The organism is Tardiphaga sp. (assembly GCF_041424195.1).
GTDB lineage: Bacteria > Pseudomonadota > Alphaproteobacteria > Rhizobiales > Xanthobacteraceae > Tardiphaga.
In genome coordinates this window covers 1-56,568 of record NZ_JBGMOE010000013.1, presented here as the reverse complement: position 1 = coordinate 56,568, position 56,568 = coordinate 1, and the positions used below count along the sequence as shown (strand labels likewise).

Here is a 56,568-nt window from a genome sequence, read left to right as displayed (position 1 = left end):
TGGGCTTGGCTTCTATATGTCATCGCGTGTCGCCGCGCAGATCACCGCCGGCATCAATGCACTGCCGAAAGGCCAGCGCATGGCGGGCACGGCGATCGGGCTCACCACCTGGCAGACCTATCGCTACATCCTGCTGCCGCTGGCCTATCGCATCATCTTCCCGCCGCTGACCTCTGAATTCCTCAACACCATCAAGAACACGGCGCCGGCGCTGACCATCGGCGTGCTCGAACTGACGGCACGGGCGCGGTCCATGCAGGAATTCTCGTTCCAGGTGTTTGAGGCCTTCTCGGCTGCCGCTGCGATCTATCTCGTCCTCAGTGCCGTCGTGACGATCGGAATGCGCATCATCGAAAAGCGCCTGGCGATCCCCGGCTTCAATGGGGGGAAATAAGCGATGTTCAGCAATTTCGATTACGACGTCATCTGGCGCAGCCTGCCCTACCTGTTTCAGCAGGGCATGGCGTTCACCCTCACGCTGACGGCGATAGCAACCTTCTTCGGTCTTATCCTAGGCACCTTGATCGCGATGATGCGGCTGTCGTCCAGTGCCGTGCTGTCGGGCTTCGCCGTGAGCTATGTCAATCTGATGCGCTCGCTGCCACTCGTGCTGGTGATCTTCCTGTTCTACTTCCTGATGCCCTATGTCGGGCAGTGGATCATCCGATCCGATCAGCCGGTGCAGGTCGGGGCCTATGCCTCGACCATCGTCACCTTCACGCTGTTCGAAGCGGCCTACTTCTCGGAGATCATGCGCGCCGGTATCCAGTCGGTTCCGCGGGGGCAGGTGATGGCGGGCTACGCCATCGGGCTCAACTATCGCGAGGTGATGCGCCGCGTCGTGCTGCCGCAAGCGTTCCGCAACATGCTGCCGGTGATCTTCACCCAGACCATCGTGCTGTTCCAGGACACATCGCTGGTCTATGTGCTGTCGATCACGGATTTTCTGGGCGCAGCGTCCAAGGTCGCGCAGCGCGACGGTCGTCTCACAGAAATGTATCTGTTCGCGGCGCTCGTCTACTTCCTGATCTGCTTCACTGCCTCGTTCTTTGTGAAGCGCTTGCAGAAGCGCATCAGCATCATCCGCTAGTCACTTCACTTTCAGTCTTTGTCTCCAACTGTCGGTCGCTCATCATGCCCATGATCACCATCGAGAAAGTCAGCAAGTGGTACAATCCGCAGTTCCAGGTGCTGAAGAGCTGCACGACGAGTGTCGAAAAGGGCGAGGTCGTGGTCGTCTGCGGTCCGTCGGGTTCGGGGAAGTCGACGCTGATCAAGACCGTGAATGCGCTCGAGCCCGTGCAGGAGGGCACCATCATGGTGGACGGGCTGAACGTCACGACGATGAAGAAGGATCTGCCGAAGCTGCGCTCGCGCGTCGGCATGGTGTTTCAGCACTTTGAACTGTTTCCGCATTTGAAGATCGTCGAGAACCTGTGTCTCGGCCAGACCATCGTGCTCGGTCGCTCTGAAGATGCAGCGAAAGCCAAGGCCATGAAGATGCTGGAACGCGTCGGCCTGACGGCGCATGCGCAGAAATATCCCGGCCAGCTCTCCGGCGGCCAGCAGCAGCGCGTCGCCATCGCGCGCGCGCTGGTGATGGACCCGATCTGCATGCTGTTCGACGAGCCGACCTCGGCGCTCGATCCCGAAATGATCAACGAGGTGCTCGACGTCATGGTCGAACTCGCCAAGGAAGGCATGACCATGATGGTCGTGACCCACGAAATGGGCTTCGCCAAGAAGGTCGCCAATCGCGTCATCTTCATGGATGCCGGCGAGATCGTCGAAGACGCGCAGAAGGAAGACTTCTTCGGCCATCCGCGCAGCGATCGGGCGCAGCACTTCCTGTCGAAGATCCTCTCGCACTGACGCATGCAGCGTCGCACAAGTGCCTCAAGTTTATGCAGGTTCTTGAATGCTGTGTGACGGGGCAATTAACGAATGTGTCAGAAATGAAGTGGTATCCTTCAACCGTGAGGGCGAGGGCCTGTTGGTCCGCTGATTGAACTCCACCGGAGCGATCGGGTCTTTGTCCTCACGGACAACTCGTGTTGCCAGGCTCTCGGTTTCTGCCCTCATACTTCTCTGATCGTCTTCCAACGACTCGAGTCAGACTGCGCGAGCCATGCTTGCGCGCGTCCTGCCTTGACCCTTCCCTGGAAAGTGCATCGCATGATCAAGTTCAACAGCGTCGGCAACAAATTGGGTCTTGCCGGTCTCGTTGGCATCTTGCTCTCGGTGGGCGTCGTGGTGAACCAGATGAGAACCGAGACCGCGATCTCCGAGGTCAATCGGCTGGCAGATGTGCAGCAGAAGATCGCCGACAGCGCGCTGGAGGCCGAGGGCCAGATGCGCGGCATGCGCCTCGCCAGTCAGGCCCTGCGCATGGCCATCACCACGCCGGAAATCGACAAGAACGCTGCCGCGATCAGGGCCGCCAAGGCCGCGCAGGACCGCATCATTGATGCCGCGTCCGCGCTGGCGACCAGGCCGGAATACAAGGACAATTTCGCGAAGATCAAGGCGCTGACATCGACCTATGTCGCCGCTGCCGACGAGATCGCCGGTCTGCAGAAGAAACTCCTCGAGCTTTATCGCAACCGGAATGTCGCAGTGATCGACTGGAACCGCCATCTCGACCAGATGCGCCTTACCACCGCTGTCACGGAGGCGACGAACTGGCCCGAAGTCGATGGACAGCTCAAGATCGCGGACAATGCCATCAATGCCGTGCAGGCCGCCGCATGGCGCTACGCCTCGATGAATGAAGTTACGCAGAAGGGCCAGATTATCACCCGGGCCAAGGTGCTGACCGACGCACTGGCCAAGGCCAGCGTGTTCGAGGACAGCGAACTCGTGCAGAACGGCTTGATCCAGCTCGGTACCGACATGAAGAAGTTCATGACGGCCACCGATGAAGCGATCAGCAACAACGACCAGAAGACCGATATCGTTCGCACCAGGATCACCCCCACTGCTGCGGCGGCGTCCCAGCTGGCCGCGGAATCGGTATCATCGGCCAAGGCTGCGGTTGGAGAGGCCCGGGCGCAGGCTGCCGATGAAATGGCACGCTCCGGCCAGGTCAATCTCGCGCTCGGACTGGCAGTCGTGCTGGTGCTGATCTGCACCATGGTGTTCTCCTTCGTCGGCGTCGCGCGGCCGATGACGCGTCTGAACGGTGCCATGGGCAAGATGGCGGCTGGCGATCTCGATGTCGTCATTCCCGGCGCCGGGCGCGGCGACGAAATCGGCGATATTGCCAAGACCGTTACGGTCATTCGCGCCAATGCCGAACAGAAGGCGCGCGACGAGGCGGCGGCGCGCGTCGATCAGGACAGTCTTGCTGCGGCGTCGCGCAAGCGTGAAATGGTTGATCTCGCCGATACATTCGAACGCGCTGTCGGCAACATCGTGAACAATGTCTCGTCAGCATCGACTCAACTCGAGGAATCCGCGGGCGCGCTGATGGCGACGGCCGAACAGGCAAAGGAACTGACGGCCACCGTGGCTGCCGCATCGGACGAGGCGTCGACCAATGTGCAGGCGGTGGCGTCTTCGACTGAGGAGATGTCGTCTTCGGTGAACGAGATCAGCCGGCAGGTGCAGGAGTCAGCGAATATCGCCAACTCCGCCGTTGCGCAGGCGCGCAAGACCAATGATCGTGTGGCAGAACTCGCCAAGGCAGCGGCCCGGATCGGCGACGTGGTCGAGCTGATCAACACCATTGCCGGTCAGACCAACCTGCTGGCGCTCAACGCCACCATCGAGGCAGCGCGTGCCGGCGATGCCGGCCGCGGCTTCGCAGTCGTCGCATCGGAAGTGAAAGCGCTGGCCGAACAGACGGCCAAGGCGACCGGCGACATCAGCCATCAGATCAACGGTATCCAGGCGGCGACCCAGGAATCCGTCGGCGCCATCAAGGAGATTGGTGACACCATCGGTCGCATGTCCGAGATAGCCTCGACCATCGCATCCGCCGTCGAGCAGCAGGGCGCGGCCACGCAGGAAATCTCCCGCAACGTGCAACAGGCGGCGCAAGGGACGATGCAAGTGACGTCGAACATTACCGATGTGCAGCGCGGCGCCAGCGAGACCGGGTCGGCCTCGACGCAGGTGCTGTCCGCCGCGCAATCGTTGTCCGGCGAAAGCGCGCGGCTCAAACTCGAAGTCGGCAAGTTCCTGGACTCCGTCCGGGCTGCATAAATTCATGCTTCTCCCAATGGGGGAAGCAGTAACGAAGACGGCGCCCGCCGCCGAGACCAGATTAAACCTACCTAGGAAGCCAATAATGTCGCTGCTCAATCTCCGTATCCGTGGTCGCCTCTATGGTGGGTTCGGTGCGCTGGTCCTGTTCGGTCTCGCCAGTTCGGGCTTTGCCGTCTGGCAGATGACGGAAGTTGGAACGCAGGTCGCTTCTCTGAGCATCCTGTCGTCCAACACGATTCGGGCCTCGGAGATCGCCTCCGAACTGCATGCGATCCGCAGTGCTGTCCTGCGCTATTCCTTCGATCAGGATGAAGCGGGGCTTGTGGATGCGGACAAGCGTCTGGCCGGCATCACCGCCAGCCTGGACACGGTGATCAAGAGCAGCCGTTCCGAAGAACGCCGCGCAGCCTATCGCACCATCGAGAAGGATGTGGCCGATGTGAAGGCGCAGCGCCAGGCGTTCGGCGATGCGATCAAACAGGTGGTCGCCGGCCGGGAAGTGCTGCAGGAGGCCGGTGACAAGCTGTCATCCAGCCTGCGCAAGCTGGTGATCAGCACGCGCAACACCATGTATGGCCAGGGTTCGACCAAGCTCGAATCCGACACGCTGATGGTTCAGATCGCGAATTGGCGCTTCTTCGTCAGCCGTGACGAAAAGCATATCGAATCCTTCAAGGATCAGGTCCGGATTGCCGAGCAGCAGATTGGCGAGATGGAGAAGATGCAGATGCCGCCGACGCTCACTGCGTTGTTCGGCACCATCCGCAGCAACCTGAAGAACTACGCCGCCCAATTCGAGAAAGCGGCCGTCAGCCTGCAGACCGCGGATAGTATCTTCAACAAGTCGATCGGCCCGAGCATCGTGGAGGCGATCGGTAAGGTCGAGACCATCAAGTCGGGCATCCAGCAGATGCAGTCGCAAACCGTTGCCGCGACCAGCGACCGCGTGTCGACGACGAGCATGCTGCAGCAGATCGTGGCCGGCGTTGCCACCCTGGTCGGTCTCGCAATCGCCTTCCTGATCGCGCGTGGCATCATCGGTCCGTTGTCGGGCCTGACGGCAGGCATGAAGCGCCTCGCGGACGGCGATTTTAGCGTGGTATTGCCTGGTCTAGCCCGCAAGGACGAAGTCGGCGACATGGCGCGGGCGGTCGAGACCTTCAAGGTGAAAGCGGAGGAGAAAGCTCAGGCGGAAGCCGAAGCCAAACTGACACAGGATCAGCAGGCCGCGATCCAGCGCCGCAGGGACATGATCCGTCTCGCGGACGATTTCGAGGGCGCTGTCGGCAGCATCGTCGAGAATGTGTCATCGGCCTCGAGCCAGCTCGAGGAGTCGGCCGGTGCTCTGACCGCGACTGCGGAACAATCCCGACAGCTCACCGCCATGGTAGCTGCGGCCTCCGACGAGGCGTCGACCAATGTGCAGGCGGTGGCGTCTTCGACTGAGGAGATGTCGTCTTCGGTGAACGAGATCAGCCGGCAGGTGCAGGAGTCAGCGAATATCGCCAACTCCGCCGTTGCGCAGGCGCGCAAGACCAATGATCGTGTGGCAGAACTCGCCAAGGCAGCGGCCCGGATCGGCGACGTGGTCGAGCTGATCAACACCATTGCCGGTCAGACCAACCTGCTGGCGCTCAACGCCACCATCGAGGCAGCGCGTGCCGGCGATGCCGGCCGCGGCTTCGCAGTCGTCGCATCGGAAGTGAAAGCGCTGGCCGAACAGACGGCCAAGGCGACCGGCGACATCAGCCATCAGATCAACGGTATCCAGGCGGCGACCCAGGAATCCGTCGGCGCCATCAAGGAGATTGGTGACACCATCGGTCGCATGTCCGAGATAGCCTCGACCATCGCATCCGCCGTCGAGCAGCAGGGCGCGGCCACGCAGGAAATCTCCCGCAACGTGCAACAGGCGGCGCAAGGGACGATGCAAGTGACGTCGAACATTACCGATGTGCAGCGCGGCGCGAGCGAGACCGGGTCGGCCTCGACGCAGGTCCTGTCCGCGGCTCAGTCGCTGTCCGGCGAAAGCGCGCGGTTGAAGCGCGAGGTCGGTAAATTTCTAGATTCGGTTCGCGCGGCATAGACCAGGATTATCACGCGACTGCGCGCGTTCGCCTGACGACCAAGACAGTACTATCAAACAGCCCGGATGCGTCATCGGCAATACCGTCAAGGAGATGGTCGATAGCCGCAAGGCGCTGCTTACCGAAGGTGAAAAGCTTCAGGCTGACCTGAAGAAGCTGGTGCTCTCGACCCGCAGTTCGCCATTTGCGCAGGGGGCGACGACGCTGCAATCAGAAGCCCTGCTGGTTCAGATGGCGAATTGGCGGTTCTTTGCCGGCCGCGATCAGGACAATGTCACGCTGTTCGCGAACAGGTAAAGAATGCGCAGCCACCGAAGAGATGGCGTCGTCGGTCGGCGAAATCGGCCGTCAGGTGCAGGAATCCGCTCGTATTGCCAATGAGGCGGTGGATCAGGCGCAGAAGACCAACGATCGCGTCGGCGAACTGTCGAAGGCCGCCGGTCGGATCGGCGCTGTGGTCGAACTGATCAACACCATTGCGGGGCAGACAAACCTGCTGGCGCTCAACGCCACCATCGAGGCGGCGCGTGCGGGAGATGCGGGCCGCGGCTTCGCCGTCGTCGCGTCGGAAGTGAAGGCGCTCGCCGAGCAGACCGCGAAGGCGACGGGCGAGATCAGCCAGCAGATCGCAAGCATCCAGACCGCGACCGACGATTCCGTCTCGGCCATCCGCGAGATCGGTACCACGATCGGCAAAATGTCGGAGATCGCGTCCACCACTGCCTCGGCTGTCGAAGAGCAGGGCGCCGCGACGCAGGAGATTTCTCGCAACGTTCAACAGGCGGCGCAGGGCACGATGCAGGTCTCGTCGAACATCGTTGATGTGCAGCGTGGTGCGACAGAGACCGGGTCTGCCTCGACGCAGGTTCTCGCTGCAGCGCAATCGCTGTCCTCGGACAGCACGCGGCTGAAGGATGAGGTCAGCAAGTTCCTGAACGCGGTGCGGGCGGCTTGATTATGGCCCGTGGGGTGGGCATGGGCGCTCTTGCGCCGTGCCCACCACAACGCATTCGATGATGGTGGTGGGCACGGCGCGCTTTGCCCACCCTGCGAATGTCGAAGGTTCTACCTCGTGGTCGCCGACACCAGCCCCGCGATATCCATATAGGTCCGCACCAGCGGGGCAATGAAACGATGCGCTGAAGTCTTCGACACCAGCGTGTCGTGCAGGATCAGGTGGTCGATGCCGGTATTGATGAAACATGCCATGGCGTCGCGCGGAGTCTCGACGATCGGTTCGCCCTTCACGTTGAACGACGTGTTGAGCAGCACCGGCACACCGGTGAGCGCATCGAATTCCTTCAGCAGCCGATAGAGCACCGGATTGGTGTCTTCCGTGACGGTCTGGATGCGCGCCGTTCCATCGATGTGCACGATGGCCGGAATCTTCTCGCGCCATTCGGGTCGCACCGGGGCGGCGATCAGCATAAACGGCGAATCCTGATCGCCTTCGAAAATCTCCCTGGCGCGCTCAGCGAGCACAATCGGCGCGAATGGTCGGAACGGCTGGCGATGCTTGACGCGTGAATTGAGGATGTCCTTCATCTCCGGCCGGCGCGGATCGGCGATAATGCTGCGATTGCCGAGTGCGCGGGGGCCGTATTCCGAGCGACCCTGAAACCAGCCGATCACTTTCTGGTCGGCGAGCAGCCTGGCGGTGTCGTGGCAGATATTGTCGCTGCGCACCGCACTGGTCTGCGCCTTGACGAGCGTGCGTTGCGTCGCAGCCTCGATGTCGCGATCTGCATAGGCGCGGCCGGTGTAAGAGTGGGTCATCACATAGGAGCGCGGCTGCTTCTGTACCTCGAGCAGGCCGTAATAGGCACAGCCAATGGCGATGCCGTTATCGCCGGCGGCGGGCTGGATCCAGACATTATCGAAACCGGCTTCGCGGGCGATGCGGCCATTGGCGACGCAGTTCAGTGCGACGCCGCCGGCAATGCAGAGGTTCTTCGCGCCGGTCGTCTCGCGCAGCCAGCGCGCGCGCGCAAGCAGCACCTTCTCGGTGTCGTCCTGCACGCGCCAGGCGAGATCTTCCCAATGCCGCATGGAGGGATGGGTGTCCCACTTGCCGTCGCTATCGGCGATATAGGGCTGGTTATATTCGGGGGTCCAGCGTGGTACGCTGAGCACGTTGTCGGTGATGTCCATCAGTGGCTTGACATGGTCGCGACGACCATAGGGCGCGAGCCCCATCAGCTCGCCGCACTTGTTCCAGTCGCCGAACACATAGGTCGAGGCCCGGCTGTAGAGCGCCCCGAGGCCCGGCATGTTGTAGAATTCGTCGCTGAGAAAGCCGCGATCCGGCTCCATCCAGAATTTCTTCAGGCAATCGAGCTGCGTGCCCTTGAAGGTGTAATAGCTCTCCGATTCCCGGGCGAGCTTCGAGCCTGGCTCGTCGCCGGGATAGGCCTCTATCACATCGGAGCGATAGCTGCCGACGCCGTCGACGATCATGATCGCCCCCTCTTCGAAGGGGCAGACGGCAAACGCGCTATAGGCGTGCGCCAGATGATGCGAGATCGTTTGGACCTTGCCGCTACGCGACCGGAACAGGGGATGGACGCTGGCGTCCTGCCGTTCATATTCGGGCAGAAAGCCCGGCATGTCCTGATAGATCAGGCGATCTTCCATCTCCGGAACCGGCAGGATGTAGCAATTGCTCACCACCAGCTCGACGTCGTCCAGCGTAATGCCTTCCGCCGCGAGAACATAGTCGATCACTTCCTTGTAGAACCCGGTCGCATGTTTCTCGCGGGTAATTCGCTCCTTCTCGATCGCATAGGCCAGTGCGCCGTCGCGCAGCAGGCAGGCGCTGACGTCGTGATCATAGGTGTTGAGACCGAGGATGTAGCTGGGTTTGGGCATGAATCAGCTTCTGACAATTCGCGGGAAGGGACGAACGATGGGATCGAGCTGCTGACGCAGACGCGGTGGGTGGCACGGACCGCCTATTCGCAGTTGCGAGGCGCAGCGATCAGCATAGTGCGAGGCAATATGAAGAGAAGATGAACGGCAGAAGGTCAAAAGCGAGGTGATGAGTGAAGGTGCGTATTCGTCCGTAATGACAGCGTTGCCGGCAACTTGACCGGCGTTCGAGCTTGACCCTATTCTGACGCCGTTGATCCGTGCACGCCTTGTGATGGCCATATTACTATTCTGGTTTCAGCACTCGTGTGAATCAAGAATTGCTCGCTGAACGATTCGAGGCCGGAAGCATTCTAAAGCCGTGCTTCTGCAGAATGGGAGATCCTAAGAATGGCTCAAACCAAAACGACGCGCCATAACATCGTGACCCGCTGTCTGGCAGCGATGGCGCTTGTGTCGGTCTACTGTGTCGGTCTGATCGGCGCGTCCACCGTGTTGCTCACCACGAGCAGCACCTCGGCCGAGGCCCGTGGTGGTGGTCGCGGCGGCGGCGGTCGTGGCTGGGGCGGCGGAGGTCGTGGCCGCGGTGGTGGCTGGGGTCGTGGCGGCGGCTGGGGCCGCGGTCGTGGCTATGGCTTCTATGGTGGGCCGCGCTTTGTGGCGCCGGGCTGCTATTTCAGCCGTCGCTGGGGCCGGGTCGTCTGCCCGTACTAAGTTATAGGCGCTGCGGCGCAGAATGAACGAGATCGAGAGGCGCTCCGGGCAACCGGGGTGCCTTTTGCTTTTCAAGAAAGTGTTTGTCGAAAGCCGTCGTCTTTGCACAATGCCGAGGTCGCTTTTGGCGGGCATCTTGTGTTTTGCGCCCCGAGTTCCAATCTCGGACAGGCAGGCCGGCGTTCCCGCGCATGGCAATTCGGTCCTCCCACCCTGGAATTTGCATGAGCACCCTGTTTTCCCCCTTCAAGCTGCGTGACCTCACCCTGCCCAATCGCATCGTCATTGCGCCGATGTGCCAGTATTCCGCTGAGGACGGGCGCGCCACCGATTGGCACATGATCCATCTCGGCAACATGGCGCTGTCCGGCGCCGCCATGCTGGTGATCGAAGCGACCGCCGTGGAAGCCATCGGCCGAATCACCCCTGGCGATCTCGGCCTCTATAACGACGCCACCGAGGCTGCGTTGAAGCCGGTGCTGGCGGCGATCCGCAAACATTCGAACATTGCCGTTGCCATGCAGGTCGCCCATGCAGGCCGCAAGGCGTCGAGCCACGCCCCATGGGATGGCGGCCAGCAGGTGCCGCTCGACAAGGGCGGCTGGGTTGCCCAGGCGCCGTCGGCGATTCCGCAGAAACCCGGCGAGCTGGCGCCGCAGGAGATAGATGCCGCCGGTCTCAAGCGTATTCGCGATGCCTTCGTGGCGACGGCGAAGCGTGCCGAGCGGCTCGGTATTGATGCGCTCGAAATTCACGGTGCACATGGCTATCTGCTGCACGAATTCCTGTCGCCGATTTCCAACCAGCGCACGGACAATTACGGCGGCTCCCTGGAGAACCGGATCCGCTTCCCGCTCGAAGTATTCGACGCCGTGCGTGCAGCATTTCCGGCAGGCAAACCGGTCGGCATGCGCGTCTCGGCCTCGGATTGGGTCGAGGGCGGCTGGGATATCGAGCAGACCATCGTCTTCGCCAATGAGTTGAAGAAGCGCGGCGTCGACTGGATGGATGTCTCGTCCGGCGGTGTCTCGCCGCAGCAGAAGATCACGCTCGGGCCGGGTTATCAGGTGCCGTTCGCCGAAGCCGTGAAAGCGGCCACGGGATTGCCGACGATTGCGGTGGGTTTGATCACCGAAGCGCAGCAGGCCGAGGACATCGTGGCCTCTGGCAAGGCCGATCTGGTCGCCATTGCACGTGGCATTCTCTACGATCCGCGTTGGCCATGGCACGCGGCGGCACAGCTCGGCGGCACCGTGCAGGCGCCGCCGCAATACTGGCGCTCGCAGCCTTCGACGCAGAAGGCGCTATTTGGCGAAACGACTTTCGGCGGCCGCTGAGCCACTTCAATACGCCTCAGACTTCAACACCCACACATCATCCCGCGAGCCGGGAGCGATGTGTGGGTGTTTTGCACTGCAGCACGCCCAAGGTCTTGTTCCCGCCTTGCGAATGGCAGTCCTGCGATTACATGACAGAATGTCGCACCTACGCGGCGCAAAATTCTGCGCTGTAAAATAACTGTGGCATCGAGCGCTGCCCACCTATCGAGAGGAGCCCGCTATGGGCCGCCATTACTTATGGCTTCTGCTGATCCCCTTCGTCGGCCTGCTCTGGGTCCCGTTTTACAACTTTCATGATCCGGTGCTGTTCGGCTTTCCGTTCTTCTACTGGTATCAGCTCGCCTGGGTGCCGGTGACCGCCTTTCTGACCTGGCTCGCTTACCGGACTTACGCCAATGAAGACTGAGCTCGATATTCCGGCGCTGGTCGTCTTCTTGTTCTTTTTCGCGCTCGTCACCGTGATGGGCTTCGTCGCCTCGCATTGGCGCCGCCCGAAGACGCTCGCCAGCCTTGACGAATGGGGCCTCGGTGGCCGCCAGTTCGGTACCTGGATCACCTGGTTTCTGGTCGGCGGCGATTTCTACACCGCCTATACGGTGATCGCCGTGCCGGCACTGGTCTATTCGGTCGGTGCCTACGGCTTCTTCGCGCTGCCCTATACGATCATCGTCTATCCCTTCGTGTTCATGGTGATGCCGAAGCTGTGGCAGGTCGCCAAGGACAACGGCTATGTCACTGCGGCAGACGTCGTGCATGGCCGCTATGGTTCGCGCACGTTGGAAGCCGTAGTCGCGATCACCGGCGTCGTCGCCACCATGCCCTATATCGCGCTGCAACTGATCGGTATGGCCACGGCCGTGAAGGCGCTTGGTTTCGAAGGCGAACTTCCGCTGATCGCGGCCTTTGTCGTGCTCGCGCTTTATACCTATTCGTCGGGCCTGCGCGCGCCCGCGCTGATAGCTTTCGTCAAGGACATCATGATCTACATCGCCGTCATCGCGGCGATCTCGGTCATTCCCGGCAAGCTCGGCGGCTACGCCAATGTCTTCAACGCCGCCGATGAAGCATTCAAGGCCAAGGGCTCCGGCAGCATCCTGCTGCAGCCGAGCCAGTATGTCGCTTACGCCACCTTGGCATTGGGGTCGGCGCTCGCCGCCTTCATGTATCCGCACACGCTGACGGGTATCTTCGCCAGCAAGAGTGCAACGACCATCCGCAAGAATGCGGTGCTGTTACCGGCCTATACGCTGATGCTCGGCCTGTTGGCGCTGCTCGGCTATATGGGCCACGCTGCCAAGCTGAAGCTCGCCAGCAATAACGACGTGGTGCCGGCACTGTTCCAGATGCTGTTTCCGAGCTGGTTTGCGGGCTTCGCCTTCGCGGCCATCGCCATCGGCGCGCTGGTGCCGGCGGCAGTGATGAGCATCGGCGCTGCCAATCTCTTCACTCGCAATTTCTGGAAGGCTTATGTCAATCCGCAGGTCGATTCGGCGGGTGAGGCGGCGGTGGCCAAGATTGCGTCGCTGGTGGTGAAGGTTGGTGCACTCCTTGTGATCATCTATCTGCCGACGCAATTTGCGCTCGATCTGCAGCTCCTTGGAGGTCTGTGGATCCTGCAGACGCTGCCGGCCTTGATTTTCGGCCTGTTCACACGCTGGTTCACCGCGGCGGCCTTGCTGGCCGGTTGGGCTGTCGGATTGTTCGGCGGCACATATCTGGCCTGGACGGACGGCCTCAAGCCGCTGCACATGCTGTCGGTGGGGAGCTTCCAGGCGATGGTCTATGTCGGCCTGATTGCTCTGGTCGTTAATATCGTGGTGGCGGTGCTGGTCAATCTCGTCGTGCCAAAGCCGGTTGTTACGGCCAAGGTGGTGCGCACATAAGGGCTTCCTGTAAAGCCCGTGCGCGCATTGTTTCCGGCGCGCGCTGGCTTTATTGTTCGCGCGAATGCCCGCCATCCCTGCGCGGGACCGCCGGATGGAGCTTGCCTGAGTGACTGAATCGATGCGCATCGGAACGCGCAAAAGCACCATGGCGCTGGCCCAGACAGAAGAGATCGCGCGCCGCCTTGCGGTGGTCGCGCCGGATCTGGCCGTCGAGATCGTGAAATTCGAGCCGGTCGGCGACCGCGACCAGACCAGCAATCTGCTGCGCCATGGCGGCAAGGGCGGTGCCTTTGTCGGCGAAATTCGCGCGGCCGTGCTCAAGGGCACGCTGCATGCGGCAATGCATTCGCTGAAAGACATGCCGGGCAATGAGGACACGCCGGGCCTCGTCATCGGCGCCACGTTGGTGCGCGATCCGCCGACGGACGCGCTGGTGCTGCGTGCTGGTGTAACGCTCGCTGAACTGAAGCGCACGCATGGTAAAGGTTTCAAGATTGGCACCAATGCCGTGCGCCGTGCCGCCTATATCCGGCGACTGTTTCCCGAGATCGAGGTGATTCACTTCCGCGGCGCTGCCGATACCCGCGTCCGTAAGCTCGACAATGGCGAGATGCAACGGTTCCCGGATGGCAGTGAGGTCGGTCCCGCGGACGCGTTGATTATGGCGCGCTCGGGTTTGGAGCGCGTCGGCCTAGCAAATCGTATCGCCCATGATTTCGCGCCGCAGGACATGCTGCCGGCTGCGGGGCAGGGCATCGTTGCAGTCGAATGCGCCGCGAGTGATTGGGCGACACGGCGCTATCTCTCGCTGATCGACGATCCCGCCGCGCATCTGTCCTGCGATGCAGAGCGTGAAGTGCTGTGGGTGTTGAACGGCCACTGCAACTCGCCGATAGCGGGCTATTCAGTGATCAGTGGCGGCGAGATGTCACTGACAGCTTCGGTGCTCGATGAAGCCGGCGGGCGGTTCATTGAGGTGACACGCGTGGGGCCGGCGGATCGACCGCGTGAGCTGGGGCGCGCGGTCGGGCTGGAGCTGCTGAACAAGGGCGCCGGTGCGCTGATCGAGGGCAATCGGCCCGCGGAGTAATCTTTCCTAACCCCGCCCGCTTGCGGGAGAGGTCGCTCGGCGAAGCCGGGCGGGTGAGGGGATTCTCCATAGGCTTCGATGGTTGTGGAGAGTCCCCTCATCCGCCTCAAACGCGCTTCGCGCATTCGGGGCAGCTTCTGCCCGCAAGCGGGGAGAAGGAAGAATGGGCCGACTCAGCTTTCCGCCATCCCCACCGACCACAGCGCAAACGCATAGACGATCGCGATTTCATCCAGCCGGTTGAAACGCCCTGACGCGCCGCCGTGGCCGGCGCCCATATTGGTGCGTAACAGCACCGGGCCTCCACCCGTCATCGTCGCGCGCAGCCGTGCGATCCATTTTGCGGGTTCCCAATAGGTCACGCGCGGATCGGTGAGGCCACCCATTGCCAGGATCTTCGGATAGTCTTTCGCAGCGACATTGTCGTAAGGCGAGTAGGACAGGATCGTCTTGAAGTCGGCTTCGCTCTCGATCGGATTGCCCCATTCGGGCCATTCCGGGGGCGTCAGTGGCAGCGTGTCGTCGAGCATGGTGTTGAGCACATCGACGAATGGCACTTCGGCGACAATCCCCGAGAACAGCTCGCCGGAGCGGTTGGCGACCGCGCCCATCAGCATGCCGCCGGCGCTGCCGCCATGGCCGACGATCTTCTTCTCTGATGTGTATTTCGCAGCGATCAGCGCGCGCGCGGCGGCGGCGAAATCGTCGAACGAGTTCGTCTTCTTGTCGCGCTTGCCGTCGAGATACCAGCCCCAGCCCTTGTCGGCGCCGCCGCGGATATGGGCGATGGCATAGACGAAGCCGCGATCGACCAGCGACAGCCGGTTGGCGGAGAACGACGCCGGCATCGCCATGCCGTAGGAGCCATAGCCATAGAGCAGCAGCGGCGCGCTACCGTCATGTGCGAAATCCTTGCGATGCAGGATCGATACCGGCACCTCTGCGCCATCGTGCGCCTTGGCCATGATGCGGGTCGTGACATAGTCGGCGGGATTATGGCCCGAAGGAATCTCCTGCCGCTTGCGCAGCGTCCGCTCGCGCGTCGCCATGTCGTAGTCATAGACTTCCGATGGCGTCGTCATCGAAGAATAGGCAAAGCGCAGATTGGTCGTGTCGAATTCGTAGCCGCCCATGGTGTCGAGCGAATAGGCGGCTTCGTCGAAGGCGATGGCGTGTTCGTCCCTGGTGGTGAGATCGCGGATCACGATCGACGGCAGCGCATTGGCGCGCTCCAGCCGCACCATGTGATGGGCCGTGAGCTCCATATCGAGGACGTAGATTCCTTCGCGATACGGGATCAGATCTTTCCAGTTGGCGCGCTCCGGCGACGTCAGCGGTGCGGTGATGATCTTGAAGTCGATGGCGCCATCGGCATTGGTCAGGATGAACAGCTCGTCACCGCGATCAGCCAGCGAATACTGCACACCTTCTTCGCGCTTGGCCACGAGGTGCGGTGGCGCGTCGGGTGCGGCGAGGTCGATCAGTTGCTGCTCGGAGGTTTCATGATCGCCGCCCGCGATGACGCAGAAGCGGCCGCTGGCGCTTTCATGAATATGGGTGAACCAGCCGGAATCCCGCTCTTCAAAGATCAGTCTGTCATCTGCCTGCTTTGTACCGAGCTTGTGCAGCCAGACCTGCATCGGGCGATGATTGTCGTCGAGCTTCACATAGAAGAAGGCCTTGCAGTCGAGGGTCCAGACCACGCCGCCGTCGGTCTCCTCGACCACGTCGTCGAGATCGTTGCCCGTGGCCCAGTCACGCACGCGGATGGTGAAATATTCCGAGCCCTTGACGTCGGCGCTCCAGGCTTCCAGCGCGTGATCCGGCGAGTGGCGGGCGCCACCGAATTTGAAATATTCATGGTTGGCCGCGAGCTTGTCGCCATCGAGGATGATGATGGCCTCGCCGCCATCCCGCGGCATGCGGCCGAACAATTCATGCTGGCCGCCCTCGCGGAATTTCCGCAAATAGGCATAGGGCCCGTCGGGCGATGGCACGCTGGAATCGTCTTCCTTGATGCGACCGCGCATTTCCGCCACGAGTTTTGTCTGAAGCCCTGCCGTGCTGCCGAGCAGGCTTTCGGTATAGGCGTTCTCGGCCTCCAGATAGGTGCGGATTTCCGGCTCCACCACGCCGGGGTCGCGCAGCACCTCCTGCCATTTGGCATCCTTCAACCAGGCGTAATCATCGCTGACGGTGATGCCATGGGTCGTGAAGGAATGCGGATGGACAGGCGCAACCGGTGCGGGCATGGAGGGTGTCTGCTTTGTCATGAACGCTCTTTTCGCGGAAGCCTGATCGGATATGATCGCGGAACACGCACGCATCGGCGCCTGCCCCGCACATTGGATATTCCATGGATATAGAGATTATCGACCGCCTTGCCATCCGCGATCTCATTGAAAACTGGGTGGTCTGGCGCGACGCCGGCGACTGGGAACGCTTCCGCACCGTCTGGTTCGACGATGGCCGCATGGTCGCCACCTGGACCCAGGGCACCGCCGATGAGTTCATCGCCATGAGCAAGGCCGGCTGGGCCAAGGGCGTGTCGATCATGCATTTCCTCGGCGCGCAGTCGATCGACCTTGCGGGCACTCGTGCGATATCGCAGACCAAGATGACCATCGCCCAGCGCGCGCTGGTGCATGACGTCAATGTCGACGTGATGCTGACCGGCCGGTTCTACGATTTCCTCGAAAAGCGCGATGGTAGATGGGGCATGGTGCTCCGCCAGCCGATCTACGAGAAGGACCGTATGGATCCCGTGGTGCCCGGCGCGCCGTTGAAGCTCGATGCAGATTTGCTTGCCAGCTTTCCCGAAGGCTATCGCCATCTTGCCTATCTGCAGAGCCAGATCGGCTACCAGATCAAGCCGGATATGCCGGGCCTGCGCGGCGCTACAGTGGAAGCGCTGTATGCCAGCGGCAAGAAGTGGCTGAACGGCGAGGCGTTGGACAGATAACGCAGACCTCATGGTGAGGAGCGCGCCGCCTGGCGCGCGTCTCGAACCATGAACATTTTCATCTCGTCCTTCGAGACGCGGCCAAGTGGCCGCTCCTCAGGATGAGGGCGAGATCTAAAACCAATAACAAAAAGGGAAGAACGACCATGCCCGACTTTATTGCCCTCGATGCACTCGTCCGTAACACTGCAGGATCGAAGCCTGCGAAGATCGCCGTCATCGACGGCGAACGCCAGATCGACTATGCTGCCTTCGATGCCCTGATCGATCGCGTGGCTGCATCGTTGCAGGCGAGTAGTCTCAAGCCGCAGGATGCGATTTCGATCTGTGCGCTGTCCTCGATTGAATACGCTGCGACATTCCTGGGGGCATTGCGCGCGGGCATTGCGGTGGCGCCATTGGCCCCATCATCGACGCCGACAGATTTCGCCGCGATGGTGAAGGATGCCGCGGCGAAAATCCTGTTCATGGATGACGCGACGGCGGCCTCCCTTGCGGACGCTGCGATCGATCCGTCGGTCCAGCGCATTGCGCTCGATGGCGGCAAGGCTGGCAAATCGTTTGCGCAGTGGCTGGCGCCGGAAGGCGCGAAGCCGGCCCCGGTAACGGTCAATCCGGAATGGGTGTTCAACATCATCTATTCCTCGGGCACGACGGGCACGCCGAAAGGCATCGTCCACACCTACCAGATGCGTTGGCGTCAATATGGGCAGCTTGATCCGCTGGGCTACGGGCCGGATGCTGTCACCGTGCTGTCGACGCCGCTTTATTCCAACACCACGCTGGTCTGTTTCAACCCGACGCTCGCCGGCGGCGGCACGTTGGTGCTGATGAAGAAGTTCGACGCGCGGGGATTCCTGGAGCTCAGTGCCAAACATCGCGCGACCCATGCGATGCTGGTGCCGGTGCAGTATCGCCGCATCATGGCGGTTCCGGATTTCGACAGTTTCGATCTCAAGTCCTTCGTGATGAAGTTTTCCACCTCCGCGCCATTCGGCGGCGCCCTGAAGGCCGACGTGCTGAAGCGCTGGCCGGGCGGGTTGACCGAATATTACGGGATGACCGAGGGCGGCGGCACCTGTGTGTTGCTGGCGCATGAACACCCGACCAAGCTGCACACCGTCGGCCAGCCGGCGCCCGATCACGACATTCGTCTGATCGACGAGGACGGTAATTTTGTCGCACAGGGTGAGATCGGCGAAGTGATCGGGCATTCCCCGACCATCATGCAGGGCTATCTCAATCAGCCCGGCAAGACCGCCGAGACATTCTGGCACGATGCCTCAGGCAAACGCTATGTCCGCACCGGCGATGTCGGGCGTTTCGATGAGGATGGTTTCCTTACATTGATGGACCGCAAGAAGGACATGATCATCTCCGGCGGCTTCAATATCTATCCGAGCGATCTCGAACTGGTGCTCGGTGGGCATGAGGATGTGGTCGAGGCTGCTGTGGTTGCGATGCCGTCGGAAGAATGGGGCGAGACGCCGGTGGCTTTCGTGGTGCTGAAAGCCGGTGCTGCGAGCGATGCAGCATCGCTAAAAGCCTGGACCAATGAACGCGTCGGAAAATTCCAGCGTCTCAACGATGTCGTGCTCGCCGACGTGCTGCCGCGCAGTGCCATCGGCAAGGTGCTGAAGCGGGAGCTGCGCGATCGCAAGCTGGCGCCGGATCTGTCGGCTTAGGCTTGCTTGTCTTCTCCTCCCCCCAGCGCAACAAAGCTTCGCGCAGTGGGAGAGAGGGTGGATCGACCGCGTAGCGGTCGAGACGGGTGAGGGGGTCGCAAACGAGGAGCGTGGTATTACCCTTCATCCCGCACGGCCTGCGGCCGCGCCACCTTCTCCCACAAAGGGAGAAGGGAAAGAAAGCAAGCTGCCTCAATAATGCGGCGGCGGCTCGTTCCGCGGCGCGCCGGAGTTGCTTTCGGCTTCCTGCAACCGCTCGCCGAGTCCTGCGACCTGGCGTGTCAGCGCGTCGATCTGCTTCCACTGCGCCGTGATGGTTTCGTTCAGCGTCTCGATCGTGTCGTCCTGAAATGCGACGCGGGTTTCGAGTGCGTCAATGCGTTCGCGCAAGCTTGCTATATCCTTTGCCGTCTCACTCATCGGATGCGCTCTCACGTAACATCGCAAAGTCTTCCGAATTGATCGGCAGGTCCGGCTTGATCGACTGGCTCTCGACAAGGCCATGACCGAGCGCAACGCGCTGGTCGAACACGAAGCACTCGCCGCGCCAGCGGCTCTCGGCTTCGGGAATCTCCTCGAGATATTTCAGGATGCCGCCTTTGAGGTGATAGACGTCGGCAAAGCCGCGCGACAGCAGATAGGAACTCGCCTTCTCGCAGCGGATGCCTCCGGTGCAGAACATTGCGATTTTCTTGTGCTTGGCAGGATCGAGCGTGCGCGCGACGAAATCCTTGAACTGGCCGAAGCTCGCGATGTCCGGATCGACCGCGCCCTCGAAGGTGCCCATCGCCACTTCGAACGCATTGCGCGTATCGAGCACCAGCGTGTTCTCGTCGGTGATCAGATCGTTCCAGTCGGCGGCGTCCACATAGGTGCCAACCGTCTTGGTCGGATCGGTCTGGGGATCGCCGAGGGTGACGATCTCCTTCTTCAGCCGCACCTTCATGTGGAGGAACGGCATCAGGCTGGCGCGGGAGAATTTCAGCTCGAGATGGTTCAGCCGGTCGCTGAACATCACGCCGGTCTCGAGCTCGCGCACCAGCGCATCGATGGCGGCATCGGTCCCGGCCACGGTGCCGTTGATGCCTTCCTCGGCCAGCAGGATCGAGCCTTTGATCCCGAGATTGGCGCAGTATGCGCGCAGCGGCTCGCGCAATACGCGGAAATCCGGCAGCGCGGCGAATTGGTAAAGGGCGGCGACCTTGAACATGGCGGGGGTTTACCAGCCGGACCGGCGAGGGGGAAGACCGGGAATATCGTCGCAGTCCGGCTGCAGCTCACCGGGCGCCCGTGCCGGGGTATTGACCTAGGTCATGACGGATTCAGGACAGCGGAACGATCTGCCGTAAAGCAAAAAACCGGCCCCTTACGGGACCGGCTCTTTTGCAGCGTCACCTGCGACCGACGGAGGAGTCAAAACTCCGCCGGTTGGAATTGCTTAAAGTTTGCGGTTCGCGAAGTCCGAGGCCTTGTCAGCGGCATCCTTGGCGGCCTGTTTGGCATCGCCCACGGCCTTCTGCGCATGGCCCTTGCCTTCCTGGATAAGACCCTCACCCTGCAGGCGGTCGGAGCCGACGGCTTCACCGACGCCCTGCTTGGCCTTGCCGATAGCTTCGTTCGCGGTTCCCTTGATCTTGTCTGCGGTGGCACCCATAAGATACTCCTGTCATTCAGCAGGCGCGGTTCCGAGACCATTCTCGATATGCGCTGCTTGAGCTTCGCAAGGACAATTGCCAGCTCAATTGAATGTTCCTCACTCCCGGAGGCGTGATGCCGCATGCGGTGGCAGCATTTCTTCGGAACCCAAGAAGGCATTGAAATGTCCGGTCACGGCCACGATCACACTCATCCGCACGATCACGCGCATGATCATTCCCACGATCATGATCCGGATCGCTGGAAGCACGACGGCATTCGCGTCATTCCGGCCGACAATCTCGATACCAACGTGCCTTCGACCAAAGGCATGGACCGTGCGGCGGCCATCAATTTCGCCCGCGTCGGTGCGCAGAAGCTGTGGGCCGGCACCGTGTCGATCCAGCCGGATGCCAAGACCGGCGCGCATCATCACGGCCATCTCGAAAGCGTCATCTATGTGGTGAAGGGCAAGGCGCGGATGCGCTGGGGCGATCGCCTGCAGTTTACCGCGGAAGCCGGCCCCGGCGATTTCATCTTCGTGCCGCCTTACGTGCCGCATCAGGAGATCAATGCCAGTGCCGACGAAGTGCTGGAATGCGTGCTGGTGCGCAGCGACGGCGAAGCGGTCGCCATCAATATCGACATCGAGCCGGTGGAGAAGCCGGAGACGGTGCTGTGGGTCGATCCCACGCATCCTGACGGTGCCGTGAAGAAGTAAACATCGAGCTGAGGCCCTCGCCCGAGATCGGACGAGGGCTTCTCGCTATTTGATCTCGGGCAATCCCGGCGAAAATGCCAGCGCGCTCTCGATCCATTTTGCAACACGCAGTGTGCGCAGGTCGTTCAAATAGGTTCCAACCACCTGCAGGCCGAGCGGCAGATGGTTCCTGCCGAAGCCGACCGGCAACGATAGCGCGGGCACGCCAATCAGCGTCCATGGCGCGCAATATTCAGCGTCGCCGGTATAGCTCAGCCCTTCCGGCGCTTCGCCATAGGCCGGCAGTGTCAGCACGGCGTCGTAGTTCGTCATCTGCTCGGTGAAATCCGCACGCAGCTTTGTCTGCAGCGCCTTGGCCTTGAGATAGGCGGCCGCGCTGATGGCGCTGCCGGTCTCCACCAGCTTCTTCAGATGATCACTGGTCTTGTCGGGATAGCGCGCGACAAGATCGCCGAAGATCACCGCGCCTTCAGCGGCCAGGATGGTGTTGATCGCATCCCAGTTGCTGCGATCCAGTTCGGGGAGTTCCAGTTCTTCGATAACGGCACCCGCGCTGCGCAGTCGTGCGACGGAAGCTTCGAACACCTGCTGCTGCTCGCTCTCCGCCTTGGCGAATTTGGCGAAGCGCACGATCGCCAGACGCGGCGACGGCAGCGGTAGCGCGCCGCGTTCGACAGAGATCTCGAAGGCGGGTACGGGCGCGCCATGCGGGTCACTGTCACTGGTGCCGGCAATCAGCGACAGCGCATAGGCCACGTCGTCGACCTTGCGCGCGAAGAAGCCAATGTGATCGAGCGACTGGCTGAGATGATGCGCGCCGCTGCGCGGGATCGCGCCGAAGCTCGGCTTGAAGCCGACGACGCCGTTGAAGGCGGCTGGACGGATGATCGAGCCCAATGTCTGCGTTCCCAGCGCCAGTGGCACGATGCCGGCGGCCACGGACGCCGCGGAGCCGGAAGACGAGCCGCCCGGTGTGTGCTTGCTGTTCCATGGATTGGTGGTCGGGCCAGGATGCCGCCAGGCGAATTCGGTGGAGACGGTCTTGCCGAAGATGGTGGCGCCGAGATTGCGCAGCCGTTCGACCACCCAGGCATCGGCCGATGGCACATGATCGGCATAGACGGCCGAGCCGTTGGTGGTCGGCATGTCGGTGGTGGCGATGATGTCCTTGATGGCGACGGGAATGCCGGAGAGTGGCCCCGGTTTGCGTATGGTATCGGTGGGGAGGACCTCGAAGGCCTTCAGTATGGGCTCGGCAGTTTTGGCCTGTGCGAGGCGCTCGGACGCATAATGGTCTGCCGCAGAAGTGTTGCCCTTGAAGAGGCGGAGGAGTTCGAGGACGCCGGCGCCGGAAGTAATAGTATTGGTCATGTCGTCCCTGAATGTCGCTGTCGTTTCTGTCCCTCCTCATTGCGCGCCGACACCGCTGGGGGGAGGGAGGCCATTGGTATCGTACCAGCTTACTTCATCGCTAATGCGGGCTCGATGTATTTCTTCACGACAAATTTGTCATAGTCGGGCTGGGCCGCGAGATTACCGAGCGCGATCTGGGTGTCCATGGAGATTTTCAGCGAAGGTGCAGCAATATCGACGCTGTCCGGATAGACGCCGTCGGCCAGCATACGCTTGGCGGCGGACTCGATCACGGCGGGATCCAGTGTTGGAAATTCCTTCTGCGGACTGCTTGAGGTTTGAAGTGTTTTGCCCCGGCTTTGGGCAGGCTGGAATTATTCTGGCGTGCCGAAGTGCAGTTTTGGCGAACAGTTCGCGGCTCAACCCGTGACGGCCATCACCGCTTCCTTGATCTTCGCCAGCGCGTAATTGCCGACCATGGCGGCGTCTACATGCGGCAGGTTGGGGATCTCGTCGGCCGCCACCACGCAATCGACAATGGCAGGGCCGTCGCAGGCGAGCGCGTCGGCGATGGCCTTCTTCAGATCGCCGGGCTGCTTGGCCGTAAAGCCCTGTGCACCGCAGGCCCGCGCCAGTGCGGCGAAATCGGGATTGGGGAATTCGATGGCCTCGCGGAAGGGAGCGAGGCCGATGCTTTCGGCTTCCAGCGTGATCAGGCCGAGGGCAGAGTTGTTATAGACGATGACCTTGATGGGCAGCTTGTGCTGCACGGCGGTCATGAATTCGCCCATCAGCATGTTGAAGCCGCCGTCGCCGGTGAGCACGATCACTTGCTTGCTGCGATCGAGAATCTGCACGCCGTTGCCCTGGCCGACGGAGGTGCCGACCGCGGCATTATTAAACGAGCCGATGATGCGCTGGGTACCGTTCTGGCGGATCCAGTTGGCCGACCACAGCGTGTTCAGACCCGTGTCGAACACGAAGATCGCATCGGGCCGTGCCAGATCGCTGACGACGCGCGCGACGGCCTGTGGGTGGATCTTGTCCTTGCTGCGGGCAGGATCGGCCTGCTTGTCGAGCATCTCGTCCCACTTCTTGCGGGCGTGGCTGGTCGTCTCGAAGAACTTGCCGTCGGTCTTGGTCTGCACCTTGTCCAGCAGCATCTTCAGCGCCGGCCGCGCCGAGCCGATCACGCCGAGCGACGTCGGCGTGCGCCGACCCAATGCTTCGGCGCGTATGTCGATCTGGATCACGTTGCCCTTCTTCGGCAGGAAGTTCGAATAGGGATAGTCGGTGCCGACCATCACCAGCAGGTCGCAATCATGCACGGCATTGTAGACGGCCTTCGTGCCGATCATGCCGAGCCCGCCCATCCAGCGTGGGTCTTCGAACGCCATGATTTCCTTGCCGCGCACCGAATGCACCAGCGGCGCTTTCAGCTTGTCGCTCAGTGCGCGCAACAGGTCGCCGGTGCCGAGCGCGCCGTGGCCGCACATGATGACGATGCTGGCTGCGGCGTCGATGCGGCGCGCCGCTTCCTGCACGGCGGCGTCATTCGGCAGAATCTCGCCGCGCGGTTGTAGCGTGGCGATGCTCGCGGTCGCGCCTTCGGCCTTGGATGAGAGCACGTCTACCGGCAGCGTCAGATGTGCGACGCCGGGACCTGCATAGGCTGCGGAAATCGCCTGGTGGATCACGCCGGGCGCTTGCGCCGCGGTGGTGATCGTTTGGGTGTAGAGCGAAACGTCGCGAAACAGCAAATCTGGCTCGGTAGTCTGGAAGAAATCGACGCCCTTCATTGCCCGCGCCATTTCGCCCGAGAGGGCCAGCACAGGCGCGTGGTCGCGCGCAGCCTCATAGAGCCCTGCCACCAGATGCGTGCTGCCGGGCCCGGTGGAGCCGGCACAGACGCCGAGCCGGCCGGTGAGCTTGGCCTGTCCCGCCGCAGCCAGTGCTGCACCTTCCTCATGGCGCACGCCGACCCATTCGATGCTGCTGCGCCGGACAGAATCCGCCAGCGGATTGAGCGAGTCGGCGATCAGCCCGAAGATCTGTTTCACCCCCACCTGTTCAAGCACGCGAACCAGATCGTCAGCGACTGTCTTCGACATGTGGGGGCTCCGATATCCGAGAATGGTTCCCCGCCGGGGAAGCGGGGCGATGATGCTGTCTGCTCAGCGTCCCAACATAGGCGACGAATGACCAACCTGCAGTAACGACAGAGCCCTCAAACGGTTTCGTGATTGCCAATCAAATTCGGGCAAGCAGGAACAAAAGCGGGCGGTGCTGCCCGCATTCGAGCTATTCGTATGTGAAGATCGGATCATTGTAATCGATGGCTGGAAACACGTCCTTGTCGCTCCAGTAGTTCTGGTTGTGTTGCCACTCCTGTTTGTCGCCGCGTTTCGGCAACAGGTGCATGCCGCGCATGATATAGCCCGGGTTGAAGTCCTCGGGATCGATCCAGGGCAGCAGCGGCATGTCGCTGTCTTCCGGCCGAAGCGTCGGTGTCACTGTCGTGGCACCAGTCTCGTCCATATGTTTCAGCAAGCCGCAGACGAAATCGGCGACGAGGTCGACGCGCAGTGTCCAGCTGGCGCGCAGATAGCCGAATATCCAAACCATATTGGGCACACCGGTGAACATCATCCCGCGATAGGTCACGGTATCCGAGAAATTCAGCGGCGCATGGTCGATGGAGAAAGCGATATCGCCGAGCACATTGAGGTCGAAGCCAGTGGCGGTGACGACCACGTCGGCGTCGATCGTCTTGCCGGACTTCAGCGTGATGCCGTGCTCCGTAAAGGTGTCGATTTCGTCGGTGACGACGGTGGCCTTGCCGGCCTTGATGCTCTGGAACAGGTCACCATCGGGGATGAAGGCGATGCGCTGGCGCCAAGGCCGATAACGCGGCGTGAAATGCGTGGCGATGTCGTAGTCCTTGCCGAGATAGGCCTGCACGCCCTTCAGCAATTCCTCCTTCACGACGTCGGGTTCGCTATTGGTGCGCTTGGTGAAAGCCTGCTGATCGAACAGGATCTTTCGGCGGACGATCTCATGGACCCATTCCTCGTCGACCTCGAGTTCGCGTAGCGTCTCCGCCAGCGCATTGGCATTGCGGCCGGTGATGAAGAAGGTCGGTGACCGCTGTAGCATAGTCACCGCCGCGCACTTGTCGGCGATGGCGGGTACCAAGGTTGCTGCGGTGGCGCCGGAGCCGATCACCACCACCTTCTTGCCAGTGAGGTCGAGATCCTCCGGCCAGGTCTGCGGATGCACCATGCGACCCTTGAACCGGTCCATGTCCGGCCATTGCGGCGTGTAGCCCTGATTGTGGTTGTAATAGCCCTGGCACATCCAGAGAAAGCGCGTGGTGAAGAACAGCGTCTCGCCAGTGTCGTGCCGAATGACCGTGAGCGTCCAGAGCTTGTCGTCATTCGACCAGTTGGCCGACAGGATCTTGTGCCGGTAGCGGATATGAGCGCCGAGGCCGTTCTCGGCGATCACGTCACCCATATAGCGAAGGATTTCCGCAGCGGTGGCGATGGGCGCCGAGGTCCAGGGTTTGAAGCGATAGCCGAACGTATGCAGATCGCTGTCGGAGCGGATGCCGGGATAGCGATGGGTGTGCCACGTGCCGCCGAAACTGTCCTGCGTTTCCAGAACGAGAAACCGCATGTCCGGATTTTGCTTGGTGAGATGATAGGCGGCGCCGATGCCGGAAATGCCGGCTCCGACGACGATGACATCGACATGTTCGGCCGCGTTGTTTACGGACGAATCTGTGGCGATCTTTCCCTGGATGTTCATGGGCTCCCGATCTTTTTGGCTCTCGCGCTTGGTGCGCGGATGCTTTTTATGCGGCCATCCCCGGTTTAAGGCCGGGGATCGCCGCGATCGGTATCATTGACGATCGCAGGGAATGCGCAAGCGGGAATTGAAGCGGGAAACGTCAGGTTTCCGCTGCCGGGGCCACCTTCGGTGGCTGCGCCTTGCGTCTGGAGAACAGGATGCGCTGGTACAGCCAGCCAATCGCCACCAGCACCAGGCCGAGGCACATGAAGGACAGCGCGCGATAGACACCGGTCAGCGATGACATGTCGATGAGGAACGCCTTCAGCACCGTCAACGCGATGACGATGGCCGAGGCCAGACGCGCGCGCTGCGAGCTGAAGATAACGCCGAGCCCGAGGAGCACCACGCCGAAGCCGAGCCATGCGATCGACAGCGTGTATTGTTCTGCGTCGGTGGTCGATGCGTTGTAGAAAACCGGACCGTGATAGATGCGGCGGATTTCCAGCGTCACAAACATCAGCGCTAGCACCAGCGCGCCGCCGGCAATGGTGTTGCCATAGGCCGGCTTGCGGCGCTCGGCGACGGTATAGGACAATAGCAGTGCCAGCACGGCGGGGAGGGCATAGCCGAGCAGCAGCAGATTGATGACCACGCCGCCCACATCGATGTACCAGATGCCGGGATTGGTGAGGAACATCAATCCGCCGAGCGTCGCAATGCCCGCGAAGAGTGTCAGCAGCACCGCGCTGACATTGTGCACGATACTGCCGCTGCGGACGCGCAGTCGCTCCAGCCCGATGGCCATCGCCAGGGCAACGCAGACCTGCAGCGCGATTTCCGTGAGGTCTGACGACGAGCGGTAGACGTTGCCGCCATTGACGAGATGGCGGATCTCCATGAAGGCCAGCAGTACCGTGAACAGGATGGCAGCGGATTCCACCATGCGTAGCGGCGCATCATCGCCGCCGCGGCGCATCAGTATGCTGGCAGTCCAGAACGACGCGGCCGGCACGCCATAGCCCCACAGCAGCCAGTTGAAGATCGGCGTGGTGCCGACCAGATCGCCGACCACGCGCGGCTCCCAGCCCATGCGGGCGACGACGATGCCGGCCAGAATGGCGGCGAGCCAGCGCAGGAACGGGATCGGCCGCTGCATCGAGATCCAGGCGGTGCCCAGCGCCATCAGCGACAGTGCGATGGTGAGCCAGCCTTTTTCCAGCGCGAATGTCAAAGCCAGCGCCAGCGCGCCAAGCGTGCCGGTGGCGAACAGTGCTGTGGAGATCGCGAGGCCAGGGCGCTGTTCGCGCTTGCCGAGCAGTTCGGTAGCCGCCGCGAAGGCAGCTCCGATGATGACGGCGAGGATGGAGAAGGGGACCGATCGATCGAGATGCGCGATGCGGGCATAGAGCGCGATCAATAGCGCCAGCGGCGTGAACACGGCGGCGCCGGACCAGATCACCGGAATGACGGCACTGATGGAGCGGCCCTGTGCGAGGAAGCCGAGTGCGCCGAAGCCGATGGCGAAGATGGCAGCGGACGCCAGATGCAGCGACACCGAGCTTTCCACCGGGCTGGCGCCGATGCCGGCCAGCGGCCCGCCGGGCAGCACCAGCATGTCGAGATTGCCCTGAATTGCCCATTCCAGAAACACAACGCCAACGAAGCCCGCGGCCACGGCAACGGCCGCGGTGGCCGCCTGCGCGTACCAAGCGACAAACAGCGTGCCGGCGACGATCAGCGCAAAACCCACCATGGCCATGTCGGCATGGAAGCTGGAAAGCACCACCAGCGTCGCGCTGAGCAGGCTCGCACCGAGCGCGCCCGACGAGATGCCCTCGATGCGACCTTCTTCTGCCGGCGGGCCGTACATGAAGCCGCATACGACCAGCAAAGAGGCGAGGACGAAGCCGGCCAGGACATGGAATGCATGGGGCGCGAGGGCCGGTGTGCCGGCGTCGAGCCCGGGCAGCGTCCAAAGCGTCGCGAAGGTGATGGTGGTCAGCGCCAGCCAGCGCCACAACCGAATACGCGCGAGGCCGAAGGCCGCTGCCATGACGATGGCGAGATAGATATACAGCGCCCAGTAATCCGGCTTGCCGGACGACACCAGCATCGGCGTGACGAATGCGGCGGCGATGCCGAGACCCGCGAGAGCCGGGCCATGCAGCAACGCCGCGGCCATGGTGCACATGGCGACGATGCCGAGCAGGACGAAGGCGGTGGCAGGGACGAGGAAGTCATACAGCGCATAGGCCGCATAGACGGTGGCAAAGGCGACGGCGGTGCCGGCGGCGGTGAGGATCGCCGGGATATTGGCGATGGGCAGCGGCGCGATCGATGAGAGGCTTTCCTTGCGGCGGGCAAATTCACCAACTGCGAGCAATGCCAGGGCAAACAGTCCGCCGAGCAGCACGCGCACTTCGGGGCCGAGCAGGCCGGCCTCGATGGAATAGCGCACCATGAAGAAGCCGCCGAGCGCCAGCGTGAGGCCGCCGACCCACACTACCCAGCGCGTGCCGATGCGTTCCTCGAAGCCGGGGCTGGCAGCAGGCACTTCAGCAGGTGCGGCAGGCTCGGGCGGGACCTCTGAAAGGACATCCGGCTGGATCGAAGGGGAGGGGGCCCCGATGACCTCAGCCGATGTGTCGGACTGGGCAGGTGCGGAAACGATGTCCGGTGCGGGTGCTGCGACGACGGGCGCTGCTGTGGCGGTCATCGTTGCCACATGCGGCGTCGCCTGGAAGGCATCGAGCCGGGCACGCAGCACCTTCACCTCATTGCGCGCTTTGCGCGCGAAGATGAAGGCGACGATGGCTATCACCAGCGTGACGAAACCGAAATCATCGAACATCGACTATCAAACCTTCTGGAAACAGGGCACACGCCAATCATGCCCCGGAACGACGTCTGGGGACATGGCCACTCTATGTGTTGTCGTGGAGAACTTTAGTTCACGCGTTGCGTGTATTTGGCACGCAATTGCTGGAATTAATCCAGATCGAGGCGGAACGGCTTGCCGATCACGGTCAGATTGCCCGGGCCCATCTCGTCGAGCGCGCGGACCATGCGGCCGTTGCGGCCGAGCGCCTTGTCGGCCAGCGTCACAAGCAGGCGGTTTGGGGACGCGATTGGCGAGGCCGCGCGAATGCGTAGCGCAATATCGCGCTCGTCGCGGTCCGGATTGAGCATGCAGGCGGCGGCGAATGCGCTGGCCGTCGAACGGGAGATGCCGGCATAGCAGTGGATCACCATCGGCGAAGCGCGGTCCCAGCCGCGGGCGAAGTCGAGCACCTGCATCACATGGCCCTCGTTCGGCGCAATGAAGCCGTCCATGACCTCGGTGATATCGTCCACGGAGACGCGCAGATGATTGGCTTCGAGGATCGACGGCGGCCGCTGTACCTGCGCGACATTGGCCATGATCGTCAGCACATGGCTCGCGCCGGTGTCTTTCACGGTGGGATGCAGATCGGCAAGCGAGCAGACGTGGATCATGGTGGTCCTTTTGTTACGGGCATTATACGGCTGCAGACGCGGCAGTGAAAGCACTGCGTCACTGCGATTGGCTCAACAATTATCGCCCGCGAAAGCCGGCGAACCCGGCGAAAGAGCCGTCTATAATTCATGGGATCGTGACAACGACTTTCCCTTTGACGCGTCCGCTTTCGACGTACTCCAGAGCTTCAGCAATTCTCGCGAGTGGATAGGTCCTGTCGATGGTGACCTTCAATTTCCCTTGCTCGATGAGCTCAGCAAGCAGAGCGAGATCGCCACCGCTTGGATGCATGAAGAGATAGCGATAGCGGACACCAGCACGTCGCGCCCGGGCCCGGATGTTGAAACTCATTAGCCAGAAGATGGCGGCAAGAGCCGGGCGGCCGCCGAGATCCCTGATCGCGGTTTGCGGTTCCGGCAGAGCGGCCACCGAAACGATCGTGGTTCCGGGCTTCATGACTCCGAACATCTGGTCCAGGGTCTTGCCGCCAATCAGGTCAAATCCAGCATCAAATCTATCCTTTACGCTGGATATGTCCTGGGTCGTATAATCGACGACCTCATCGCACCCGACCGAGCGCACCAGTGCTTCACCCCTCTTCGAAGCTGTCGTGGTCACATGTGCACCAAGCCATTTGGCGATCTGAATGGCGAAGGTGCCGACGCCTCCGGAGCCGCCCGAGATGAACACTTTCTGTCCCGGTTTGACGCCGAGCTCATCCCTGAGGGCCTGCAGAGCGGTCAGTCCCGCAAGCGGGACGGCAGCCGCGGTCGTGTAATCCAGGATCCCGGGCATATGCGCAGCGTGATCCTCGTCGACGCAGGCTTGTTCGGCGAATGCGCCGGCACGATCCTTCGCCACCCGGGCAAACACACGGTCACCTACGCGGAACCGGCTGACCTGGTTGCCGATGGCAATCACATCACCCGCGAGTTCGTTGCCGAGCACGAATGGAGGCTTTGACCGCAGGATTGCGCGCAGCTTTCCCTGCCGGATCTTGAAATCCACCGGGTTCAGGCCCGCAGCGCGTACGTTAACGAGAATATCGCGTGGCCCTGGCGTGGGCGCCTGGACATCCATCAACAGCGAACCTTCAGGACCGCCGTACCGCTTCAGGACGTATGCGCGCATGGAAGGCTCCGACCTCAAGGGGAATGTGCCACTCGCCGACCGAATGCGAGCCGTGTGCCCATGATCGCCCGCATATGGGTTAGCGCGATCTTCTTATCGCCGGCATCATAGGACTGCGGGTATGGTAGCAAAAGCGGTGCGTCGCTGCCACTGGCCCGACTGCCATCGCCCGCGAAAGCGGGCGATCAATTATACCGTGACCTCTCGATGCAAAATCCGCGGCGATGTCTGCCGGGTCACCGGTCAAGCCGGTGATGACAGTCAAGTGTGTGGTGAAACTACACTCACGCCAACAGCGTCTCGAACCGCGCCAGAAACCGTTTCTCTGCCTTGCTCGCCGACCACGGGGTCAGATAGTCATCCACCATCGCCTCCGAGAGACCGGGATCCCGCCCGAACAGTCGTTTGGACTCGGCCTGCGAAAAGCCCGCGAGCCGCGTTGCCTCCAGATAGGCAGCGCCCATGTCAGCGGCCTTGATCTGCTTGGTGATCCCGGGCTCCAGCACCGGCGGCAGGCCGAAGCGGATGTGGATCGCGCCGAGCAGGCGGTTCTCGATCACCTTGTAATCGCCGCCGATGACCGCCTTGAACGGCGAGATCATGTCGCCGATGACATATTCCGGCGCATCATGAAGCAATGCTGCGAGCCGCACGCGATCGTCGACGCGCGGCATCTGCTCGCGCAGCACGGCTTCCACCAGCAGCGTGTGCTGAGCTACCGAGAAAATATGTGCGCCGTGAGTCTGCCCGTTCCAGCGCGCCACACGCGCGAGCCCGTGGGCGATATCTGCCACTTCGATATCGAGCGGCGAGGGATCGAGCAGATCGAGCCGCCGGCCCGAGAGCATGCGCTGCCAGGCGCGGGTGGCAACGTCGCGGGAAAATCTTTGGTCGAATTTCGATTTGGCCATCGGTTCTTGTTCTTTGGTTTCTTGTCGCTACTTGGCTTTGAGGCGCGGCTTGCGCTTCAGGCCCATGCAGGCCTCATGGCAGAAGCAGGTCACGAGATGATCGTTGACCATGCCGGTGGCCTCCATGAAGGCATAGACAATGGTAGGCCCCACGAATTTGAATCCGCGCGCCTGCAGGTCCTTGGAGATCCTGGCCGATAGCGGCGTCGAGGCCGGCACGCTGCCATGGGTCTTGAAATTGTTGACCAGCGGCTTGCCGTCAACGAAGTCCCACAGATATTTCGAGAAGCCGGCGCCTTCTTCCATGATCTTCAGGTAGCCCTTGGCGCTGAGGATCGCGCCTTCGATCTTGGCGCGGTTGCGCACGATGCCGGCGTCATTCATCAGCGCGTGAACTTTCTTCTCACTGTAGCGCGCGATCTTTTCTGGCTGGAAGTCATCGAACGCTTTGCGGAAATTGTCGCGCTTGCGCAGGATCGTGATCCACGACAATCCTGCCTGGAAGCCATCGAGTATCAGCTTTTCATAGAGCGCGCGGTCGTCGTATTCCGGCACGCCCCATTCGGTGTCGTGATAGGCGATATAGAACGGGTCTTCACCCGGCCATGGGCAGCGCGTCTTGCCGTCGACATGCGTGATCGCGGGTTTGCTCATGCCGAAATCTTTTTCATGCGGGGTTCTTCTTCGTGGCCAGCGTGCGCACCGCAGCGGCGTCGGCCAGATGAATGGCGATGTCGCCGGCCATGAAAGCGGCATCGGCATCGAGCGCATCACTGGCGCGGTCAGTGCGGATCATGGCGAGGCCACGGCCATCGGCAGACGAGCCCATGGTGCCGATCGGCTTGTCGGCTGCGCGAATCTCGGTGCCGGCGGCCGGTGCCACACCATCCAGTGTGACGCCGACGATGCGCGTACGCGCAGTGCCGCGATGCTGCATGCGGGAGACGACTTCCTGACCGATATAGCAGCCCTTGTCGAAATCGATGCCGGCGAGCTTGTCCATATTGGCTTCATGCGGGAACGCATCGCCATAGGCGAAGTCGGCGCCGCCGCGCGGCACGCCGAGTGTGATCCGATGCGCCTCATATTCGGCAATGTCGACCAGTTCGGCCCCAACCAGCGCCGCCGTCTTCGCGGCGAGATCCGCCGGGACGAGGATGCGGTAACCGAGCGCGGCATTGCGCGGATCGGTAAAGGCGAGGTCCGGCTTCATCCCGGGCTCGCCGTCCCACACCGCCAGCACGCCGAGCGCGTCGGAGAGGTTTTCCACACTCACTTTGGCGCGCAATTTGTAGAAACCGAGCTTGGTGGCTAGCGGTTGTGCGAGCTCGCGCGGGCAATCGATCAGCAGCCCGCCGCCATGGCCGCTTGGCACTTCGGTGACTAGAAAGTCAGCGATGATCTTGCCCTGCGGCGTCAGCAGCGCGGCGAACCGTGCGGTGCCGGGTGTCAGCACCTCGATCTCGGAGGTCACGAGGTTGTTGAGGAAACCGCGGGCGTCGTCGCCTGCGATCTTCACCACACCTCGATCGGGGAGGAACGCTGCTTTCATTGGGAAAATCTCGAAAAAATCCAAAAAGGAGCCAGGAAACGAGGTGAATCGCGGCTGGCGGATATGACAGTCAAAGTTAAGCCGCTAAGATGCCGACAACAAGGCCCGCGCTCATCCTGCGCGGCATCCACAGGCTGTGACGAGACCAGATGACCCAGACATTCGATACCATTTTGAAGAACGGCACCGTCGTCAATCAGGACGGCGAGGGCGTGCGTGACATCGGCATTCGCAATGGCCGAATCGCCGCCATCGGATCGCTTGGCGCTGCCTCCGCGGAGGAGGTGATCGATTGCAAGGGGCTGCATATCCTGCCCGGCGTGATCGACACCCAGGTGCATTTCCGCGAGCCGGGTCTCGAGCAGAAGGAAGATCTGGAGACCGGATCGCGCAGCGCCGTGATGGGGGGTGTCACCGGCGTGTTCGAAATGCCGAATACCAATCCGCTGACCATCGACGAGGCCACCTTCACCGACAAGGTGAAGCGCGGCCATCATCGCATGCATTGCGACTATGCATTCTTCATCGGCGGTACCCGCGAAAACGTGCAGGACCTGCCGGAGCTCGAACGTGCACCTGGTTGCGCCGGCGTGAAGGTGTTTATCGGATCAAGCACCGGCGCACTGCTGGTTGAGGACGACGACAGCCTCCGCCGTATTTTCCAGGTCATCAAGCGCCGCGCGGCGTTTCATGCCGAGGACGAATACCGCCTCAACGAACGCAAGAACCTGCGCATCGAAGGCGACACCCGCTCCCACCCTGTGTGGCGCGATGAGACTGCGGCGCTGATGGCGACACAGCGTCTGGTCAATCTGGCGCGCGAGGCCGGCAAGCGTATCCATGTGCTGCACATCTCGACCAAGGAAGAAATCGAATACCTGCGCGACCACAAGGATGTCGCTTCCTGTGAGGCGACGCCGCATCATCTGACCATGGCGGCGCCGGAATGCTATGAGCGCCTGGGTACGCTGGCGCAGATGAATCCGCCGGTGCGCGACGCCAGCCATCGTGACGGCATCTGGAACGGCATCCATCAGGGCATCATCGACGTGCTCGGCTCCGACCACGCGCCGCACACGCTCGAGGAAAAGAAGAAGGTCTATCCGGCGTCACCTTCGGGAATGACCGGCGTGCAGACGCTGGTGCCGATCATGCTGGATCACGTCAATGCCGGCCGCCTGTCGCTGGCGCGTTTCGTCGATCTGTCGAGTGCAGGTCCCGCGCGGCTCTACAACATCGCCATGAAAGGCCGCATCGCGGCGGGCTACGACGCCGACTTCACCATCGTGGATCTCAAGCGCACCGAGACCATCACCAATGACTGGGTAGCCTCGAAGGCCGGCTGGACGCCCTATGACGGTGTGAAGGTCACCGGCTGGCCCGTGGGCACCTTCGTGCGCGGTCGCCGGGTGATGTGGCAGGGCGAGCTGGTTACGCCGTCGCAGGGCGAGACGGTGAAATTCCTGGAAACGCTGAAGGCGTAGCAGTCATTGCAAGGCGTAGGATGGGTAGAGCGCAGCGAAACCCATCATTTCCGCGTTTGTAATTGACGGGTTTCGCGAAGGCGCTCTCCCCATCCTACAAAGGGGGTGCTTCTTACTGCCGCGCCAGTGTCAGCGAGAACTCGCCATTGCGCACGCGGCCCGGAAGACCCTCGACGAATTTCGCCACGGCGTCTTCGCCATAGGTGCCGACGAGCTCGGCAAAGGCTGCGAACAGGCTGGCCTGCGCGAGGCAATCGCCATCGACGCCGTCATGCCGTGCTTCCGCCCAGGCTTCGTTGAGATAGCTCAGCGCGGCCTGTTTCTGTTCCTGATCCGGTAGCGGATCGCGGGCGGGGCGGTACGACAATGATTCGCTCATGAAATTCCCAAAACGGTCTTCGGCACGCATCAAAGCGAAGCGCGCCTCGCATGTTCGAATCGAGATTTATCACGCGGAGCCGGTTCCGCGAGCGACATCTTTAAGAAAGGTTAACGACAGTGACTCACATTGTCCGACATTATGTTAACAGCGGGAACCGGCGATCCTGACCAGTTGAGGAAGCCCATGGATGCAAACAGTTTTTCGTCTTTCGCCAGTCCCGGCGACGCCGCACGCGCAGCAGAGTTGCGCCGCATCAAGGCGATCGCGGCGCTGGTGCTGGCGAGCTGTCTGGTGGTGTTCATAACGGCAAAAATCCTGCTGCCGATTCACCCGGTGTTCGGATTCGTTGCGGCCTTTGCAGAAGCCGCGACCATTGGCGGATTGGCGGACTGGTACGCCGTTGTCGCGCTGTTCCGTCGGCCGCTGGGCCTGCCGATTCCGCACACCGCGATCATCCAGGCGAATCAGAATCGCATCGCCGACAAGCTGGGTGAATTCATCGAGGTGCATTTCCTCGAAGCGGGGCCGGTCGAGGCCAAATTACGCGAGGTGGATTTTGCGAGTTTCGTTGCAGACTGGCTGAGCGATAAAAAGCGTAGCGCGGACCTCGCGCGTTTCTTGCTGCGGCTGCTGCCCGAGGCGATGTCGGCGACGGAAACGTCGGGCCTCAAAACCTTCATTATCCGCCGCGTGATGACGCAGCTGCAGTCGGTCGATCTTGCGCCCATCGCAGCCGGCACCATGCGCGGCTTCATTCGCGATGGTCGCCATCAAGGCCTGCTCGACAATCTGCTCGGCGCCATGCATGGCGCGCTGACCGAGCCGGACACGCTGGCCGTCATCAAGAACAAAATTCGCGACGAGCTGCCGACGCTGCTCAAGCTTTATCGCGCCGATGCGTTCCTGCTGAAGCGGATCGTCGCCTCGGCGACCACCTTCTTCGACGATGTGCGCAAGGATCCCGAACATCCGTTTCGCGGCGAATTCGATCGCATGCTGCTGTCTTTCGTTGACCGGCTTGAGACCGAGCCCGGCTTCACCGGCCCCATCGACGGGTTGAAGCGCGATCTGCTGGCGCGCCCCGAGCTTGCCGAACTTGGACGTAATCTCTGGAACAATGCGCGCAGCTTCATCGAACGCAGTGCATCGGGCGAAAGCAATGTACTGGCGCATCATCTCGCCAATGTCTTTATCGAGGCCGGTGCGGCACTTCGCGCCGATGCGGAGATGCGCGGCGAGATCAATCAGGGCATCGTCGTGGTGTTGCGCTCGTTCATCGCCGATCAGAAGAGCGGCGTGTCCGGCTTCATCGCCGATCAGGTGAAGGCTTGGGACATGGGTCAGCTGATCGGCGTCATCGAAGTGAATATCGGCAAGGATTTGCAATATATCCGCTTCAACGGTTCGCTGATCGGCGGGCTAGCCGGTCTGGCGCTCTACACGATCGAGTATCTGTTGCGGCTGCTGTGAGGCGCGCAGTTCCGCATTGCGGAAGCGTAGCTGCGATTGGGTATCCGGGTGCGCTTGAACTACCGCAAACCCGGCCTTAACTTCAGTGAACTGATGCTTGCTTCGGTGCGTTGTGTGATGCCCTCCATGTGAGGCTGCTTTCAATCAATCGATATGACCGGCCAACGCGCCGGCGAGAGGAAATCAGATGTCGGCTACGGCCCAGGCGCAGCGTCCCCCGTCCAAAACCCTGATGTTTCTTGAAGGCCGTGCGGTCCACGAATTCGGCGCCTTTCTCGGCGCGTTGCCGCTGTTGAATCTCGCGCCGCGGGGCGATGGCCATCCGGTGCTGATACTGCCGGGTCTTGTGGCTTCGGATGTCTCGACGGGCCCGCTGCGCACGTTCTTGAAGGGCCGGGGCTATGCCGTGAGTGGCTGGAAGCAGGGCCGCAATCTCGGACTACGCGACGGCGTGCAGGATAGCATGGTCGCATTGCTGAAAGAGATGAATGAGACCCACGGCCGCAAGGTGAGCGTCATCGGCTGGAGCCTCGGCGGCCTCTATGCGCGCCAGCTCGCCAAGATGATGCCGGAGCGCGTGCGCTCCGTGATCACGCTGGGCAGTCCGTTCGCTGGCCATCCGAAATCCACCAATGCCTGGCGCGTCTATGAATTCGCCAGCGGCAAACGCGCCGACGATACCGACGACAGTTTTGGCGGCTCGCTCGCCGATACACCGCCGGTGCCCACAACGGCGATCTTTAGTCGCACCGATGGCGTCTGCGCCTGGCAAGGCTGCATGGAGAAATCGTCGGCGATGTCCGAGAGCATCGAGGTCGAGAGCAGCCATTGCGGGATGGGGCATCACCCCGCAGTCGTCTATGCAGTGGCGGAGCGTCTCGCGCAGAAGGAAGGCGCCTGGGCGCCGTTCGATCGCTCGGGCTGGCGCAGCCTGGTCTATCCGGACCCTAACAGATAAAGGCGCGTCAGCGACACGCCTACTCTGCTGCGGTCGTCACGATCCTGATCTCAGATGTCAGTGTCCGGTGTACCGGGCATTTGTCAGCGATCTCCATGAGCTTTGCGCGCTGCTCGGCATCGAGCTCGCCGTCGATCGCGATGACGCGCTCGATCTGGTCGAGCATGCCGTCCTCGGTCTCGCACTCTTCGCAGTCCTTCGCGTAGATCTTCTTGTGGTTCAGCGTCACTGTGACGTGCTCCATCGGGAGTGCCTTGCGGTCGGCATAAAGCCGCATGGTCATCGCGGTGCACGCGCCGAGTGCGCTGATCAGGAGATCATAGGGGCCGGGGCCGGTATCCTCGCCGCCAACGGTCAACGGTTCGTCAGCGAGCAGGCGATGTGGGCCGACCGTGACCAGTTGCTGGAATTTATTGGCGCGGGTCTCGCTGACAACCACCTTGCGCGGCTCTTCCGGCAGGCTCGCCACGGGTGTCACGGCAACAGGATCGAGATAGCGCCCCGCCCAGGCGGCGATGACGTCGGCGACGTAGATCGCGTCGTGCCTCTGCGTCAGCAGATGGTCGGCGCCGGCCAGCGAGACGAAGCTCTTGGGATGTTTGGCGGCGACGAAAATATGCGTGGCGTTGTCGATACCCACCGTGTCGTCGGTGGGCGCATGCATGATCAGCAACGCCTTGTGTAGCCTGGTGACCTTGGCCATCAGATTGTGCTCGGCGATATCGTCGAGGAATTCACGCTTGATGTTGAACGGGCGGCCGGCGAGCTTCACCTCGACCTCGCCCTTTTCGCGGATCGCGTCCACATGTTCGGCGAACATGTCGGTGACATGGGCGGGATCGGACGGCGCCGCGATGGTGACGACGGCTTTCGCTTCCGGGACCTGTTCGGCCGCGGCGAGGATCGCGGCGCCGCCGAGGCTGTGGCCGATCAGTATGGCGGGTGCCTGACGGATCTCGCGCAGATGGTCGGCGGCTCTCACGAGATCGGCAACATTCGACGAGAAGGTGCTGTTGGCAAAATCGCCCTCGCTGGAGCCGAGGCCGGTGAAGTCGAAGCGCAGTACCGCGATGCCTTTGAGCGTCAGTGCGGCGGAAATGCGCCGCGCCGCCAGCACGTCCTTGCCGCAGGTGAAGCAATGCGCGAACAGAGCATACGCATGCACGCCGCCATCGGGGAGGTCGAGCGCTGCCGCCAGCATATGGCCGGTCGCGCCGGGAAATTGAAAGCGTTCGGTTGGCACGTATGGCTCCTACGGTGATAGACGCCTCCTTTTACACCGATTCCGCCCAATCAATCAGCGGGGACTAAATACCCGTTCGACGGCCGATCTGCCGCTCTCTTCGCACTGCACATGCGTAGAACTTTAGTTCTGCGCGGGGCTCTGGCACGTGCTTGCCGGTCTCCGGTGTCGGTGCTAGATGTCGGGTCATCGTACAACTTTTCGGATGTGCCGCCGATTGCAAACCGATGGACGGCAGGCCGGCGCGCTCCTAGAGTTGTGACGACAAAATCGACCCCGCAAAGGGGCGAACCAGAATAACGGCCAAAGCGCCATCGGGAAATTCACAGGGAGGATTTCGTCCATGAAGAGAAGAGATGTCATCAAAGGCGGCTTGGCCGCGCTTGCCGCCGGAGTGACCGGCCTCGGGCAGCTTACGCCCGCGCAGGCGCAGACCAAGATGGTTCTGAAGGCTTCCGACGTCCACCCGCTCGGCTATCCCACGGTCGAATCCGTGGTCCGCATGGGCAAGAAGCTGGATGGCGCCACGAGCGGCCGGCTCACCATACAGATGTTTCCGTCCATGCAGCTTGGCGGCGAGAAAGAGGCCATCGAGCAGGCCCAGGTCGGCGCTCTGCAGATCGCCCGTATCTCTGTTGGCGCCGTCGGCCCTGTGGTCGATGATGTCAACGTCTTCAACATGCCGTTCGTTTTTCGCGATTCCAAGCACATGGAAGCGGTTCTCGACGGCGAAATCGGCACCGAACTGCTGAACAAGATCACGGCCAACGAAAAAACCGGTCTGGTCGCGCTTGGGTGGATGAATGCCGGCTCCCGCAACATCTATAACAGCAAGCGCCCGATCAAGACCCTCGCCGATCTCAAGGGTCTCAAGATCCGGATGATCGGTAATCCCTTGTTTATCGACACCATGAATGCGCTAGGTGGCAACGGCGTCGCTATGGGCTTTGATCAGGTGTTCAGCGCCATGCAGACCGGCGTCGTCGATGGGGCCGAGAACAACCTGCCATCCTTCGTGGCGCAGAACCACTTCCAGGTCGCCAAATATTTCTCGATGACCGAGCATCTGATCATTCCGGAATTGCTGGTGTTCTCGAAGGCATCATGGGCGAAGCTCACGCCGGACGACCAAGCGCTGCTGAAGAAATTCGGCCGCGAAGCCCAGCTCGAGCAGCGCGCGCTCTGGTATGAGGCAGAGAAAGCGGCGCTCGACAAGATGAAGGAAGTCGGCACCGACATTGTCACGTCCATCGACAAGCAGCCGTTCCGCGATGCCGTGAAACCGGTGTGGGAGAAATACGGTGCGAAATACGCCGAGATGACCAAGCGCATCGCTGCGGTAGCGTAGCGAAAATTCTCAGTCGTCGCCCCCTGCGAAAGCGGCGACGACGACTGAGAGATCCACGGTTCAGTCGCAGCGCCTGAGGTCTTCATGTCCGACGTCATTTCCAAATTGCCGATCGCATCTCATCTACCTGACGAAGCCGCCAGCCATGGTGCGGCTTATGCGTTCCGCCGCACCATGAACGCGCTATACTGGGGTGGTGCCGTGTTCTCGTGTCTGGCGCTCGTGTTAATCTCTGCGATCATCCCGTGGGCCGTATACACGCGTTACATTCTGAATAGCGCAGCGTCATGGCCGGAGCCGCTGGCGGTGTTGTTGACCATCGCGGTGACGTTTATTGGCGCTGCCAATTGCTATCGCCAGCGCATCCACATGAACATGACGGTGGGCACCAATTTGCTGCCGCCGCGAGCCCAGGTCGCGGCCGCCTTCATCAGCGAATTGCTGATGGCCGCAATGGCGCTGTTCATGATGATCTGGGGCATGAAGCTGGTGATGGCCACCTGGGGCAATTCAGTGGATGAATTTCCCTGGCTGTCTGTCGGGATCACCTACATGCCGATCCCTGTTTCCGGCGCGATGATGTTTCTCTTTGTGGTCGAACGCCTGACCATCGGCCCGCCGCCGCATGATGGCAGCGACGCGCACGTACCTCTCGACTAGCTTCGCCGATCAGCTCCAGCCAGAACAAAGAAATCCCACATGGACATCGCGGTTCTTCTTCTCAGCATGTGTCTCTTCTTCGCCGTCGGCATGCCCATCGCTTTCGCGTTGGCGCTGGCCGCATTGGTCGGCGCACTGTGGATCGATCTGCCCGTTGCGGCCGTGATGCAGCAACTCTCCAGCGGTGTCGGCAAGGTGTCGATGCTGACCGTGCCGTTCTTCGTGCTGGCCGGCGCCATCATGGCAGAAGGCGGTATGGCGCGGCGACTGGTGGATTTCGCGGCCGTGGTGGTCGGCTTCACGCGGATTCGCGGCGGCCTGTCGCAAGTCAACATTCTGGCCACCACCATCATGTCCGGGATCTCCGGCTCGTCGGTCGCTGACACGTCGGCGATTGGCTCGGTAATGATCCCGCAGATGGCGGCAAAGGGCTATCCACGGGTGTTCGCCACCAATGTGACCATCTCGGCCTCGGTCCAGGCGATCCTGGTACCGCCGAGCCACAATGCGGTGATCTATTCGCTGGCGACCGGCGGTGTGGTCTCGATTACCAGCCTGTTCTTGGCGGGCATCGTGCCCGGGCTCCTCCTTGGCTTCGCGATCATGCTGTTGTGTCTCTACGTTGCCTATCGTGACGGTCACCCCAAAGGTGAGCCGGTGCCGATGAAGCAGGCGCTGAAGATGCTGGGCGATGCCACCTGGGGTATCGTCACGCTGGTGATCGTGCTCGGCGGCATTCTCACCGGTATCTTCACGCCGATCGAGGCTGGCGCTGTGGCGTGCGTCTGGGCCTTCTTCGTCACGATGTTCATCTATCGCGACTACAAGTGGTCCGAGCTGCCGATGCTGACCTACCGGACGCTACAGACGGTGGCGATGGTGCTGACACTGGTCGCGACAGCGTCATGCTTCGGCTATGTCGCCGCGATGATGCAGATGCCGGCGCATATGACCGAGTTCTTCGTCGCCATCTCGTCGAATAAATACGTGCTGCTGATGTGGCTCAACATCATGCTGCTGATCCTCGGCACTGCGCTCGATCTTGCGCCGCTGCTGCTGATCTGCACGCCGATCCTGCTGCCGGTGGTGAAGAATTTCGGCATCGACCCCGTCCATTTCGGCATCGTCATGCTGCTCAATCTCGGCATCGGTCTGCTGACGCCGCCTGTTGGCACCACGCTGTTCGTGGGCTGCGCCATCGGCAAGGTCTCGGTGGACGAGGTGATGCGCGGGATCTGGCCGTTCTACTGGGTGATGTTCGCCGTCTTGATGCTTGTGACCTACGTGCCGTGGTTCTCGATGGCACTGCCGCATGCGTTCGGCTTCAGGTGAGTGCCTACTGAACGGGCTCTACTGACAACTGCTTGTAGCGTTCCTTACCGTTCAGCAAGTGCCGGCGCATCGCATCGCGGGCCTTGCGCGGCGAACGGGCGCTGATCGCATTGACGATGACCTGATGCTCCTTCTCGATGCTCTCGAGATAGCGCTTTTGCAATTCAGCCTTGCCCTCGAAGGTGCGGATACTCTGGCGTGGGATAATGAGACCGCCGAGGAATTCCAGAAAACCGACAAAGCGCGCATTCTGCGTCGCGAGGGCAATGGCGAAGTGGAAGTCGAAATCTTCCTTTACCGCACGGTCGCCATTGGCGATGGCGCGGCTGAAGGTAGCCGCGGCCTTGGCAATGGCTCGGATCTGGGCGGCGGTGGCGCGCTCGCTGGCTATGGCCGCGGCCTCCATCTCGACGGCCGTGCGCAGCTCGAGAATTTCAATCACGCTGCCGAGTGAGCCCAGACCGTCGGGGTCGATGGCATAAGGCTGCTGATCGGGCTCGCTATTGACGAAGGCGCCGGCGCCCTGCCTCGTGGTTACAAGGCCCCGGGCGCGGAGTGCCGCAATCGCCTCGCGAACGACCGTGCGGCTGACGCCCATGGCCGCCATCATGGCCTGCTCGGTCGGCAGGCGGGCGCCTGCGGGCAAGCGGCCTTCGGTGATCTGGGCGGCGATGCGCTCGACCACTTCCTCGGTCCGGCGGCGTACAGGATTGAGCGGTCGCAGCAAGGGCGTGCCTGCTGCACCGTTGGTCGTCTTGCGTGCGGCGCGTCGTTTGGCTTGTCCGGTCATCGTACAACCGGGCTACCATCGCCGATGTCGCTGCGCAAGCTTGCGGCACGCGGCATTGCGCTGCACGCTCCTACATTGTCTCGAGTTCGGGGAGCTTGAGGTCGCATTCGACCCAGGCGCCGTTGATGGCAAAGCGCTGGAACGGGGAGTCAGGGACAGCGGCCTGCAATGGCGCGAGGAACTGTGCATCTGCGGGGCTGCGTAGCTGAAACTGCACATGGCTGGCGGAGAGGGCGTTGCGCGACAGCCAGACCATGCCGGAAAACAGTTCGATCAACAGTTGTCCGTATTTATCAAGACCAGCATGTCCGAGGTCGTAGGCCGGCGATACGGTCATGAAGCGGCAACGCAGCACGGGGCCTTCGAATTTTGGCATCAGCAGTTTGCTGACCTGACAGAAAGCCTGCGGGACGGTGCCCTCATACAGGCCATACAACCCACCCTTGCCGCCCTGCATCACCGGTTCCAAAGCGGCGAACATGCCTTGAGTGTAGGCTGAAAAATCCTCTTCGGCGGCCTCGGCAGCCTTCCGCCACTGGGACTTCAGGGAAGCCCAGCTTCTGTCGGCGTCGGTGATCGGCAAGAGCCGCATCTCGAGGTCCTCCCGCCGATTTACACACGGCCGGACCCAACCCTAGCTATATACCCTCAAGATTTTGATAACGGGAACTTGGGGCAGCGGCGTTTGCGCGCCGACGGACGTCTGCAGCGGCTTAGGCGCCAGCGGACTGCAGTCCGGCTGCAGCTGCGGCCACGATCGATGCCACGACCTGCTTCCAGGTCTTCGACGACTGCGGTCGATGAGATGGGGCTTTGAAGCGCATGGTCCTTGTCCGGTTGGGCCGCGCATGTTGCTGTGCAGCCAATCGTCCCCAGGGACGAGATCCGGAAAATCGTGCCTTGCGCGGGGGAAGTCGATCCCCCGACAAAAATAGCAATAGCCGCACTGCTCGGCTACGAGACGGCGGTTGGCTTGTTCTCTGCCAGCAATAAATGGCAGTGAATTATTCTCGCTGCATCAACCCATCGCGGGTGCTTGCCCCTGCACTGCCGCTGGTTCCTGGCAAACATCGACCCAGCTGGCCCCGGTCAGTTCGGCCATCCGTGCAGGGGACATCCGCACCGAACTGTTGACCGAGCCCGCCGCCGGCCACACCTCGGCGAATTCCTTCAGCGACACGTCGCAGTAGACTTGTAATGGCGTTGCCAGGCCGAACGGGCAGACGCCGCCCACCGGATGGCCGGTGAGGGCAACGACCTCATCGGCTCCCAGCATGCGCGGCTTGCCGCCAAGCGCATCGCGTGCCTTCTTGTTGTCGAGCCGCGCTGTACCCTTGGTCACCACCAGCACCACCCGGTCGCCGACCCGTACCGACAGCGTCTTGGCGATCTGGTCAGGTTCGACGCCCAATGCCTCGGCGGCGAGAAGGACTGTGGCCGAGCTTTTGTCGGTGACGGTTATGGATAATTCGGGGGCGTTGGCGGTGAGAAAGGCGCGGACGGACTCAAGGCTCATGATGCGGTCTCAGTGACATACCGCCACGCCCTCTCACATGTCGCGGGCAAAGGGAAGTCACATCCGTGCATTGGGGAACTGGGGCGGGCGCTGCCGCGCCATTCCCTCACGCCGGTTTTGACCTTATACGGGCTCTTGTCTGGCTGATCGTGCCGGGCGATGTTCTGGAGCCTACCCCTCGATGCTGCCGGCCTATGTGATCCATGCCAAGTCGTTGCCCGAGCGCACGGAGCATATCCAGCGCGAGCTCGACCGTGCAGGTATCAAGTTCGAGTGGGTGCTGGATTTCGACGCCGACGAGATCACATCCGATGTCGATCGCGCCTATTTCGCCGAAGGCGCCGATCTCACGCTGCGGCAGAAATCCTGCTCCTTGAAGCACATCGTCGCCATGCAGCGCATCCGCGAGCGCGGTCAGGATCTAGCGCTGATCTTCGAGGATGACGCATTGCTGGTGCCGGATTTCTGCGACCAGTTGAAGCGCGTGCTCGACGAAGCCGAAAAGTGGCCGCGGCCGCGCATTCTGCATCTTGGCGCCGCGACGAACTTCTACACCCCGGCATCCCAGTTACGGCCCGGCCAGATCGTTTATGAGGGCAATCGCGTCCGCAATATGGAAGCCTATGTGCTGGGCGCGCCCGAGGCCTCGGCACGACTTGACTGGATCGCGCGGCATCCGATGCACGAGCCTATCGATCTCGCCTTTAACACCGGCGATCCTGCCATGGGCATCCCGTTCCTGTGGCCAGAACCACCGCTGGCGGAGCAAGGCTCGCTCAATGGCGTGTTCAAAAGCTCACTCGATCGCAAAGGGCATGCGCAATTGCAGCTACGCATACAGTTTGCCGTGCAGAAGTTCAGGCGGCGTTATTTGAAGCGGTGGCTGAAGCTGAAGTAATCGGCGGCTTCCGGCCGGTCATTCCGAATGTGCGTTGCGCACCAGCGCGCCCAGCAATCCCACTGCCAGACAGTACAGCATCCCTTGTGTCACCGCCGAGATGTGACTGTTGAAAAGTCCGCCGATCATGTTCTGCAGCACGACGGCCTGCCCGACGACGCTGACATAATCGCGCGCGAGAAAAAGCCGGGCATGCGCAATCCACATGGCCCACAGCAGAAGCCCGCCAATCAGGCCAACCTGCAGCACGGTATGCAGCGTTTGATTGTGCGGATCGGGCGTGGCTTGGCCATAGGGCGACGGCTTGGTTGCCTCCATCGTCTGATACAGCGGCTTGATGCTGCCGGTGCCGTGACCGACGATAGGCGAGGCCTTTACGAACCCGACCGCCTTGCTCCAGAAATCCAGCCGCGATGCTGTTGAGACTGTTTCGCCGCCGGCGGTCTCACCGCTATTGGCGTTGATGTCCGAATTGATCTCTGCGATCCGGCGCTGGGCTTGCGGCGAGGTCAGCAGCGCGATGCCGATCACGATCATGGCTGCGACCGCGACCATAGCAGAGCGCCGCCAGCCGCCGGCATGGATGATGAATAGACCGAGCAATGCGGCGGCCATGATTGCGCCGGTCTTCGATACATAGATCAGGAAAATGTCGGCAAAGAACAGAAGCGCGAGCACGATCATCGCAATGGCGCGGCGCGTGTCCTGCACCCAGACGCGCACCGCGCCTATCGCCAGAGCGAAGGCACAAAGTGCGAAGCAGCCGGATTGAACCGCGTTGTCCTTGAAAGGCACGCCGGGTGCCTTGAACCAGCCCCACGGTCCCGTGGGCCACAGGAACGCGGCCCATGACAAGGCGAGAAGACATATACAGGCGGCAAGAAAGCCACAGGCGATTTGTAGCGCTTGCTTTCGCGTAAATGCCGTTGCCATCACCAATGGGATCAGCAGCAGCTTCGCGTAGGGACCAACCCATCTGATCGCGCCGCCGAGCGGCTGCATCGACCAGAGCACGCCGACTAGAATCAGTGCGAACAGCGCGACCGGCAGATAGGCTGCCGGCTTCCGCAATGTGGCGATGAAATGATCGCGGTCGAGTGTCAGCAGCGCGAGCACTGCAAAGATCGACACCGCGATAGCTTGACCGCTGGTTGAGAACGGCAGCGAGAAGCCGGTGGCAATGGCAGCGATCTGCCGGGCATCCGCAAGTTTACGCGGCAGATCGTTGTTTTTCATATACCCAGGAGTTTCCGTGCGTTGTTCTTGAGGACCTTCGGACGCACCTCGTCGCGAATGTCGAGCTTGGCGAAGTCGGCCATCCAGCGATCCGGCATGATCACCGGCCAGTCGGAGCCGAACAGCATCTTATCCTGCAGGATCGAATTGATGTAGCGCACCAGGATCGGCGGGAAGTATTTCGGCGACCAGCCGGACAGGTCGATATACACGTTGGGCTTGTGGGTCGCGACCGACAGCGCTTCTTCCTGCCAGGGGAAGGAGGGATGCGCGAGAATGATCTTCATGTCGGGAAAATCGACCGCAACGTCGTCCATATACATCGGGTTGGAATATTTCAGCCGCATTCCCATGCCGCCCGGCATGCCCGAGCCCACACCTGTTTGTCCGGTATGGAACAGCGCAATGGCGCCGCCTTCCTGTATCGCTTCATAGAGCGGATAGGCCATGCGGTCATTGGCGTAAAAGCCCTGCATGGTCGGGTGGAACTTGAAGCCCTTTACACCGTATTCGGAGATCAGCTTGCGCGCCTCGCGCACGCCGAGCTTGCCCTTGTGCGGATCGATCGATGCGAACGGGATCAGGACGTCGGCGTTCTCTTTGGCGATCTCCAGCATTTCGTAATTGTTGTAGCGGCGGAAGCCGGTCTCGCGCTCGGCGTCGACGGGGAAGATCACCGCGGCAATCTTCTTGTCGCGGTAATAGGCGGCGGTTTCCTGCACCGTCGGCGGATGCTTGTGCGGCGACTTGAAATACTCGGCCATTCGAGCCTGGAAATCGTCATAGCCGTCGTCGGCGTGGCAGCCGCAGGGTTCTTCCGCATGCGTATGGATGTCGATGGCGACCAAGTCGTCCGGATTGAGCAATTTCATGTCCCGCGTCTCCCGCACTTTCATCATTATCGTTGGCGGTTGCTCTAGCAAACCGGCCTGCTGAATGAAAGACGCGGAACGCTGCCGGCTAGCTGGTAGAGAACGACTGTGTCCGGATATCCTGCGCGGTGCGGCGGAGCGGGATCAGGTATTTCTCCTTTGCCATCGCCTCGTCCATGGTGCCCGAGATGGCATTGATGCTGATCGCTGCGACGACCCGGCCGCCGTGGTCGCGGACGGGGACGGCGATGCCGCAGATCGCGGGATCCAGTTCGCCATCGATCCAGCCATAGCCCTCAGCTTCGACGCGTTCGAGCTCGCGTTCCAGCAGCACAGGATCGGTGACAGTGCGTGGGGTGATCTGCTTGAAGTCGGTGGTGGCGAGATAATGCGCGCGCTGGTCCGGCGGTAGGGCCGCCAGCAACACGCGGCCGAGCGACACCACATGGGCGGGCAGGCGGCTGCCGACGGCGAGATTGGCCGAGAGAATGCGCTGTGCCGGCAATCGCAATGCATAGACGATTTCGGTCTCATCGAGCACGGCTAGCGAGCAGGATTCGCCGATTTCGTTGCGCAGGTCTTCCAAGGCGCGTTGCGCATAGCCCCAGTAAGGCAGTGCATTGAGGTAGGACAGGCCAAGCCCCAGCGCCCGCGGGCGGAGGCTGAAATAGCGACCGTCGGCTTCGCAATATTTCATCACGATCAATGTCGCGAGCATGCGGCGCGCCGTGGCGCGGCTCAGGCCCGCGCTGGCGGCCACCTCCGAAAGCGTATGTCGACCGGGTGGGCGGCCCAGCGCCTCGACGGCCGCAAAGCCACGGGCGATCGCCCGAACGAAACCATCACTGTCTTTGGCCATGCACCATCCTGCCGGTTTGGACTTGTCAGCCCCGGAAAACCACGCCTATAATTGTTCGTAAGGCGGCCATAAAGTTCGCCTGGTGAACGATAGTGGAGAAGGCGCGATGGCGCAAGCGGAAGTTTTTGAAACCGATTTCTGGAAGGACGCGAACCTGCGCAAGGTCTGGGACGAGATCGTCCCGGGCGAGCCGCGCAAGACGTTGCCCTATGTCCTGACCAAGGAGGCGATCCAGCTTTACTGCCGCTCGGTCGGCGAGGACCACCCGTTGTATTTTGACGAGGCTTACGCGAAGGCGTCGCCCTACAAAGGGCTGATCGCGCCGCCGTCGATCCACATCCTGCTGATGTTCTCGTGCACGCCGACTGACGACTGGATGCGCACGCCCGGCACCGTCAATGCCGGCCAGTCCTGGAGCTACAACAAGCCGGCACGGCCGGGCGACACCATCACGCTGCAGGCCCGCGCGCTCGACAAGTTCATCAAGCGCGAGCGGCTGTTCGTGGTCCACGATAACGTATTTTTCAATCAGCACGGCGACGTCATCTGCTCTGGCCGCGGCCAGACCATCCGCCCGATGTGAGCGAGACGAGGAGATTCATCATGACGACCAACTTTGAAAAACTCTCCACCGGCGACACCATCGACGGTCCGAAGTTCCCGGTTTCGCGCGAATCGATCCGGCTCTTCTGCGACGGCTCGCTCGACTACAATCCGCTGCATCTCGACGACGACTACATGAAGAACAGCTTCGGCAAGACCAATTTCGGCGGCATCATCATGCATGGCATGAATAATTTCGGGCTCATCACCCGGATGCTGACCGGCTGGGCCTATCCCGCCGGCGCCATTCATCGCCGCCTCGAAACGCGCTGGGTCAAACCGGTGAAACCCGGTGACACGATCCAGCCGGTTGGCATCATCAAGGCCAAGCAAACCACCGAAAAATCGCGTTGGGTGCTGATCGATGTGCTGGTGAAGAACCAGAACGACGAGAAGGTCGCCATTGGCGAGGCCATGGTCGAATTTCCCGTTCAAGCAACCACCTGAGCGTCGGAGGCCAGCGCAATGCCGATTTCAATTGCAGGAGCGGGGGTCGGTGGACTGACGGCCGCCCTTAGCCTGCATGCCGCCGGCCGCGACGATGTTGTCGTGTTCGAAGCTGCACGCGAAATTCGGGACGTTGGCGTCGGCATCAACCTGCCGCCGCACGCCGTTCGCGAACTCAGTGAATTGGGGCTCGGAGACGCGCTGGCAGCCATCGGGGTGCCGACAAAAGAGCTCGCCTATTATGACCCTGCCGGGCAGCTGATTTGGGCCGAACCTCGCGGACTTGATGCCGGATATCGATGGCCGCAATATTCGGTTCACCGTGGTCAGTTGCAGCGGCTGCTTGTCGATGCCGTCCGCCAACGGCTGGGCACCTCGGCCATTCGGGTCGGACGGCGTGCAACCGGCATCGACGTCCATTCGGGTCATGATGGCGGTGTCGCGATGCTGGCGGTCGATGTGGAGACGGGGCGGTCCGAATCTCATCCGGCCGATGTGGTGGTGGCGGCAGATGGTATCCGCTCGGCACTGCGCGACAGTTTGTACGGCGCGCCCACCGCTATCGCATCGAACGGATGGGTGATGTATCGCGGAGCGGCCAAGGCCGGACCGTTTCTGACCGGTCAGTCGATGGTTATCGTCGGTGATGAAAAGCAGCGCGTCGTCGCCTATCCGATCGCTCCGGGCCTCATCAATTGGCTGCTGGTGCGCCCGGCTGACAAAAATCGATCGGATGCAGAACTGGGGAATTGGAATGTACCGATAGCGTCCGACGCAGTCGCGGCATTCGCGCGCGACTATCGTTTCAGCTGGCTCGATGTGTATGAACTGATTGCGTCAACTGCTTATGCCTATGAATACCCAATGGCCGACATCGATCCGCTGCCGCGCTGGGTTTTTGGGCGTGGCGCTCTGCTCGGCGACTCTGCCCATGCGATGTATCCGTTCGGTTCGAACGGCGCGTCACAGGCGATTCTCGATGCGCGGGTATTCGCCTATCAGATCGCGACGGCGCCTTCGATCGACGAGGCGCTGCTGGCCTATGAGAGCGAGCGCCGTCCCGTGGCCACCGAAGTCCAGCTGGCCAATCGACGGCAGGCTGGTGATGTCATGGCGCGCGTGAGCGCGATGGCGCGACGTGGCGCCCATGGCGATGCCGCGACCGAGCTGCAGGATATCGAGCGTCGCTACAAGCAACTTGCCGGTTTCGACGTCAATGCGTTGAATGACCGCAAATCATGGAGCGTGCACGCCACGCCATCATGATCATCAACGGATGGAAAATCCGGATCAGAAGAAACTCGAGAACATGGGAAGATTCGATATGGGATGGCTTGGAACGACGTTGCGTTGTGGCTTGATGGCAGTTGGCTTGGCTTGCTCTGTCGTCGGTGTTGCCAGCGCTCAGGAAGCATATCCGGTGCGGCCTATCCGGTTGCTGGTCGGCTTTGGTCCCGGCGGGGCGACCGACATCACGTTCCGCAAGCTTGGCGAGCTTGCGAGCAAGCAACTCGGCCAGCCCATCATCATCGAGAACAAGCCGGGGGCAGGCGCGACGCTTGCGCCCTCGACGATGGCGAAGACCGACAGTCCCGATGGCTATACGATTGCGGCAGCTACCGCAGGATTGTTGCGTTACCCTTACATGCAGAAAGTCGATTGGAATCCGATCAGGGACTTTACCTGGATTGCTGGTCTCGGTGGTTACACGTTCGTACTCGCGGTCAATGCCGACTCACCATTCAAGACGGTTGGGGATCTCGTCGCCTATGCGAAGGCAAATCCCGGTGGGCTGACGATCGCGACCGCCGGGGCCGGCACCACGATGCATCTTCTTGCTGAGGCTCTTGCCGCCATGGCGGGTGTCGAGATCACACATGTCGGATATCGCAGTAGCAGCGAGGCCGGTACGGCCGTGCTGGGCGGCCACGCCATGGCAACCGTCGATGCGGTGGGTACGATTCTTCCTTACACGGAGCCCGGGAAGATGCGCATGCTGCTGTCGTTCGATCCGCAACCGGTCGACTGGCTGGCGGGCGTGCCGACTGCAAAGAGTCTCGGCTACGACCTTGTCTATCCCGCTCCTTATGGACTCGTAGGACCGAAGAACATGCCGCCTGAGATTGTCGGCAAGTTGTATCGGGCGTTCAAGGCGGCGGCCGACAGCGACGAGTACCGCAAATTGCTCGAGACACTGCGACAAACGGCGTGGACGCGCGCGCCAGGCGAGTACGAGCAATGGGCGCGAGAGTTCTATGTTTCAGAGCGATCGCTGGTCGAGAGCGCCAAGCTGCTGCGACAGCCCTGAGACGATCTGATGTTACAAAAAATGCAAAAAGCAAAACAAGGGCAGGGAACGGCGATGAAGCTTTTACTGACTGCAGTTTGTTCGGTGTTCATGCTGGTCACCGCGACGACCAGCCACGCCGCCGACCAGAATTTTCCGGTCAACCAGATCAAGATCATCGTGCCGTTTCCGGCCGGGGGCACGACGGACATCCTGGCGCGGTTCGTTGCGCAATATCTCGGTGAGAAACTCGGCGTCTCCACGATCGTCGAGAACCGGCCGGGTGCGTCCGGTACGATCGGTTCGGAAGTTGTGGCGAAATCGCCCGCGGATGGCAGCGTGTTGCTGGTCACGGCCACGCATCATGTGATTAATCCGAGCCTCCGCAAGAGCCTGCCTTACGATACGCAGAAGGACTTCTCGCCGATCGCCGTGGTGGCAACGGCGCCGAATGCGCTGGTGGTGACCAAGGATTTTCCGGCCAGGACCGTCGGTGAACTGATCGAGATGGCGAAGGCGCAGCCGGGCAAATTGTCGTTCGGCTCTTCGGGAATTGGCGGCGCCAATCATCTGTCCGGCGAGCTGTTCAAGCAGATGGCCGGGATCAATATCGAGCACATTCCGTACAAGGGCGCGGCGCCTGCGATGAACGATCTGATCGGCGGCCATATCCCGATCATGTTCGACACGCTGCCCACGGTTCTGCCCGCTGCGGAGGGTGGCACCATCCGCGTGCTGGCCGTCACCAGCGCGCAACGCGCGACGTCGCTGCCCAATGCCCCGACCCTCGACGAGGCAGGCGTAAAGGGTTTCGAGGCCACTGCCTGGTTCGGCATGTATATGCCGCAGGCCAATGGCAATCCGGCCTATACGAAGCTGGTCGCCGCCATGAAGGAGATCCTGGCGGCCCCGGCGACTCGTGAAAAATTCGCGACCCAGGGTGTCGAGCCGGGCAAATTGACCGGCGCCGAATTCGCCGGATTCGTCGATTCGGAGATCAAAAAGTGGGGCGCGGTGGTGAAAACCGCCAATGTTCCGCAGGAGTGACGTGCACTGGTTTGAGGTCCGGCGGTTGCGCCGGCACCTCAAGCCTCCAAAATACCTGCAAATATCGATCCAGTACCCGTCAGGGGGCCTGGATCGGATTGACAGTCCGGCGCCCGATGGCTTAGAAACCGCGGGTCCCGGGCGGCTTGGTCGCCAGCGGGTTCAAGCCCATTTTCGCTGATTTCGGCCTGCCGCGCGCGGTCTTTGACGTCAGTATCGCAAGCTATCAGGATTGACCGATGAAAGTCCGTAACTCGTTGAAATCGCTGCGTGCTCGTCACCGCGATAACCGCCTGGTCCGCCGCAAGGGCCGCGTCTACGTGATCAACAAGACCCAGCGCCGTTTCAAGGCCCGCCAGGGTTGATCGTTGTCCGGCCGGCCGTTTCGGCCAGCCGAGACGCTCGGGCTTTTGTCCGACATCACAGGTGTTTGACGCGCTGCTGCTTTGCAGCGCGTTTTTTCGTGTTTAGACTTGCAGCATGGCATTGAGAATCCCGGCCGCAGGTTTTGGAATTCTGCTGAGTGCGCTTCTGGGCGCTGCTCCTGTTTTCGCGCAGGTCAAAGATCCGCAGGTCGTGACCCCGGATGCGCCGAAGAAGATCCCCGAGCCGCCCGCCAAACTGCCGAAGGTCAATGCCGACAAGACGCGCGGCCTGGATTTCCTGTTCGGAGCGCTGAAAGCGGCGCCGGACGAAGCCAGCGCCAAACACGTCGAAGGCCGGATCTGGGCCCTGTGGTCGCAAACCTCGAGCGATACGACGGCGCTGCTGATGACACGCGCCAAGACGGCGCTGGACGCCAAGCAGGTCGATTTGTCGCTGGAACTGCTGAGTGCCGTGGTGAAGCTGCGCCCCGATTACGTCGAAGGCTGGAACCGACGGGCCACGCTGTATTATCTGCAGAACGATTATACCCGCTCGCTGCAGGATATCGAGCAGGTGCTGGTGCGCGAACCCCGGCATTTCGGTGCTCTGGCGGGGCTCGGCATGATCATGCAGGAGCTGGGGGACGACAAGCGTGCGCTTGATGCGTTCCGAAAGGCGCTTGCGGTCAATCCGCATCTCGAAAAGGTGCCGGAGCTGGTCAAGACCCTGACCGAGAAGGTCGAAGGCCGCGATATCTAACATTCCCTGAAAATCGGGCTTCTCGCGGGACCATCGCCCTGCTTTGACGCATTCCTGCTGCGCTGCGACAAAATATCAAGACATGGTCGCCGGGGAATCAAACTTCCGACACATGAAATAGGCGAAAAGGGCGTTTTCCAGCCACGGGAAGGGACACCTTTTGGCGCCGAAGTCATTTCCGCTCTTTGCATTGCTATGCCTGTTGATGACCGCGCCGTTGGTGCCCGGGACGACCGGTCCTGCGCTGGCGCAGAAGGCCGATGCGGCGCCGGCGCCCGCAGCATCGGCACTGTCTCCGGATCAGGCCAAGGCCGCCCTCGATACGCTGCAGGACGATGCCAAGCGCAAGGAGATGATCGACACGCTGCGCGCGATTGCCACTGCGACGCCTGCGCCGCCCGAAAAGAAGCCCGCCATTCCGCTCGACGCCGACAGCCTCGGCGCGCAATTGCTCGTGACGATTTCCGATCAGCTCGGCGATATCACGCGCGAGGTCTCGACAGCCGTGCAGTCGGTCACGCGCTTTCCGGCGCTATGGTACTGGCTGCAGCGCAGCGCCAACGACCCCGCCACCTATCATCTTCTGTTCGACATCGCCTGGAAACTTGTTGTCGTATTCGGCGGTGCGCTGGCGGCGGAATGGCTCATGGTCTGGCTACTGCGGCGGCCGCAGGCGGCGCTCGAAGCGCGCATTCCCTTTGTCGCGCGCGCGCCGGCGGCGGTGATTGAACGCGTTGATCCACCGTCTTCCACGGCCGATTTCACCGAGGCGCCCGATCTCAACAAGCGGCGGCGCAGCCTGACCCGGGCCTGGCAGTCGTTGCTGCGGCTTCCTTACGTCGTCGGCCGTTTGCTCCTCGAATTGATTCCGATTTTCGTCTTCACCGGCACGGTATCGTTGCTACTCGGCACCCAGATCGGCGATGCCGGGATCACGCGCCTCGCGATCCTTGCCATCGTAAACAGCTATGTGGTGGCGCGCGCCGTCATCTGCGCGATGCGCGCGCTGTTCGGGCCGCTTGCGCTGTTCAGGGTGAAGGAGGAGACCGCAGCCTATCTCGAAATCTGGACGCGTCGCATCGTCGGCGTCGGCGCCACCGGCATAGCGATCGCCAATGTCGCCCTGATGATGGGCCTCTATCGCTCGGCGCATTTTGCGCTGATCAAGCTCGTGATGCTGGTCGTGCATCTGTTTGTCGTCGTCATCGTCCTGCAATGCCGGAAGCCCGTTGCCGATGCACTCCGCGCGCCGATCGGTGCTACGGGCTTCCTGAGCGCGATGCGCAATCGCGTCGCCAGTCTCTGGCATGTGCTGGCCATCGCCGTCGTGATGGCGGCTTGGACCATCTGGGCGCTCAATATCCAGAACGGTTATTCATTGCTGCTGCGATACATCGTCGGCACGGTCATCGTCGCGCTGGTGGCCCGGCTCGCCTCGATGATTGCACTGAGTCTCATTGATCGCGGTTTCCGCATCAAGCCGGAAATCCTTCAGCGCTTTCCGGGTCTTGAAACGCGTGCCAATCGTTATCTGCCACTGTTGCGCAAGGTCGTCGCAACGATCATCGCGGTGATCGGCCTGGTTGCCCTGCTGGAAGTGTGGGGCGTCAATGCAATTGTCTGGTTCTATGGCGGCCAGATCGGGAGTCGGGTCGTCTCGGCTGTCGTCACCGTCGGCATCGCTGCCATTGTCGCCGCGGTTGTGTGGGAAGGTAGCAATGCGCTGATGGAGCGTCAGCTTGCGGCACTGACGCGCGATGCTCATTTCGCCCGCGCAGCACGTCTGCGCACGTTTCAGCCGATGCTGCGCACGACATTGCTTGGCGTAATCATTGCGGTGGTTGCGCTCACCGCGCTGAGCGAGATCGGTGTCAATGTCGCGCCGCTGCTCGCAGGTGCCGGCATCCTCGGCATTGCCATTGGCTTCGGTTCGCAGAAGCTGGTGCAGGACGTGATTACCGGCTTGTTCCTGCTGCTGGAAAGCACCGTGCAGGTTGGAGATAACGTCACGGTGTCGGGCCTGTCGGGAGTCGTGGAGAACGTCTCGATCCGTACCATCCGGCTGCGTGCCGGCGATGGGTCGGTTCACATCATTCCGTTCAGCGCGGTGACGACGATCACCAATGCCAGCCGCGGTGCGGGTAACGCGGCTGTGAGCGTCAGTGTCGCCTATAAGGAGGATACCGACCGCGCCGGCCAGTTGCTGAAGGATATTGTCGAGGAAATGCGCAGTGAAACCGCTTTCAAGCCGCTGATCCGCAGCAATCTGGAATTGTGGGGCGTCGATAAGGTCGATGGTTCGATGGCGACGATCGTTGGTCAGATCAGGTGCACCGATTCCGGTCGCTGGGCCGTGCAGCGCGAATTCAATCGCCGCATGAAAATCCGCTTCCAGGAAGAAGGTATCGAGATCGCCTCGCCCGGACAGACCGTCCTGATGCAGTTGCCGCCACCTTCCACCGAAGTTGCAGAAGGCGATGATGCAGATATCCAGCAGAGCAAGTCAGCACAGCGCCGCGCGGGCTAGAGCGTTTCACGTTTTTATTGAAGCGTATCCGGCGTTGGCAAAGTAGTTT

The 56,568-nt window shown here is 61.7% G+C and carries 52 protein-coding genes and 1 pseudogene (1 of these 53 only partly in view); 30 read left to right on the top strand and 23 right to left on the bottom strand.

What is annotated here, in order from left to right:
• The 7 genes and pseudogenes from ACEK02_RS01925 to ACEK02_RS01895 form a co-directional block, all read left to right on the top strand.
• Positions 1 to 394 carry the 3' portion of an amino acid ABC transporter permease gene (locus tag ACEK02_RS01925; protein WP_371420211.1) on the top strand. It extends 338 nt beyond the left edge of the window, so only the last 394 of its 732 coding nucleotides appear in the window; its start codon lies off the left edge, out of view; it ends in the stop codon at positions 392 to 394.
• A 3-nt stretch (positions 395 to 397) separates the two neighbouring features.
• Positions 398 to 1,090, top strand: coding sequence for an amino acid ABC transporter permease (locus ACEK02_RS01920; protein ID WP_371420120.1), 693 nt, complete (start codon positions 398 to 400; stop codon positions 1,088 to 1,090).
• A 50-nt stretch (positions 1,091 to 1,140) separates the two neighbouring features.
• Complete coding sequence (locus tag ACEK02_RS01915) at positions 1,141 to 1,872, top strand: amino acid ABC transporter ATP-binding protein (protein ID WP_371420210.1); 732 nt, start codon at positions 1,141 to 1,143, stop codon at positions 1,870 to 1,872.
• Positions 1,873 to 2,175: 303 nt separating this feature from the next.
• Complete coding sequence (locus ACEK02_RS01910; protein ID WP_371420119.1) at positions 2,176 to 4,206, top strand: methyl-accepting chemotaxis protein; 2,031 nt, start codon at positions 2,176 to 2,178, stop codon at positions 4,204 to 4,206.
• 85 nt (positions 4,207 to 4,291) lie between these two features.
• Positions 4,292 to 6,295: a methyl-accepting chemotaxis protein gene (locus ACEK02_RS01905; protein ID WP_371420118.1), complete on the top strand. Its 2,004-nt coding sequence runs from the start codon at positions 4,292 to 4,294 to the stop codon at positions 6,293 to 6,295.
• A gap of 94 nt (positions 6,296 to 6,389) precedes the next feature.
• Positions 6,390 to 6,593 (top strand): hypothetical protein, encoded by a 204-nt coding sequence (locus tag ACEK02_RS01900; protein WP_371420117.1) that lies wholly within the window; start codon positions 6,390 to 6,392, stop codon positions 6,591 to 6,593.
• 7 nt (positions 6,594 to 6,600) lie between these two features.
• Positions 6,601 to 7,251 (top strand): annotated as a pseudogene (locus tag ACEK02_RS01895) (methyl-accepting chemotaxis protein); the annotation flags it as partial.
• Between the two features lie 110 nt (positions 7,252 to 7,361).
• On the opposite strand, the gene ACEK02_RS01890 reads toward ACEK02_RS01895, so the two are convergent.
• Positions 7,362 to 9,164, bottom strand: a complete 1,803-nt coding sequence (locus ACEK02_RS01890; protein ID WP_371420116.1) for a carbamoyltransferase — start codon at positions 9,162 to 9,164, stop codon at positions 7,362 to 7,364.
• A gap of 390 nt (positions 9,165 to 9,554) precedes the next feature.
• Here ACEK02_RS01890 and ACEK02_RS01885 point away from each other — a divergent pair, with 390 nt between their 5' ends.
• The 5 genes from ACEK02_RS01885 (at position 9,555) to hemC (ending at position 14,194) form a co-directional block, all read left to right on the top strand.
• Entirely contained in the window at positions 9,555 to 9,878 is a 324-nt protein-coding gene (locus ACEK02_RS01885; RefSeq protein ID WP_371420115.1) for a hypothetical protein, read from the top strand.
• A gap of 224 nt (positions 9,879 to 10,102) precedes the next feature.
• A complete protein-coding gene (locus ACEK02_RS01880; protein WP_371420114.1) occupies positions 10,103 to 11,215 on the top strand; it encodes an NADH:flavin oxidoreductase/NADH oxidase in 1,113 nt (370 codons plus the stop codon).
• 223 nt (positions 11,216 to 11,438) lie between these two features.
• On the top strand, positions 11,439 to 11,624 hold the full coding sequence (locus ACEK02_RS01875) for a DUF3311 domain-containing protein (RefSeq protein WP_371420113.1): 186 nt from the start codon (positions 11,439 to 11,441) through the stop codon (positions 11,622 to 11,624).
• A complete protein-coding gene (gene mctP / locus ACEK02_RS01870; RefSeq protein WP_371420112.1) occupies positions 11,614 to 13,101 on the top strand; it encodes a monocarboxylate uptake permease MctP in 1,488 nt (495 codons plus the stop codon). Before ACEK02_RS01875 ends, mctP begins: the two co-directional genes overlap by 11 nt.
• 109 nt (positions 13,102 to 13,210) lie before the next feature.
• A complete protein-coding gene (gene hemC / locus ACEK02_RS01865) occupies positions 13,211 to 14,194 on the top strand; it encodes a hydroxymethylbilane synthase (protein ID WP_371420111.1) in 984 nt (327 codons plus the stop codon).
• A gap of 173 nt (positions 14,195 to 14,367) precedes the next feature.
• Here the strand turns inward: hemC and ACEK02_RS01860 are convergent, their stop codons facing one another.
• A complete protein-coding gene (locus ACEK02_RS01860; RefSeq protein ID WP_371420110.1) occupies positions 14,368 to 16,467 on the bottom strand; it encodes a S9 family peptidase in 2,100 nt (699 codons plus the stop codon).
• Between the two features lie 83 nt (positions 16,468 to 16,550).
• Here ACEK02_RS01860 and ACEK02_RS01855 point away from each other — a divergent pair, with 83 nt between their 5' ends.
• Both ACEK02_RS01855 and ACEK02_RS01850 read left to right on the top strand, forming a co-directional pair.
• Positions 16,551 to 17,156 (top strand): nuclear transport factor 2 family protein, encoded by a 606-nt coding sequence (locus ACEK02_RS01855; RefSeq protein ID WP_371420109.1) that lies wholly within the window; start codon positions 16,551 to 16,553, stop codon positions 17,154 to 17,156.
• A gap of 146 nt (positions 17,157 to 17,302) precedes the next feature.
• Positions 17,303 to 18,841: an AMP-binding protein gene (locus tag ACEK02_RS01850; RefSeq protein WP_371420108.1), complete on the top strand. Its 1,539-nt coding sequence runs from the start codon at positions 17,303 to 17,305 to the stop codon at positions 18,839 to 18,841.
• Between the two features lie 192 nt (positions 18,842 to 19,033).
• On the opposite strand, the gene ACEK02_RS01845 is transcribed toward ACEK02_RS01850, so the two are convergent.
• From ACEK02_RS01845 to ACEK02_RS01835, 3 genes are all read right to left on the bottom strand, one after another.
• Entirely contained in the window at positions 19,034 to 19,261 is a 228-nt protein-coding gene (locus tag ACEK02_RS01845; protein ID WP_371420107.1) for a SlyX family protein, read from the bottom strand.
• Positions 19,254 to 20,051, bottom strand: coding sequence for a rhodanese-related sulfurtransferase (locus ACEK02_RS01840; protein WP_371420106.1), 798 nt, complete (start codon positions 20,049 to 20,051; stop codon positions 19,254 to 19,256). Before ACEK02_RS01840 ends, ACEK02_RS01845 begins: the two co-directional genes overlap by 8 nt.
• Before the next feature lie 228 nt (positions 20,052 to 20,279).
• A complete protein-coding gene (locus tag ACEK02_RS01835) occupies positions 20,280 to 20,495 on the bottom strand; it encodes a CsbD family protein (RefSeq protein WP_371420105.1) in 216 nt (71 codons plus the stop codon).
• 165 nt (positions 20,496 to 20,660) lie between these two features.
• On the opposite strand from ACEK02_RS01835, the gene ACEK02_RS01830 reads away from it, so the two are divergent.
• Complete coding sequence (locus tag ACEK02_RS01830; protein ID WP_089266238.1) at positions 20,661 to 21,197, top strand: cupin domain-containing protein; 537 nt, start codon at positions 20,661 to 20,663, stop codon at positions 21,195 to 21,197.
• A 45-nt stretch (positions 21,198 to 21,242) separates the two neighbouring features.
• Here the strand turns inward: ACEK02_RS01830 and ACEK02_RS01825 are convergent, their stop codons facing one another.
• The 10 genes from ACEK02_RS01825 to ACEK02_RS01780 form a co-directional block, all read right to left on the bottom strand.
• On the bottom strand, positions 21,243 to 22,568 hold the full coding sequence (locus ACEK02_RS01825) for an amidase (protein ID WP_371420104.1): 1,326 nt from the start codon (positions 22,566 to 22,568) through the stop codon (positions 21,243 to 21,245).
• Positions 22,569 to 22,657: 89 nt separating this feature from the next.
• The gene (locus tag ACEK02_RS01820; RefSeq protein ID WP_371420103.1) at positions 22,658 to 22,843 is read right to left on the bottom strand and encodes a hypothetical protein; all 186 of its coding nucleotides are present in this window, start codon (positions 22,841 to 22,843) and stop codon (positions 22,658 to 22,660) included.
• Between the two features lie 126 nt (positions 22,844 to 22,969).
• Complete coding sequence (locus ACEK02_RS01815) at positions 22,970 to 24,661, bottom strand: thiamine pyrophosphate-dependent enzyme (protein ID WP_371420102.1); 1,692 nt, start codon at positions 24,659 to 24,661, stop codon at positions 22,970 to 22,972.
• A 190-nt stretch (positions 24,662 to 24,851) separates the two neighbouring features.
• Positions 24,852 to 26,360: a flavin-containing monooxygenase gene (locus ACEK02_RS01810; RefSeq protein WP_371420101.1), complete on the bottom strand. Its 1,509-nt coding sequence runs from the start codon at positions 26,358 to 26,360 to the stop codon at positions 24,852 to 24,854.
• 142 nt (positions 26,361 to 26,502) lie between these two features.
• Positions 26,503 to 29,196, bottom strand: coding sequence for a DUF2339 domain-containing protein (locus ACEK02_RS01805; RefSeq protein ID WP_371420100.1), 2,694 nt, complete (start codon positions 29,194 to 29,196; stop codon positions 26,503 to 26,505).
• Positions 29,197 to 29,333: 137 nt separating this feature from the next.
• Positions 29,334 to 29,840 (bottom strand): tyrosine phosphatase family protein, encoded by a 507-nt coding sequence (locus ACEK02_RS01800; protein ID WP_371420099.1) that lies wholly within the window; start codon positions 29,838 to 29,840, stop codon positions 29,334 to 29,336.
• Between the two features lie 127 nt (positions 29,841 to 29,967).
• The gene (locus ACEK02_RS01795; protein ID WP_371420209.1) at positions 29,968 to 30,921 is read right to left on the bottom strand and encodes an NADP-dependent oxidoreductase; all 954 of its coding nucleotides are present in this window, start codon (positions 30,919 to 30,921) and stop codon (positions 29,968 to 29,970) included.
• 335 nt (positions 30,922 to 31,256) lie between these two features.
• Complete coding sequence (locus tag ACEK02_RS01790; protein ID WP_371420098.1) at positions 31,257 to 31,883, bottom strand: hydrolase; 627 nt, start codon at positions 31,881 to 31,883, stop codon at positions 31,257 to 31,259.
• 27 nt (positions 31,884 to 31,910) lie between these two features.
• Positions 31,911 to 32,537: a DNA-3-methyladenine glycosylase I gene (locus tag ACEK02_RS01785; RefSeq protein ID WP_371420097.1), complete on the bottom strand. Its 627-nt coding sequence runs from the start codon at positions 32,535 to 32,537 to the stop codon at positions 31,911 to 31,913.
• Positions 32,538 to 32,550: 13 nt separating this feature from the next.
• A complete protein-coding gene (locus ACEK02_RS01780) occupies positions 32,551 to 33,435 on the bottom strand; it encodes a folate-binding protein YgfZ (RefSeq protein WP_371420096.1) in 885 nt (294 codons plus the stop codon).
• Positions 33,436 to 33,584: 149 nt separating this feature from the next.
• On the opposite strand from ACEK02_RS01780, the gene ACEK02_RS01775 reads away from it, so the two are divergent.
• A complete protein-coding gene (locus ACEK02_RS01775; RefSeq protein ID WP_371420095.1) occupies positions 33,585 to 34,919 on the top strand; it encodes a dihydroorotase in 1,335 nt (444 codons plus the stop codon).
• Between the two features lie 112 nt (positions 34,920 to 35,031).
• On the opposite strand, the gene ACEK02_RS01770 is transcribed toward ACEK02_RS01775, so the two are convergent.
• Positions 35,032 to 35,298, bottom strand: a complete 267-nt coding sequence (locus ACEK02_RS01770; RefSeq protein WP_068730348.1) for a hypothetical protein — start codon at positions 35,296 to 35,298, stop codon at positions 35,032 to 35,034.
• Between the two features lie 186 nt (positions 35,299 to 35,484).
• On the opposite strand from ACEK02_RS01770, the gene ACEK02_RS01765 reads away from it, so the two are divergent.
• Positions 35,485 to 36,771 (top strand): DUF445 domain-containing protein, encoded by a 1,287-nt coding sequence (locus ACEK02_RS01765; RefSeq protein ID WP_371420094.1) that lies wholly within the window; start codon positions 35,485 to 35,487, stop codon positions 36,769 to 36,771.
• Positions 36,772 to 36,958: 187 nt separating this feature from the next.
• Positions 36,959 to 37,729, top strand: coding sequence for an esterase/lipase family protein (locus tag ACEK02_RS01760; RefSeq protein WP_371420093.1), 771 nt, complete (start codon positions 36,959 to 36,961; stop codon positions 37,727 to 37,729).
• A 19-nt stretch (positions 37,730 to 37,748) separates the two neighbouring features.
• On the opposite strand, the gene ACEK02_RS01755 is transcribed toward ACEK02_RS01760, so the two are convergent.
• Complete coding sequence (locus ACEK02_RS01755; RefSeq protein ID WP_371420092.1) at positions 37,749 to 38,972, bottom strand: alpha/beta fold hydrolase; 1,224 nt, start codon at positions 38,970 to 38,972, stop codon at positions 37,749 to 37,751.
• A 343-nt stretch (positions 38,973 to 39,315) separates the two neighbouring features.
• Between ACEK02_RS01755 and ACEK02_RS01750 the strand changes: the two genes are divergently transcribed.
• The 3 genes from ACEK02_RS01750 to ACEK02_RS01740 all read left to right on the top strand — a co-directional run bounded on the left by ACEK02_RS01750 (position 39,316) and on the right by ACEK02_RS01740 (position 42,312).
• The gene (locus tag ACEK02_RS01750; RefSeq protein ID WP_371420091.1) at positions 39,316 to 40,320 is read left to right on the top strand and encodes a TRAP transporter substrate-binding protein; all 1,005 of its coding nucleotides are present in this window, start codon (positions 39,316 to 39,318) and stop codon (positions 40,318 to 40,320) included.
• An 84-nt stretch (positions 40,321 to 40,404) separates the two neighbouring features.
• Entirely contained in the window at positions 40,405 to 40,980 is a 576-nt protein-coding gene (locus ACEK02_RS01745; RefSeq protein ID WP_371420090.1) for a TRAP transporter small permease, read from the top strand.
• Positions 40,981 to 41,019: 39 nt separating this feature from the next.
• Positions 41,020 to 42,312 (top strand): TRAP transporter large permease, encoded by a 1,293-nt coding sequence (locus tag ACEK02_RS01740; RefSeq protein ID WP_371420089.1) that lies wholly within the window; start codon positions 41,020 to 41,022, stop codon positions 42,310 to 42,312.
• 4 nt (positions 42,313 to 42,316) lie between these two features.
• Here ACEK02_RS01740 and ACEK02_RS01735 read toward each other — a convergent pair whose 3' ends face one another.
• The 3 genes from ACEK02_RS01735 to ACEK02_RS01725 all read right to left on the bottom strand — a co-directional run bounded on the left by ACEK02_RS01735 (position 42,317) and on the right by ACEK02_RS01725 (position 44,618).
• Positions 42,317 to 43,102 (bottom strand): FadR/GntR family transcriptional regulator, encoded by a 786-nt coding sequence (locus ACEK02_RS01735; protein WP_371420088.1) that lies wholly within the window; start codon positions 43,100 to 43,102, stop codon positions 42,317 to 42,319.
• A gap of 70 nt (positions 43,103 to 43,172) precedes the next feature.
• On the bottom strand, positions 43,173 to 43,694 hold the full coding sequence (locus ACEK02_RS01730; RefSeq protein ID WP_371420087.1) for a hypothetical protein: 522 nt from the start codon (positions 43,692 to 43,694) through the stop codon (positions 43,173 to 43,175).
• 426 nt (positions 43,695 to 44,120) lie between these two features.
• The gene (locus ACEK02_RS01725; RefSeq protein ID WP_371420086.1) at positions 44,121 to 44,618 is read right to left on the bottom strand and encodes a YbaK/EbsC family protein; all 498 of its coding nucleotides are present in this window, start codon (positions 44,616 to 44,618) and stop codon (positions 44,121 to 44,123) included.
• A gap of 181 nt (positions 44,619 to 44,799) precedes the next feature.
• Between ACEK02_RS01725 and ACEK02_RS01720 the strand changes: the two genes are divergently transcribed.
• Positions 44,800 to 45,516, top strand: a complete 717-nt coding sequence (locus ACEK02_RS01720; protein ID WP_371420085.1) for a glycosyltransferase family 25 protein — start codon at positions 44,800 to 44,802, stop codon at positions 45,514 to 45,516.
• Between the two features lie 18 nt (positions 45,517 to 45,534).
• Here ACEK02_RS01720 and ACEK02_RS01715 read toward each other — a convergent pair whose 3' ends face one another.
• The 3 genes from ACEK02_RS01715 to ACEK02_RS01705 form a co-directional block, all read right to left on the bottom strand.
• Positions 45,535 to 46,752, bottom strand: a complete 1,218-nt coding sequence (locus ACEK02_RS01715; RefSeq protein WP_371420084.1) for an O-antigen ligase family protein — start codon at positions 46,750 to 46,752, stop codon at positions 45,535 to 45,537.
• Complete coding sequence (locus tag ACEK02_RS01710; protein WP_089265865.1) at positions 46,749 to 47,624, bottom strand: amidohydrolase family protein; 876 nt, start codon at positions 47,622 to 47,624, stop codon at positions 46,749 to 46,751. The genes ACEK02_RS01715 and ACEK02_RS01710 overlap by 4 nt, the downstream gene beginning before the upstream one ends.
• A gap of 88 nt (positions 47,625 to 47,712) precedes the next feature.
• On the bottom strand, positions 47,713 to 48,483 hold the full coding sequence (locus tag ACEK02_RS01705) for an IclR family transcriptional regulator C-terminal domain-containing protein (RefSeq protein WP_371420083.1): 771 nt from the start codon (positions 48,481 to 48,483) through the stop codon (positions 47,713 to 47,715).
• A gap of 106 nt (positions 48,484 to 48,589) precedes the next feature.
• On the opposite strand from ACEK02_RS01705, the gene ACEK02_RS01700 reads away from it, so the two are divergent.
• The 8 genes from ACEK02_RS01700 to ACEK02_RS01665 all read left to right on the top strand — a co-directional run bounded on the left by ACEK02_RS01700 (position 48,590) and on the right by ACEK02_RS01665 (position 56,519).
• Positions 48,590 to 49,066: a MaoC family dehydratase gene (locus ACEK02_RS01700; RefSeq protein ID WP_371420082.1), complete on the top strand. Its 477-nt coding sequence runs from the start codon at positions 48,590 to 48,592 to the stop codon at positions 49,064 to 49,066.
• Positions 49,067 to 49,086: 20 nt separating this feature from the next.
• Complete coding sequence (locus ACEK02_RS01695; RefSeq protein WP_371420081.1) at positions 49,087 to 49,533, top strand: MaoC family dehydratase; 447 nt, start codon at positions 49,087 to 49,089, stop codon at positions 49,531 to 49,533.
• A gap of 18 nt (positions 49,534 to 49,551) precedes the next feature.
• Positions 49,552 to 50,799: an FAD-dependent monooxygenase gene (locus ACEK02_RS01690; RefSeq protein ID WP_371420080.1), complete on the top strand. Its 1,248-nt coding sequence runs from the start codon at positions 49,552 to 49,554 to the stop codon at positions 50,797 to 50,799.
• Positions 50,800 to 50,953: 154 nt separating this feature from the next.
• Positions 50,954 to 51,841 (top strand): tripartite tricarboxylate transporter substrate binding protein, encoded by an 888-nt coding sequence (locus ACEK02_RS01685; protein ID WP_371420079.1) that lies wholly within the window; start codon positions 50,954 to 50,956, stop codon positions 51,839 to 51,841.
• Positions 51,842 to 51,895: 54 nt separating this feature from the next.
• Positions 51,896 to 52,867 (top strand): tripartite tricarboxylate transporter substrate binding protein, encoded by a 972-nt coding sequence (locus tag ACEK02_RS01680; protein ID WP_371420078.1) that lies wholly within the window; start codon positions 51,896 to 51,898, stop codon positions 52,865 to 52,867.
• Positions 52,868 to 53,106: 239 nt separating this feature from the next.
• The gene (gene ykgO, locus ACEK02_RS01675) at positions 53,107 to 53,232 is read left to right on the top strand and encodes a type B 50S ribosomal protein L36 (protein WP_011509735.1); all 126 of its coding nucleotides are present in this window, start codon (positions 53,107 to 53,109) and stop codon (positions 53,230 to 53,232) included.
• 115 nt (positions 53,233 to 53,347) lie between these two features.
• The gene (locus ACEK02_RS01670) at positions 53,348 to 53,992 is read left to right on the top strand and encodes a tetratricopeptide repeat protein (RefSeq protein ID WP_371420077.1); all 645 of its coding nucleotides are present in this window, start codon (positions 53,348 to 53,350) and stop codon (positions 53,990 to 53,992) included.
• Between the two features lie 205 nt (positions 53,993 to 54,197).
• Positions 54,198 to 56,519 carry a mechanosensitive ion channel domain-containing protein gene (locus ACEK02_RS01665; RefSeq protein ID WP_371420076.1) on the top strand — a complete coding sequence of 774 codons (2,322 nt, stop codon included), beginning with the start codon at positions 54,198 to 54,200 and terminating at the stop codon, positions 56,517 to 56,519.
• The last annotated feature ends 49 nt before the right edge of the window (positions 56,520 to 56,568 follow it).

Excerpts from the sequence above, each read along its gene's own strand:
- ACEK02_RS01845 (WP_371420107.1), bottom strand. The coding sequence starts at position 19,261 with ATGAGTGAGACGGCAAAGGATATAGCAAGCTTGCGCGAACGCATTGAC.
- ACEK02_RS01855 (WP_371420109.1), top strand. The coding sequence starts at position 16,551 with ATGGATATAGAGATTATCGACCGCCTTGCCATCCGCGATCTCATTGAA.
- ACEK02_RS01780 (WP_371420096.1), bottom strand. The coding sequence starts at position 33,435 with ATGAAAGCAGCGTTCCTCCCCGATCGAGGTGTGGTGAAGATCGCAGGC.
- ACEK02_RS01770 (WP_068730348.1), bottom strand. The coding sequence starts at position 35,298 with ATGAGCGAATCATTGTCGTACCGCCCCGCCCGCGATCCGCTACCGGAT.
- ACEK02_RS01835 (WP_371420105.1), bottom strand. The coding sequence starts at position 20,495 with ATGGGTGCCACCGCAGACAAGATCAAGGGAACCGCGAACGAAGCTATC.
- ACEK02_RS01840 (WP_371420106.1), bottom strand. The coding sequence starts at position 20,051 with ATGTTCAAGGTCGCCGCCCTTTACCAATTCGCCGCGCTGCCGGATTTC.
- ACEK02_RS01915 (WP_371420210.1), top strand. The coding sequence starts at position 1,141 with ATGATCACCATCGAGAAAGTCAGCAAGTGGTACAATCCGCAGTTCCAG.
- ykgO (WP_011509735.1), top strand. The coding sequence starts at position 53,107 with ATGAAAGTCCGTAACTCGTTGAAATCGCTGCGTGCTCGTCACCGCGAT.
- ACEK02_RS01905 (WP_371420118.1), top strand. The coding sequence starts at position 4,292 with ATGTCGCTGCTCAATCTCCGTATCCGTGGTCGCCTCTATGGTGGGTTC.
- ACEK02_RS01750 (WP_371420091.1), top strand. The coding sequence starts at position 39,316 with ATGAAGAGAAGAGATGTCATCAAAGGCGGCTTGGCCGCGCTTGCCGCC.
- ACEK02_RS01825 (WP_371420104.1), bottom strand. The coding sequence starts at position 22,568 with ATGACCAATACTATTACTTCCGGCGCCGGCGTCCTCGAACTCCTCCGC.
- ACEK02_RS01920 (WP_371420120.1), top strand. The coding sequence starts at position 398 with ATGTTCAGCAATTTCGATTACGACGTCATCTGGCGCAGCCTGCCCTAC.
- ACEK02_RS01850 (WP_371420108.1), top strand. The coding sequence starts at position 17,303 with ATGCCCGACTTTATTGCCCTCGATGCACTCGTCCGTAACACTGCAGGA.
- ACEK02_RS01810 (WP_371420101.1), bottom strand. The coding sequence starts at position 26,360 with ATGAACATCCAGGGAAAGATCGCCACAGATTCGTCCGTAAACAACGCG.
- ACEK02_RS01665 (WP_371420076.1), top strand. The coding sequence starts at position 54,198 with ATGACCGCGCCGTTGGTGCCCGGGACGACCGGTCCTGCGCTGGCGCAG.
- ACEK02_RS01735 (WP_371420088.1), bottom strand. The coding sequence starts at position 43,102 with ATGACCGGACAAGCCAAACGACGCGCCGCACGCAAGACGACCAACGGT.
- ACEK02_RS01715 (WP_371420084.1), bottom strand. The coding sequence starts at position 46,752 with ATGAAAAACAACGATCTGCCGCGTAAACTTGCGGATGCCCGGCAGATC.
- ACEK02_RS01720 (WP_371420085.1), top strand. The coding sequence starts at position 44,800 with ATGCTGCCGGCCTATGTGATCCATGCCAAGTCGTTGCCCGAGCGCACG.
- ACEK02_RS01690 (WP_371420080.1), top strand. The coding sequence starts at position 49,552 with ATGCCGATTTCAATTGCAGGAGCGGGGGTCGGTGGACTGACGGCCGCC.
- mctP (WP_371420112.1), top strand. The coding sequence starts at position 11,614 with ATGAAGACTGAGCTCGATATTCCGGCGCTGGTCGTCTTCTTGTTCTTT.
- ACEK02_RS01860 (WP_371420110.1), bottom strand. The coding sequence starts at position 16,467 with ATGACAAAGCAGACACCCTCCATGCCCGCACCGGTTGCGCCTGTCCAT.
- ACEK02_RS01705 (WP_371420083.1), bottom strand. The coding sequence starts at position 48,483 with ATGGCCAAAGACAGTGATGGTTTCGTTCGGGCGATCGCCCGTGGCTTT.
- ACEK02_RS01815 (WP_371420102.1), bottom strand. The coding sequence starts at position 24,661 with ATGTCGAAGACAGTCGCTGACGATCTGGTTCGCGTGCTTGAACAGGTG.
- ACEK02_RS01900 (WP_371420117.1), top strand. The coding sequence starts at position 6,390 with ATGGTCGATAGCCGCAAGGCGCTGCTTACCGAAGGTGAAAAGCTTCAG.
- ACEK02_RS01760 (WP_371420093.1), top strand. The coding sequence starts at position 36,959 with ATGTCGGCTACGGCCCAGGCGCAGCGTCCCCCGTCCAAAACCCTGATG.
- ACEK02_RS01805 (WP_371420100.1), bottom strand. The coding sequence starts at position 29,196 with ATGTTCGATGATTTCGGTTTCGTCACGCTGGTGATAGCCATCGTCGCC.
- ACEK02_RS01730 (WP_371420087.1), bottom strand. The coding sequence starts at position 43,694 with ATGCGGCTCTTGCCGATCACCGACGCCGACAGAAGCTGGGCTTCCCTG.
- ACEK02_RS01710 (WP_089265865.1), bottom strand. The coding sequence starts at position 47,624 with ATGAAATTGCTCAATCCGGACGACTTGGTCGCCATCGACATCCATACG.
- ACEK02_RS01800 (WP_371420099.1), bottom strand. The coding sequence starts at position 29,840 with ATGATCCACGTCTGCTCGCTTGCCGATCTGCATCCCACCGTGAAAGAC.
- ACEK02_RS01680 (WP_371420078.1), top strand. The coding sequence starts at position 51,896 with ATGAAGCTTTTACTGACTGCAGTTTGTTCGGTGTTCATGCTGGTCACC.
- ACEK02_RS01745 (WP_371420090.1), top strand. The coding sequence starts at position 40,405 with ATGTCCGACGTCATTTCCAAATTGCCGATCGCATCTCATCTACCTGAC.
- ACEK02_RS01765 (WP_371420094.1), top strand. The coding sequence starts at position 35,485 with ATGGATGCAAACAGTTTTTCGTCTTTCGCCAGTCCCGGCGACGCCGCA.
- ACEK02_RS01725 (WP_371420086.1), bottom strand. The coding sequence starts at position 44,618 with ATGAGCCTTGAGTCCGTCCGCGCCTTTCTCACCGCCAACGCCCCCGAA.
- ACEK02_RS01890 (WP_371420116.1), bottom strand. The coding sequence starts at position 9,164 with ATGCCCAAACCCAGCTACATCCTCGGTCTCAACACCTATGATCACGAC.
- ACEK02_RS01910 (WP_371420119.1), top strand. The coding sequence starts at position 2,176 with ATGATCAAGTTCAACAGCGTCGGCAACAAATTGGGTCTTGCCGGTCTC.
- ACEK02_RS01790 (WP_371420098.1), bottom strand. The coding sequence starts at position 31,883 with ATGGCCAAATCGAAATTCGACCAAAGATTTTCCCGCGACGTTGCCACC.
- ACEK02_RS01695 (WP_371420081.1), top strand. The coding sequence starts at position 49,087 with ATGACGACCAACTTTGAAAAACTCTCCACCGGCGACACCATCGACGGT.
- ACEK02_RS01785 (WP_371420097.1), bottom strand. The coding sequence starts at position 32,537 with ATGAGCAAACCCGCGATCACGCATGTCGACGGCAAGACGCGCTGCCCA.
- ACEK02_RS01775 (WP_371420095.1), top strand. The coding sequence starts at position 33,585 with ATGACCCAGACATTCGATACCATTTTGAAGAACGGCACCGTCGTCAAT.
- ACEK02_RS01740 (WP_371420089.1), top strand. The coding sequence starts at position 41,020 with ATGGACATCGCGGTTCTTCTTCTCAGCATGTGTCTCTTCTTCGCCGTC.
- ACEK02_RS01700 (WP_371420082.1), top strand. The coding sequence starts at position 48,590 with ATGGCGCAAGCGGAAGTTTTTGAAACCGATTTCTGGAAGGACGCGAAC.
- ACEK02_RS01795 (WP_371420209.1), bottom strand. The coding sequence starts at position 30,921 with ATGGATGTCCAGGCGCCCACGCCAGGGCCACGCGATATTCTCGTTAAC.
- ACEK02_RS01880 (WP_371420114.1), top strand. The coding sequence starts at position 10,103 with ATGAGCACCCTGTTTTCCCCCTTCAAGCTGCGTGACCTCACCCTGCCC.
- ACEK02_RS01670 (WP_371420077.1), top strand. The coding sequence starts at position 53,348 with ATGGCATTGAGAATCCCGGCCGCAGGTTTTGGAATTCTGCTGAGTGCG.
- ACEK02_RS01830 (WP_089266238.1), top strand. The coding sequence starts at position 20,661 with ATGTCCGGTCACGGCCACGATCACACTCATCCGCACGATCACGCGCAT.
- ACEK02_RS01885 (WP_371420115.1), top strand. The coding sequence starts at position 9,555 with ATGGCTCAAACCAAAACGACGCGCCATAACATCGTGACCCGCTGTCTG.
- ACEK02_RS01875 (WP_371420113.1), top strand. The coding sequence starts at position 11,439 with ATGGGCCGCCATTACTTATGGCTTCTGCTGATCCCCTTCGTCGGCCTG.